This window comes from Alteromonas sp. 07-89-2 (genome assembly GCF_013113925.1).
Taxonomy (GTDB): Bacteria; Pseudomonadota; Gammaproteobacteria; order Enterobacterales; family Alteromonadaceae; genus Alteromonas; species Alteromonas macleodii.
On record NZ_VTYM01000008.1, the window covers coordinates 57,672 to 115,342 of the forward strand.

The 57,671-nt window shown below is 44.8% G+C and carries 50 protein-coding genes and 4 tRNA genes (2 of these 54 cut by a window edge); 31 read left to right on the top strand and 23 right to left on the bottom strand.

Annotated features, from left to right (window positions below; translation table 11 throughout):
• Window positions 1-393 carry the beginning of a DUF72 domain-containing protein gene (locus F0261_RS07365; RefSeq protein WP_171337587.1) on the bottom strand. Its footprint begins 459 nt before the window's first position, so the window shows 393 of its 852 coding nt (coding positions 1-393); the start codon lies at window positions 391-393; its stop codon lies off the left edge, out of view.
• 247 nt (window positions 394-640) lie between these two features.
• Here F0261_RS07365 and aspS point away from each other — a divergent pair, with 247 nt between their 5' ends.
• The 17 genes from aspS to F0261_RS07450 all read left to right on the top strand — a co-directional run bounded on the left by aspS (window position 641) and on the right by F0261_RS07450 (window position 12,956).
• Window positions 641-2,401 (top strand): aspartate--tRNA ligase, encoded by a 1,761-nt coding sequence (gene aspS / locus F0261_RS07370; RefSeq protein ID WP_171337588.1) that lies wholly within the window; start codon window positions 641-643, stop codon window positions 2,399-2,401.
• Between the two features lie 3 nt (window positions 2,402-2,404).
• Window positions 2,405-2,845: a dihydroneopterin triphosphate diphosphatase gene (gene nudB, locus F0261_RS07375; RefSeq protein WP_171337589.1), complete on the top strand. Its 441-nt coding sequence runs from the start codon at window positions 2,405-2,407 to the stop codon at window positions 2,843-2,845.
• Window positions 2,845-3,363: a crossover junction endodeoxyribonuclease RuvC gene (gene ruvC, locus F0261_RS07380; protein ID WP_014948862.1), complete on the top strand. Its 519-nt coding sequence runs from the start codon at window positions 2,845-2,847 to the stop codon at window positions 3,361-3,363. The genes nudB and ruvC overlap by 1 nt, the downstream gene beginning before the upstream one ends.
• Window positions 3,364-3,399: 36 nt before the next feature.
• The gene (gene ruvA / locus F0261_RS07385; protein ID WP_014978754.1) at window positions 3,400-4,020 is read left to right on the top strand and encodes a Holliday junction branch migration protein RuvA; all 621 of its coding nucleotides are present in this window, start codon (window positions 3,400-3,402) and stop codon (window positions 4,018-4,020) included.
• Between the two features lie 64 nt (window positions 4,021-4,084).
• The gene (ruvB, locus tag F0261_RS07390) at window positions 4,085-5,089 is read left to right on the top strand and encodes a Holliday junction branch migration DNA helicase RuvB (protein ID WP_156078106.1); all 1,005 of its coding nucleotides are present in this window, start codon (window positions 4,085-4,087) and stop codon (window positions 5,087-5,089) included.
• Between the two features lie 586 nt (window positions 5,090-5,675).
• Window positions 5,676-6,074: a tol-pal system-associated acyl-CoA thioesterase gene (ybgC, locus tag F0261_RS07395; protein ID WP_014948865.1), complete on the top strand. Its 399-nt coding sequence runs from the start codon at window positions 5,676-5,678 to the stop codon at window positions 6,072-6,074.
• Window positions 6,064-6,753, top strand: coding sequence for a protein TolQ (gene tolQ, locus F0261_RS07400; protein ID WP_171337590.1), 690 nt, complete (start codon window positions 6,064-6,066; stop codon window positions 6,751-6,753). Before ybgC ends, tolQ begins: the two co-directional genes overlap by 11 nt.
• 29 nt (window positions 6,754-6,782) lie before the next feature.
• The gene (gene tolR, locus F0261_RS07405; protein ID WP_014948867.1) at window positions 6,783-7,202 is read left to right on the top strand and encodes a protein TolR; all 420 of its coding nucleotides are present in this window, start codon (window positions 6,783-6,785) and stop codon (window positions 7,200-7,202) included.
• Between the two features lie 7 nt (window positions 7,203-7,209).
• Window positions 7,210-8,103, top strand: coding sequence for a cell envelope integrity protein TolA (tolA, locus tag F0261_RS07410; RefSeq protein WP_171337591.1), 894 nt, complete (start codon window positions 7,210-7,212; stop codon window positions 8,101-8,103).
• Window positions 8,104-8,107: 4 nt separating this feature from the next.
• Complete coding sequence (gene tolB, locus F0261_RS07415) at window positions 8,108-9,463, top strand: Tol-Pal system beta propeller repeat protein TolB (protein WP_014948869.1); 1,356 nt, start codon at window positions 8,108-8,110, stop codon at window positions 9,461-9,463.
• A 40-nt stretch (window positions 9,464-9,503) separates the two neighbouring features.
• Window positions 9,504-10,070 carry a peptidoglycan-associated lipoprotein Pal gene (gene pal / locus F0261_RS07420; RefSeq protein ID WP_014948870.1) on the top strand — a complete coding sequence of 189 codons (567 nt, stop codon included), beginning with the start codon at window positions 9,504-9,506 and terminating at the stop codon, window positions 10,068-10,070.
• Window positions 10,070-10,864 (top strand): tol-pal system protein YbgF, encoded by a 795-nt coding sequence (gene ybgF / locus F0261_RS07425; protein WP_171337592.1) that lies wholly within the window; start codon window positions 10,070-10,072, stop codon window positions 10,862-10,864. The genes pal and ybgF overlap by 1 nt, the downstream gene beginning before the upstream one ends.
• Window positions 10,865-11,156: 292 nt before the next feature.
• Window positions 11,157-11,232: transfer RNA gene (locus F0261_RS07430), tRNA-Lys, on the top strand.
• 24 nt (window positions 11,233-11,256) lie between these two features.
• Window positions 11,257-11,332 (top strand) — tRNA-Lys (locus tag F0261_RS07435).
• A 38-nt stretch (window positions 11,333-11,370) separates the two neighbouring features.
• Window positions 11,371-11,446: transfer RNA gene (locus tag F0261_RS07440), tRNA-Lys, on the top strand.
• A gap of 241 nt (window positions 11,447-11,687) precedes the next feature.
• On the top strand, window positions 11,688-12,743 hold the full coding sequence (gene nadA / locus F0261_RS07445) for a quinolinate synthase NadA (protein WP_171337593.1): 1,056 nt from the start codon (window positions 11,688-11,690) through the stop codon (window positions 12,741-12,743).
• Between the two features lie 122 nt (window positions 12,744-12,865).
• Window positions 12,866-12,956 (top strand) — tRNA-Ser (locus F0261_RS07450).
• A gap of 189 nt (window positions 12,957-13,145) precedes the next feature.
• Here F0261_RS07450 and F0261_RS07455 read toward each other — a convergent pair.
• Entirely contained in the window at window positions 13,146-13,580 is a 435-nt protein-coding gene (locus F0261_RS07455) for a hypothetical protein (protein ID WP_171337594.1), read from the bottom strand.
• A 225-nt stretch (window positions 13,581-13,805) separates the two neighbouring features.
• Complete coding sequence (locus F0261_RS07460) at window positions 13,806-14,975, bottom strand: patatin family protein (RefSeq protein WP_171337595.1); 1,170 nt, start codon at window positions 14,973-14,975, stop codon at window positions 13,806-13,808.
• Window positions 14,976-15,195: 220 nt separating this feature from the next.
• Between F0261_RS07460 and F0261_RS07465 the strand changes: the two genes are divergently transcribed.
• Together F0261_RS07465 and F0261_RS07470 are read left to right on the top strand one after the other, a co-directional pair.
• Window positions 15,196-16,212 (top strand): 2-dehydropantoate 2-reductase, encoded by a 1,017-nt coding sequence (locus F0261_RS07465; protein WP_014978771.1) that lies wholly within the window; start codon window positions 15,196-15,198, stop codon window positions 16,210-16,212.
• Between the two features lie 163 nt (window positions 16,213-16,375).
• Window positions 16,376-17,566, top strand: a complete 1,191-nt coding sequence (locus F0261_RS07470) for an OprO/OprP family phosphate-selective porin (RefSeq protein ID WP_253819270.1) — start codon at window positions 16,376-16,378, stop codon at window positions 17,564-17,566.
• A 4-nt stretch (window positions 17,567-17,570) separates the two neighbouring features.
• Here the strand turns inward: F0261_RS07470 and F0261_RS07475 are convergent, their stop codons facing one another.
• Window positions 17,571-20,048 carry an ATP-binding protein gene (locus tag F0261_RS07475; protein WP_171337597.1) on the bottom strand — a complete coding sequence of 826 codons (2,478 nt, stop codon included), beginning with the start codon at window positions 20,046-20,048 and terminating at the stop codon, window positions 17,571-17,573.
• 173 nt (window positions 20,049-20,221) lie between these two features.
• Between F0261_RS07475 and F0261_RS07480 the strand changes: the two genes are divergently transcribed.
• Entirely contained in the window at window positions 20,222-20,581 is a 360-nt protein-coding gene (locus F0261_RS07480; protein WP_014948877.1) for a VOC family protein, read from the top strand.
• A gap of 118 nt (window positions 20,582-20,699) precedes the next feature.
• On the opposite strand, the gene asd is transcribed toward F0261_RS07480, so the two are convergent.
• On the bottom strand, window positions 20,700-21,824 hold the full coding sequence (asd, locus tag F0261_RS07485) for an aspartate-semialdehyde dehydrogenase (RefSeq protein WP_014948878.1): 1,125 nt from the start codon (window positions 21,822-21,824) through the stop codon (window positions 20,700-20,702).
• A gap of 480 nt (window positions 21,825-22,304) precedes the next feature.
• Here asd and F0261_RS07490 point away from each other — a divergent pair, with 480 nt between their 5' ends.
• On the top strand, window positions 22,305-22,871 hold the full coding sequence (locus F0261_RS07490) for a cytochrome b (RefSeq protein WP_014948879.1): 567 nt from the start codon (window positions 22,305-22,307) through the stop codon (window positions 22,869-22,871).
• Window positions 22,872-23,008: 137 nt separating this feature from the next.
• On the opposite strand, the gene F0261_RS07495 is transcribed toward F0261_RS07490, so the two are convergent.
• From F0261_RS07495 to F0261_RS07505, 3 genes are read right to left on the bottom strand one after another with little or no spacing between them, the layout of a single operon-like run.
• Window positions 23,009-24,607: a sensor domain-containing diguanylate cyclase gene (locus tag F0261_RS07495; protein WP_171337598.1), complete on the bottom strand. Its 1,599-nt coding sequence runs from the start codon at window positions 24,605-24,607 to the stop codon at window positions 23,009-23,011.
• A complete protein-coding gene (locus F0261_RS07500) occupies window positions 24,600-25,043 on the bottom strand; it encodes a hypothetical protein (protein ID WP_171337599.1) in 444 nt (147 codons plus the stop codon). The genes F0261_RS07495 and F0261_RS07500 overlap by 8 nt, the downstream gene beginning before the upstream one ends.
• Window positions 25,044-25,052: 9 nt before the next feature.
• Window positions 25,053-26,297 (bottom strand): hypothetical protein, encoded by a 1,245-nt coding sequence (locus tag F0261_RS07505; protein ID WP_171337600.1) that lies wholly within the window; start codon window positions 26,295-26,297, stop codon window positions 25,053-25,055.
• A gap of 332 nt (window positions 26,298-26,629) precedes the next feature.
• Between F0261_RS07505 and F0261_RS07510 the strand changes: the two genes are divergently transcribed.
• Complete coding sequence (locus F0261_RS07510) at window positions 26,630-27,127, top strand: YgjP-like metallopeptidase domain-containing protein (protein ID WP_171337601.1); 498 nt, start codon at window positions 26,630-26,632, stop codon at window positions 27,125-27,127.
• Window positions 27,128-27,240: 113 nt separating this feature from the next.
• On the top strand, window positions 27,241-27,660 hold the full coding sequence (locus F0261_RS07515; protein ID WP_014978778.1) for a CBS domain-containing protein: 420 nt from the start codon (window positions 27,241-27,243) through the stop codon (window positions 27,658-27,660).
• A 103-nt stretch (window positions 27,661-27,763) separates the two neighbouring features.
• Here the strand turns inward: F0261_RS07515 and F0261_RS07520 are convergent, their stop codons facing one another.
• Together F0261_RS07520 and F0261_RS07525 are read right to left on the bottom strand one after the other, a co-directional pair.
• Window positions 27,764-30,805 carry an efflux RND transporter permease subunit gene (locus F0261_RS07520; RefSeq protein ID WP_171337602.1) on the bottom strand — a complete coding sequence of 1,014 codons (3,042 nt, stop codon included), beginning with the start codon at window positions 30,803-30,805 and terminating at the stop codon, window positions 27,764-27,766.
• 3 nt (window positions 30,806-30,808) lie between these two features.
• Window positions 30,809-31,891: an efflux RND transporter periplasmic adaptor subunit gene (locus F0261_RS07525; RefSeq protein ID WP_014978780.1), complete on the bottom strand. Its 1,083-nt coding sequence runs from the start codon at window positions 31,889-31,891 to the stop codon at window positions 30,809-30,811.
• Between the two features lie 210 nt (window positions 31,892-32,101).
• Here F0261_RS07525 and F0261_RS07530 point away from each other — a divergent pair, with 210 nt between their 5' ends.
• Both F0261_RS07530 and F0261_RS07535 read left to right on the top strand, forming a co-directional pair.
• Window positions 32,102-32,716 carry a TetR/AcrR family transcriptional regulator gene (locus tag F0261_RS07530; protein ID WP_014978781.1) on the top strand — a complete coding sequence of 205 codons (615 nt, stop codon included), beginning with the start codon at window positions 32,102-32,104 and terminating at the stop codon, window positions 32,714-32,716.
• 508 nt (window positions 32,717-33,224) lie between these two features.
• The gene (locus F0261_RS07535) at window positions 33,225-35,300 is read left to right on the top strand and encodes a TonB-dependent siderophore receptor (RefSeq protein ID WP_014978782.1); all 2,076 of its coding nucleotides are present in this window, start codon (window positions 33,225-33,227) and stop codon (window positions 35,298-35,300) included.
• A gap of 95 nt (window positions 35,301-35,395) precedes the next feature.
• On the opposite strand, the gene F0261_RS07540 is transcribed toward F0261_RS07535, so the two are convergent.
• The 8 genes from F0261_RS07540 to F0261_RS07570 form a co-directional block, all read right to left on the bottom strand.
• Entirely contained in the window at window positions 35,396-35,887 is a 492-nt protein-coding gene (locus tag F0261_RS07540) for a GNAT family N-acetyltransferase (protein ID WP_014978783.1), read from the bottom strand.
• Between the two features lie 93 nt (window positions 35,888-35,980).
• Window positions 35,981-39,157: an efflux RND transporter permease subunit gene (locus F0261_RS07545; RefSeq protein ID WP_014978784.1), complete on the bottom strand. Its 3,177-nt coding sequence runs from the start codon at window positions 39,155-39,157 to the stop codon at window positions 35,981-35,983.
• 9 nt (window positions 39,158-39,166) lie between these two features.
• Window positions 39,167-40,315 carry an efflux RND transporter periplasmic adaptor subunit gene (locus F0261_RS07550; protein WP_014948891.1) on the bottom strand — a complete coding sequence of 383 codons (1,149 nt, stop codon included), beginning with the start codon at window positions 40,313-40,315 and terminating at the stop codon, window positions 39,167-39,169.
• Between the two features lie 139 nt (window positions 40,316-40,454).
• Window positions 40,455-41,570 (bottom strand): GGDEF domain-containing protein, encoded by a 1,116-nt coding sequence (locus tag F0261_RS07555; RefSeq protein WP_014978785.1) that lies wholly within the window; start codon window positions 41,568-41,570, stop codon window positions 40,455-40,457.
• Window positions 41,571-41,572: 2 nt separating this feature from the next.
• Window positions 41,573-41,794: an ABC-type transport auxiliary lipoprotein family protein gene (locus F0261_RS19910; protein WP_253819273.1), complete on the bottom strand. Its 222-nt coding sequence runs from the start codon at window positions 41,792-41,794 to the stop codon at window positions 41,573-41,575.
• A gap of 13 nt (window positions 41,795-41,807) precedes the next feature.
• Window positions 41,808-42,185, bottom strand: coding sequence for a membrane integrity-associated transporter subunit PqiC (locus tag F0261_RS19915; protein ID WP_253819277.1), 378 nt, complete (start codon window positions 42,183-42,185; stop codon window positions 41,808-41,810).
• A 177-nt stretch (window positions 42,186-42,362) separates the two neighbouring features.
• Complete coding sequence (gene pqiB / locus F0261_RS07565) at window positions 42,363-44,015, bottom strand: intermembrane transport protein PqiB (RefSeq protein ID WP_014948894.1); 1,653 nt, start codon at window positions 44,013-44,015, stop codon at window positions 42,363-42,365.
• Window positions 44,012-45,154, bottom strand: coding sequence for a paraquat-inducible protein A (locus F0261_RS07570; protein WP_110288075.1), 1,143 nt, complete (start codon window positions 45,152-45,154; stop codon window positions 44,012-44,014). Before F0261_RS07570 ends, pqiB begins: the two co-directional genes overlap by 4 nt.
• 413 nt (window positions 45,155-45,567) lie before the next feature.
• Here F0261_RS07570 and F0261_RS07575 point away from each other — a divergent pair, with 413 nt between their 5' ends.
• On the top strand, window positions 45,568-46,341 hold the full coding sequence (locus F0261_RS07575; RefSeq protein WP_253819281.1) for a hypothetical protein: 774 nt from the start codon (window positions 45,568-45,570) through the stop codon (window positions 46,339-46,341).
• An 89-nt stretch (window positions 46,342-46,430) separates the two neighbouring features.
• On the opposite strand, the gene asnS is transcribed toward F0261_RS07575, so the two are convergent.
• On the bottom strand, window positions 46,431-47,828 hold the full coding sequence (gene asnS, locus F0261_RS07580) for an asparagine--tRNA ligase (RefSeq protein ID WP_171337604.1): 1,398 nt from the start codon (window positions 47,826-47,828) through the stop codon (window positions 46,431-46,433).
• 324 nt (window positions 47,829-48,152) lie between these two features.
• Between asnS and F0261_RS07585 the strand changes: the two genes are divergently transcribed.
• Window positions 48,153-48,641, top strand: a complete 489-nt coding sequence (locus tag F0261_RS07585) for a hypothetical protein (protein WP_014978790.1) — start codon at window positions 48,153-48,155, stop codon at window positions 48,639-48,641.
• Window positions 48,642-48,823: 182 nt separating this feature from the next.
• On the opposite strand, the gene F0261_RS07590 is transcribed toward F0261_RS07585, so the two are convergent.
• The gene (locus F0261_RS07590) at window positions 48,824-49,792 is read right to left on the bottom strand and encodes a calcium/sodium antiporter (RefSeq protein WP_014976054.1); all 969 of its coding nucleotides are present in this window, start codon (window positions 49,790-49,792) and stop codon (window positions 48,824-48,826) included.
• Window positions 49,793-50,044: 252 nt separating this feature from the next.
• Between F0261_RS07590 and F0261_RS07595 the strand changes: the two genes are divergently transcribed.
• Both F0261_RS07595 and F0261_RS07600 read left to right on the top strand, forming a co-directional pair.
• Complete coding sequence (locus tag F0261_RS07595) at window positions 50,045-51,532, top strand: RimK family protein (protein ID WP_014978791.1); 1,488 nt, start codon at window positions 50,045-50,047, stop codon at window positions 51,530-51,532.
• Entirely contained in the window at window positions 51,529-52,803 is a 1,275-nt protein-coding gene (locus F0261_RS07600; RefSeq protein ID WP_014978792.1) for a GNAT family N-acetyltransferase/peptidase C39 family protein, read from the top strand. Before F0261_RS07595 ends, F0261_RS07600 begins: the two co-directional genes overlap by 4 nt.
• A gap of 125 nt (window positions 52,804-52,928) precedes the next feature.
• Here F0261_RS07600 and F0261_RS07605 read toward each other — a convergent pair whose 3' ends face one another.
• From F0261_RS07605 to bioA, 3 genes are all read right to left on the bottom strand, one after another.
• Window positions 52,929-53,210 (bottom strand): hypothetical protein, encoded by a 282-nt coding sequence (locus F0261_RS07605; protein WP_039233500.1) that lies wholly within the window; start codon window positions 53,208-53,210, stop codon window positions 52,929-52,931.
• A 438-nt stretch (window positions 53,211-53,648) separates the two neighbouring features.
• Complete coding sequence (locus F0261_RS07610; protein WP_014948903.1) at window positions 53,649-54,170, bottom strand: DUF2937 family protein; 522 nt, start codon at window positions 54,168-54,170, stop codon at window positions 53,649-53,651.
• Window positions 54,171-54,345: 175 nt separating this feature from the next.
• Window positions 54,346-55,671, bottom strand: a complete 1,326-nt coding sequence (gene bioA, locus F0261_RS07615) for an adenosylmethionine--8-amino-7-oxononanoate transaminase (RefSeq protein ID WP_014978794.1) — start codon at window positions 55,669-55,671, stop codon at window positions 54,346-54,348.
• Between the two features lie 38 nt (window positions 55,672-55,709).
• On the opposite strand from bioA, the gene bioB reads away from it, so the two are divergent.
• Window positions 55,710-56,834, top strand: a complete 1,125-nt coding sequence (gene bioB, locus F0261_RS07620) for a biotin synthase BioB (RefSeq protein WP_014976059.1) — start codon at window positions 55,710-55,712, stop codon at window positions 56,832-56,834.
• Window positions 56,834-57,671, top strand: the 5' portion of a protein-coding gene (locus F0261_RS07625; protein ID WP_171337605.1) for an 8-amino-7-oxononanoate synthase. Its footprint extends 524 nt past the window's final position; the window shows 838 of its 1,362 coding nt (coding positions 1-838); the start codon lies at window positions 56,834-56,836; the stop codon falls past the right edge of the window. The genes bioB and F0261_RS07625 overlap by 1 nt, the downstream gene beginning before the upstream one ends.

Sequence of the window (57,671 nt, forward strand, 5' to 3'; positions counted from 1 at the left end):
AACTTCAACCGCTACGTTTAATTCTTGAGGTAACGCTGCTAAAAAGGTATCCAAAATGGATAGCTTTTGTGGCCCGAAAGAAGCGGGCAGTTGCAGCATCATGACGCCTAGCTTTTCTTTTAGCGGGCTTAACAAAGCAAGCTGCTGGGCAACCTCTTCATCACAATGCTGTAATTGATGTACATGAGTAATGTTCTGGTGAAACTTGAAAGTAAATCTAAAGTGATCGGGTGTTGAATTGCACCATCTTGCTACAGCGTCTTGGTGGGGAAGAGAGTAAAATGTGGTATTCCCTTCAACCGTATTACACTCCTTAGCATACAGCGACAATCCATTATCAGACTTGGGATAATTAGCAAACCAAGTGCTTGGCCAATGGCTGTGTTGCCACATTGGTAATCCAATATAGAGATTTCCTTGTGATATGGCTGATTTGTGCATATTTGTCATTGGGCTTTATCAAGCATTTGTTTATACTATGCGGCCTTTAAATCATTACATTATGCATGTTGTGGGCGGGCCAGCTAATTGGCCAGCAAGTTTACGCGATTTTTGGCAAAGTCTTAAGCCCAAAAGTAAGCGGTTTTGAACGCCAATTAACTGCATGCGAAGCAAGAAAAAACATCAGGGGTCAAGGACCATGCGCACAGATTACTGTGGGAATATCGATTCATCATACATTGGACAAGAAGTTACCCTTTGCGGGTGGGTTAATAAGCGTCGCGATTTAGGCGGTGTAATTTTCATCGACTTACGCGACCGCGAAGGTATCGTACAAGTGGTGTTCGACCCAGATTTACCAGACGTGCTATCGGTAGCTAACACGTTGCGTAGCGAATTCTGTGTAAAGCTAACGGGTAAAGTGCGTGCGCGCCCTGAAGGTCAAGTAAATAAAGACATGCGCACAGGTGAGATTGAGATCCTAGGCACAGGCCTTGAAGTGATCAACAAGTCTGACGTGCTTCCACTGGACTGGAACCAAGAAAACTCAGAAGAACAGCGCCTTCGCTATCGTTATCTAGACCTTCGCCGTCCTGTAATGAGCCAGCGTTTACAGTTCCGTGCAAAAGTAACCGGTGCTGTACGTCGTTTCCTAGAAGAAGAAGGTTTCCTTGATATTGAAACGCCTATTCTTACAAAAGCAACGCCAGAAGGTGCACGTGACTACTTAGTGCCAAGCCGCACCCACAAAGGTGAGTTCTTTGCACTTCCGCAGTCGCCACAGCTTTTCAAACAGCTTCTGATGATGTCGGGCATGGACCGTTACTATCAAATTGTTAAGTGCTTCCGCGACGAAGACTTACGCGCCGACCGTCAGCCAGAATTTACCCAAATCGATATTGAGACCACGTTCTTAGATGCCGATGGCGTAATGTCTATTACCGAGCGCATGATCCGCGACTTGTTCAACAAAATGCTAAACGTTGACCTTGGCGACTTCCCGCGCATGACGTACAAAGAAGCCATGACGCGCTTTGGTAGCGATAAGCCAGACCTGCGTAACCCGTTAGAGTTAACAGACGTTGCCGACTTGCTTGCTAACGTTGACTTTAAAGTATTCAGCGGCCCGGCAAACGACCCTAAAGGTCGCGTTGCGGCAATTCGCGTACCAGGCGGTGCTTCACTTTCGCGCAAGCAAATTGACGAATACACCAAATTTGTAGGTATTTACGGCGCGAAAGGCCTTGCTTGGATCAAAGTTAACGATGCTGGTGCAGGTCTTGAAGGTCTACAGTCGCCAATCCTTAAATTCCTAACGGAAGACATCACTAACGCCATGCTAGAGCGCACTGGCGCACAAAGCGGCGATATTTTATTGTTCGGTGCAGACAACTACACTGTGGTTACCGAAGCGATGGGCGCACTTCGTCTTAAGCTTGGTGAAGACTTTGAGCTTCTTGAAGGCGAGTGGAAACCACTTTGGGTTGTTGACTTCCCAATGTTCGAAGAGTTTGACGGTCAGCTTCACGCTATTCACCACCCGTTTACCGCGCCACGTGGTTTAACGCCAGAAGAACTTAAAGCTAACCCAGCTGAAGCCTTATCTGACGCTTACGATATGGTATTAAACGGTGTTGAATTAGGCGGTGGTTCTGTACGTATTCACAATGAAGACATGCAGTCTACGGTATTCAGCATTCTTGGCATTGACGATGAAGAAGCGAAGAACAAGTTTGGCTTCTTGCTTGACGCGCTGCGCTTTGGTGCGCCGCCGCATGCAGGTCTTGCGTTTGGTCTAGACCGTCTTGTAATGCTTATGACTGGCGCGACGTCTATCCGTGATGTGATGGCGTTCCCTAAAACGACCACAGCGGCATGTCCGTTAACATCGGCGCCTAGCCCTGCAAACCCACAGCAGCTTGAAGAGCTAGCTATTGCAACGGTGAAAAAGCAATCGTAATTTATGGCGTATAAGAAGCCTGAATCTGCACTGGTAGTGTTGTATGACCAACACTACCGAGTGCTGCTTTTGCAACGACAAGACGACCCTACCTTTTGGCAGTCGGTAACCGGCGCGTTAGAAGAGGGGGAGTTACCCTTAGAAACGGCATATCGTGAAGTGTGTGAAGAAATTGGCATCGATGCCAAAGCGCACGGCTTTGTGGTTAACGACCACGATAAGCAAAACCAATATGAAATTCGTAGCCGCTGGCTACATCGCTATCCTCCTGGTACTGTGCACAACACAGAACACGTATTTTCCCTTCAAATAAACAGCGATTTACCCATTGTCTTAACAGAGCACTTGCAATACGAATGGGTGTCGAAAGACGAAGCACTGGTGCGTTTATGGTCTCCCTCTAATAAAGAAGCGGTATCTTTGTTTGTACCGAGTGTGCCTTAATGGTTATACTGGGTATAGATCCAGGTTCTCGGATCACAGGCTACGGTTTAATTGCACGCAAGCAAGGTAAACTGGTGTATGTAGCAAGCGGATGCATTCGCGTTGGTACGGCAGATTTGCCTTCTCGTCTTGCTAATATCTTTACCGGGGTGGGCGATATTATTCGTCAATATAAACCCGACCAGTTTGCTATTGAGCAAGTATTTATGGCGAAAAACCCTGATTCAGCGCTGAAGCTTGGTCAGGCCAGAGGTGCCGCCATTGTGGCAGCCACCCAAGCGCAACTTCCTGTTGCTGAATACAGCGCAAGGCAAATTAAGCAGTCGGTAGTTGGAAAAGGTGGCGCAGATAAAACGCAAGTTCAGCACATGGTAAAACACCTGCTGAATTTAAGCGGCACGCCACAGGCCGATGCTGCCGATGCATTAGCCGTTGCCTTGTGTCATGCACACACCGAACAGAGCCTGATAAACATGGCAGGGCAAGCCCGAAAAACCGTTCGTGGTCGTTTGCGCTAATACTGCTCGAAGCTCACGCTTTTACAGAGATAATTCATGATTGGACGAATTCGCGGTACGTTGGCTGAGAAACAGCCTCCAGAAATTCTTGTAGATGTAGCCGGTGTTGGCTACGAAATTCACATGCCTATGACCAGTTTCTACCAGCTTCCCGCGGTGGGTGAAGAAGTGGTGGTGTACACACACTTTGTGGTTCGTGAAGACGCCCAATTGCTGTTTGGTTTTGCTGATAAAATGGAAAGAGGGCTTTTTAGAGAATTGATCAAAGCCAATGGTGTAGGTCCAAAGTTAGGCCTTGCTATTTTATCTGGTATGTCGGCAAGCCAGTTCTTGGCAAGCGTACAAAACGAAGATGTTTCTGCGCTCGTCAGCTTACCGGGTATAGGTAAGAAAACCGCAGAACGCTTAGTGGTAGAACTTAAAGACAGATTGGCTAAGTTTGGCAAAGCGCAGAGTATTGCTGTACCACCCCCAAGTGGCGACTTGTTATCCACCAATACTATTGTTGAAGTGAACGATGCTCGGGAAGAAGCGCAAAGTGCGCTTATTGCACTAGGCTATAAACCTGCTCAAGCGAGCAAACTAGTCGACAGCGTATATAAAGAGGGCATGGAGAGCGAAGCCCTTATTCGCGAATCATTAAAAGCGGCCATATAATGGCGCCCAACGAAGACAGCGGCTGTTAGTCTGTCTTCACGTTACCGTTTAAAGTAGAACTATCATGATTGAAGCCGACAGACTGATTACGCCTGAAGCAAGCACCGAAGACGAGGTCATCGACCGCGCCATTCGCCCTAAAATGCTGGAAGACTATACGGGGCAGCCTCACGTATGTGAGCAAATGGAAATTTTTATTCAAGCTGCGCGTAATCGCGACGATGCGCTAGACCATCTACTTATTTTCGGTCCGCCAGGACTGGGTAAAACCACGCTTGCAAATATTGTGGCAAATGAAATGGGCGTGAACATTAAAACCACGTCAGGCCCTGTGCTTGAGAAAGCTGGGGATTTGGCCGCACTACTTACCAACCTTGAGCGCAACGATGTATTGTTCATAGACGAAATACATCGCTTGAGCCCAGTGGTAGAGGAAATTCTTTATCCTGCCATGGAAGACTACCAGCTTGATATTATGATAGGCGAGGGGCCTGCCGCCCGTTCAATTAAGCTAGACCTTCCTCCTTTTACGCTGGTAGGTGCTACCACCCGCGCAGGCTCGCTAACGTCGCCGTTACGCGACCGTTTCGGTATTGTGCAGCGCCTTGAGTTTTACAACGTAAAAGACCTCACCAGTATTGTGGCAAGAAGCGCCAGCTACCTTAATTTAGACATGAACGAGGAAGGCGCGCAAGAAGTGGCTCGTCGCTCGCGTGGCACGCCGCGTATTGCCAATCGTTTATTACGCCGTGTTCGAGACTACGCAGAAATTAAAGCAGACGGCACGGTGGGGGCCGATACGGCAGCGAAGGCACTGGATATGCTTGACGTTGATAAAGAAGGTTTCGATTACATGGATCGTAAATTGCTTACTGCTATTATCGAAAAGTTTGATGGTGGGCCAGTAGGCTTAGACAATTTGGCAGCAGCCATTGGTGAAGAAAAAGAAACCATAGAAGACGTGATTGAACCCTTCCTTATTCAGCAGGGCTTTTTACAGCGCACGCCTCGAGGCCGTATTGTGTCGCAGCGCGCTTATCTTCATTTTGGTTTCGCTCCGTCTGAATAATTTACCGTCCCTTTGTAAGAAGGTTTAGATTCGTTTTAAAGGCCTAGCAGAATTGCTGGGCTTTTTTTGGCAACACAGAAAATACAGAAGCCGTTTCAAACGCTACAAGTAAATGCTCGTATGGGGGAAGCTGTAAGTTCAGAGCATTAAGATTGGATGGCGAATTATTGCATAGCGCACCTTAAGCATGGGCCGCCAATATTTTGTTTTGTATCGATGCTAAATTACAGGCAAAAAAAAGCCCGCTCATTGAGCGGGCTAAAACAACAAGTGTTGAAGGAAATAAATCCAGGGAACTCATGTCTAACAGGAGAATAACTCTTGCATGACCGTGCTAAGCACCATCACGCTCTGTACGACTGATGCTGTGCATTATAGGGAGCACAGAAAAAAGCACAATTGAGTAAAATTGTTGTTTTGAATTAGAAAAACTAATGTGTTAACTGGGTGTTTAATATTGGTTTACTTTTGATTAAATGTTAGCTTTGGTGGGGCTTGTGGAGTATTTTTGTTCTGCATTTTGTCGCGCTAATTAGTTATTTTAACTTCGATTTGGATTATTAAATTTTTGGGTGAAGGAATAGTTATGCATTTACATCAGGTAAGAGTGTATTACGAAGATACCGATGCAGGCGGTATCGTCTATTATGCGAATTACCTAAAGTTTATGGAGCGAGCCCGTACAGAGTGGCTTCGCGAGCTAGGTTTTGAACAAGACACGCTGATGGAACAATCCATCGCTTTCGTCGTCAAACACGTTGAAATGCATAACTATGCGCCTGCACGGTTCAATCAACTGTTGAGTATTGAAACTCGCGTTGTAGAATTGAAAGGCGCTAGTATGACGTTTCAACAAATTATTAAAAATGAACAAGGCGTTACATTGGTATCGGGAGATATCAAGGTTGCCTGCGTCGATTTGGCCGTTATGAAGCCAAAAAGATTACCACGTACTTTGTTAGGGGAAATTTCGCGTGTCATCTGATCTCACTTTTATTGGCTTGTTTTTACAAGCGAGTTTTATTGTTCAACTAGTTATGCTTTTGTTACTAAGCGTGTCGATAGCGTCGTGGACGTTTATCTTCCAACGCAGTAAAGCGTTGTCGGCGGCACGCAACGAAATGCGTCAGTTTGAAGATAAGTTCTGGTCAGGCGCTGACCTGAATCGTCTTTATCAAGAGCTTTCCGCCAGAACTAACCTAACAGGCATGGGCAGCATCTTTTGCTCAGGCTTTAAAGAGTTTGTTCGCCTGCGCAAATCTAACACCCCCACCAACGGCATAGTTGACGGTACATACCGTGCCATGCGCGTTTCTATGTCTCGCCAAGTCGAAGAATTAGAAAGTCGTCTACCCTTTTTAGCCACGGCGGGCTCAATTAGTCCTTACATCGGTCTATTTGGAACTGTGTGGGGGATCATGAATGCCTTCATCGCATTAGGTGAAGTGCAGCAAGCTACCCTTGCTATGGTAGCGCCGGGTATTGCAGAAGCACTTATTGCAACTGCTATCGGCCTGTTTGCTGCTATCCCTGCGGTTATTGCCTACAACCGTTTCAGCCATCAGGTTGAGAAGCTTGAAAATAGCTACGGCAACTTCATGGAAGAGTTCTCTGCAATCCTTCATCGCCAAGCCGTTGCTGCGCAAGCACAACAACAAGCCTAAGCGTTTACATTCCAAACGGAGTACTTGTTATGTACGTAAGAAAACGCCGCAGGCCGGTATCAGAGATAAACGTAGTGCCCTACATCGACGTGATGTTGGTGTTGCTTATTATCTTTATGGTAACGGCGCCGCTTATTTCTCAAGGGGTAAAGGTAGATTTGCCTAAAGCAAGTGCCAACCCGATAGAGCAAGAAGATACACCACCTATTATTGCGTCAGTGGATGTTAAAGGTCGCTACTTCCTTAATGTAGGCGAAGACCAGGAATCGCCAATTAGCGAAGAAGAGCTTGGCGCTATTGTAAAAGCACAGTTGACCAAAGAGCCCAATACGCCCGTAGTGGTAAAAGGCGATGGACAAGTAGCGTATAACGAAGTGATACAGCTAATGGTGTTATTACAGCAGGCGGGTGTGCCTTCAGTAGGGTTAATGACGGATCCGGTTGAGTAATATAGATATGTCGAAACCTGAAGTGTCGAAAAGCACGTCAACCGCTAGCCACTCAAACAATGCGAGTAACGGTGTAAGTGGTGATAAAAAGAACGGCAAAAGTGCCAAGCAAGCCAACAGTATAAGCCCAGAACAAGTAGGCTTGTACAAGTCCATTGGTTTGCATCTTTTTATTGCTGCGCTGTTGCTAATTAGCGTCAGTTTCTCTCCCGACCCGTTGCCAAGTATGCCGTCGAATGCGCCTGTGATAGAAGCGACGTTTATTGATGCGCAAGCGATTGCGGATCAAAAAAGGGAGCAGGCACAAGCTGAAGCTCAAGCAAGAGCCGAAAAGCAAGAAAGGCAAAGAAAAGCAGAAGCCGCGGCAGAGAAAAAACGCCAGCAGCAGCTAGCAGCCAAGCGTGCGAAAGAGAAGCGTGAAGCAGAAGCGGCTGAAGCGAAACGTCAGAAAGACTTGGAGCGCTTAGCGGCGCAGAAGGAACAAGAGCGTAAGGAGCGCGAAGCAAAAGCGAAAGCTGAGGCTGAGCGAAAGAAAAAAGAAGCAGCTGAACGCGCTGAAATGGAAAGGATCATGCAAGAGCAGCTTGCAAAAGAACAAGCTGCTCAGCAAGAACGTAGGCGAAAACAGGTACTTACTGAAGTAGAGCGTTATACCGCGCTTATTCAGCAAACCATAAAGCGTAATTTGTATTCGGACGACAGCTATCAAGGTAAAACCTGTCGATTGAATATTCGATTAGCAACGACAGGGTTTGTTACGAGTATTCGTGTACTCGGCGGCAATGATGCGCTGTGTAGAGCGGCTGAAAGCGCGGTTCGCAGGGCTGAAAAGTTACCGGTATCTGATGCGCCAGACGTTTACGAGCAGTTAAAAGACATTACTTTAAAAGTGGAATTATAGTGGTATGAAAAAACTAGGTTTATGGATAGCGCTTATTACGATGGCATTCAGTGCCAAAGTGTTTGCATCCTTAGAAATTGTGATAACCGAGGGCGTAGATAGTGCACGTCCAATCGGGGTTGTGCCATTTAAATGGAAAGGTCAGGGCAGTATGCCTGGCGATATTTCTAAAGTGGTGATGGCCGACTTAATGCGTAGTGGTAAGTTTAACCCGGTATCTGTCGACAAAATGCCACAGTACCCGGAGACAGCGGAGCAAGTGTCTTTCACTGCATGGGCAACCTTAGGTGTGGACACGGTTTTAGTAGGAAGTATTGAGCCACAAGGAGGCGACCGTTACCTTGTATCCTATGAGTTGATTGATGTACTTAAAGGGCAAGTTGACAATGGGCAAGCTAAAGTACTCAAAGACGGCAATTTGGTATCGAGTAATGATCACGTACTAGCTGCCCGTCAGGCAGTGATCAACGGCCGAGATTTTCGCCAGTATGCGCATCGAATTAGCGACATTGTGTATGAAAAATTGACCGGTGTTCGCGGTGCATTTTTAACGAAAATTGCTTACGTCATTGTTCGCGACCGTGACACGGTAGAAAAACCTTACCAATTAGTCATTGCAGACTACGATGGTGAGAACGAAACGCGCTTATTGTCTTCGCCAGAGCCGCTTATGTCGCCAGTGTGGTCGCCTGATGGCGAGAAGCTTGCCTACGTTAGTTTTGAAAATCGTAGACCGCAAATATTCATTCAGAATATCTACACCAGCGAGCGTACGCGCATTACTGATTTCCCTGGAATAAATAGTAGCCCGGTGTTTTCACCAGATGGCAAGCAACTTGCAATGGTTTTATCGAAAGATGGAAACCCTGAACTCTATGTGATGGACTTAGCGACAAAAAATCTTCGCCGAGTAACACGAAATAGAGCGATTGATACGGAGCCCGCGTGGCTACCAGACGGCAGTGGGTTAATATTTAGCTCGGAACGGGGTGGTAAACCCCAGATATATAGCGTAAATTTAAATTCTGGGAAAGTAAGGCGAGTTACCTTTGTAGGTGAACAGAACCTTGGCGGTACGATTTCCCCAGACGGCAAGCAAATGATTATGGTTAACCAAACCAATGGGAACTATCACATTGCGAAGCAGTCTTTGGATGGTGGATCACCTCAAGTACTGACACGGACGTACTTAGATGAATCACCAAGCGTAGCGCCGAATGGAAGCATGATTATATACAGCACCCTTCACGAGGGAACCCAAGTGTTGTCACTGGTTTCTTTAGATGGGCGTTTTAAAGCTAGGTTACCAGCAGCCAATGGGCAAGTTAAATCGCCAAGTTGGTCACCATTTTTGTTCTAACAATTTAACGACTAAACAATAAAATTTAAGGATTAGTAGGATGCAAATGAATAAAGTGATGAAGAGCTTCATTATCGCATTGCCAGTAGTGACAATGATGGCATGTTCTTCAGGCCCTAGCGAAGAAGAATTGGCAGCAGAGCGTAACCGCCTTGCACAAGAACAAGCGGCTGCGGAAGCGGAAGCACGTGAAGCAGAAGCACAGCGCGTTAAAGCAGAAGCTGCACAGCGTATGAAGCGTCAGGAAGAAATGGTTCAGCAAGAAATGGAAGCGCTGAAAAACGAACAAACCGTTTACTTTGACTTTGACCGCTCAAGCATCAAGCCAGAGTTCCAGCGTATTCTAGACAAGCACGCGGCGTTCTTGGTGAAAAACCCAAGCACTAAAGTGACTATTGAAGGTCACACAGACAGTCGTGGTACGCCAGAGTACAACATTGCGCTAGGCGAACGTCGTGCACAGTCTGTTGAAACTTACCTACTTAATGCTGGCGTAAGCAGCAGCCAAGTAACAGTAGTTTCATACGGCGAAGAAAAACCAGCAGTGATGGGTTCTACTGAGTATGCATTTGCTCAAAACCGTCGCGGAGTGGTTGTTTACCGCTAATGACTATTCTAACGAATAAGACATTAAAAATGGGCGTCACTTTATGTGCCGCCCTTGCTGTTTCTACCGCATTTGCGCAAGCGCCTGTGGTAGACGCCAATGGCGGCAGTGAATTAGAACAGCGTATTGTTGTGCTAGAGCGTATTGTTAAGAGCCGAACCGAAATGCAACACAGGCTTCAAACGCAACTAGACAATATGCAAATGGAAGTCGACCAGCTGCGTGGTGCGGTTGAAGTCAATACCAATGAACTTCAAAAAGTACTTGAGCGTCAGCGTGAGCTTTACCTTGAAATAGATAAACGCGTGGAAGCACTTAAGCAAAGCGGCGCGCTACAAGGTAGTGCCATGCCTAGTGCAGGTGTTGATTCGGGCTCTGTAAGCTCTCCAGCAGCATCTACGCCAACGCAAGCGCCGCAAGCAGGTGAAGACGAAGCGTATGAAAATGCAGTGAATCTGATCCTTAAGTCTCGTGAGTACGATAAAGCCATTCCTGCGTTTCAATCGTTCATTTCGCGCTTTCCCAACAGTGGTTACGCACCAAACGCGCACTATTGGTTAGGGCAACTGTTGTTTAATAAACAGCAGTGGAGCGAAGCAAGTGAGCAATTTAATATTGTAGCTAATCGCTTTACCGATTCTGCTAAGCGTCCTGACGCCTTATTAAAACTAGGTGTCATTGCTGAGCGAACGGGAGACAGTTCAACAGCGCGTCAGCTGTTCCAACAAGTTGTAAATGATTACCCTGATTCTTCAGCCAAACGCCTCGCTGAATCTCGGTTAAATAACTTGTAATGAACAAAGCCTCTTTTAAAGAGGCTTTTTTATGAGTTAGAGAAAAGTTTTTTTCAAAAAATTCTGTTTAGAGTGCATAAAACTTCTGCACCAAATTTCACTGTATTTCGTAGAAACCTGACTAAACTCATTTAGTACTGGTATAAATACCCAGCGATTTGTTTTCATTTTGACCGTTTAGTCGTAATTTGACAGAAAAATGAAAATAAAAGGACGTTATGGGTTGCGTCGGATAAAAATCTGAGTATTATATGCCGCCGTTGCCAAGACACAGGCAACAACAGGAAAGAAAGGGTCGTTAGCTCAGTTGGTAGAGCAGTTGACTTTTAATCAATTGGTCGCTGGTTCGAATCCAGCACGACCCACCACTTTCTCTCCTAGCATCAAATGATGGGTCGTTAGCTCAGTTGGTAGAGCAGTTGACTTTTAATCAATTGGTCGCTGGTTCGAATCCAGCACGACCCACCATCATTTGAATTGCTAAACTTATCTTTGTGTCACTTGATGGGTCGTTAGCTCAGTTGGTAGAGCAGTTGACTTTTAATCAATTGGTCGCTGGTTCGAATCCAGCACGACCCACCATCAAGTCTTCTTAATGTTCAAACAACGCTACTCAAATCGCACTTTCTGAAATCTAACTTATATTTCGCTTTGCACTGTCACTTATCTCATTTTTACTTTGATCTGGTTAACTTAACCCCATGTAGTAGAAAGGTAAGTACAAATACGACTATTTAATTACGCTTATGTTGAATAGGTAGTATGTAATTTTTATGACAGTTCGGTATAATCCGCACCCTTGTCGCAACAGAGATGTAGGTTAATGTCAGTAGCATTTCGAGTGGATCAGGTAGAGTACCCGTTCCCAGCAAAACCACAGCCATTATCAGAAGCACGTAAAGCTGAGTTAAAGGCAGAGATCAAAGCCTTACTTAAGGCTCGCAACGCTGTGCTTGTCGCACACTATTACACCGACCATGAAATTCAGGCGCTTGCTGAAGAAACCGGCGGTTGTGTAGCGGACTCGTTAGAAATGGCGCGATTTGGTAGAGATGTAGAAGAGCAAACATTAATTGTTGCTGGCGTTCGCTTTATGGGCGAGACGGCAAAAATTCTTAGCCCAGAAAAGACCGTGCTAATGCCTACCCTTGAAGCGACCTGTTCCCTTGATATCGGTTGCCCGGTAAAAGAGTTCAGCGAGTTTTGTGACCAACATCCTGATCACACCGTTGTGGTTTACGCGAATACTTCGGCTGCTGTGAAAGCGCGCGCTGATTGGGTAGTAACGTCAAGCATCGCGCTGGAAATTGTTGAGCACTTAGACAGTCAAGGCAAGAAGATCATTTGGGGTCCAGACAGACACCTAGGCTCTTACATCGCAAAGCAAACCGGTGCTGACATGTTAATGTGGCAGGGCGAGTGTATTGTTCACGACGAGTTCTCTGCGCAAAAGCTTGGCGATATGAAGGCGCTATATCCAAACGCAGCGGTTCTAGTTCACCCTGAATCACCAGCCAGCGTGGTAGAAATGGCAGATGCAGTTGGCTCAACCAGTCAGCTTATAAAAGCATCGCAAACCATGGACAACGATACCTTCATTGTTGCCACTGACAAAGGCATCTTCTACAAGATGCAACAACTTACCCCAGAGAAGACGTTTATAGAGGCTCCAACGGGCGGTAACGGCGCTACGTGTAAAAGCTGTGCTCACTGCCCTTGGATGGCAATGAACGGCTTAGAGGCGATTAAGGCGTCTTTAACGGGCGAAACTGATGGGCACGAAATCTTTGTTGATGATGAATTGCGTAAAGGTGCACTTATTCCACTTGATCGCATGCTTAACTTCTCAGCCGAGTTAAAAGCGAAAGGCGGGCTATAAGCGCACGTTTTATAAGCACTTGTTGAATATTTTCCAGCAAGTTCTTGATTAAGCGCGCGGCTTTACCTACTATACGCGCGCTCAAGGGTTTTCGTAGTTGAAATCTTCTTGATACAAAATTTGGAGAGATGGCTGAGTGGCTGAAGGCGCACGCCTGGAAAGTGTGTATACGTTTATAGCGTATCGAGGGTTCGAATCCCTCTCTCTCCGCCAAATACAAAAAACCGGCTTTAGGCCGGTTTTTTTGTGTCTCTCTTGATTAGCGCTGATTAACGGGCCAATACTTTTCGCTTACCTAAAAAGAAACCCGCTGTGTAGCAGGTTTCTGTTCAAACGAATTTATTGCGACACTTGCATGCTAAAGTCAATGGCTTCTCACCTCTGACGTCGCGCCATTGCTGATTACTTAGCAACCTGCTGGTGAAGCTTGATTAGGTCAGGAAGCTTTTTCGCATAAATCGCTTTCTTTGTACCTGGGTGAAGTAATTGACTCACGAACGTGCGTAGGAAGCCAAGTACAAACGTTTGAACGCGATCAGCGTCTGCATCACTTGGGTTAGCAATAAGCTTGTCTGTCTCCGCTTGTACTTTATGTACAATCGGGTCCATGGTGTCTTTTCCAGAAACTAGGTCATTACCAGTTACAACGCCTTTGCCAAGCAAGTCTCTAACTGCTGAGTATAAATCAGCAGAAACAGCGTTAGACTGTCCCCAATTCGCAATGTTGAATTCTTCAGCAATCTTATCTAGATCAGCAGTTGGGTCGTTCGACTTCAATAGGCTGTCGATAAGTTTATGGGCTTCAGTTTGTTTTACGGGTGTTGATAATTCTGACATGGTTACATTTAATGATTATGTGGGTGAGCGCGTTATAAATATTCTGCCAGACAATGTCAACCCGTTTGCCGTTAATAGAGGCAAGCACGGGAGAGGGGCTTGCTAAGTCATTATGTAAACATGGCGAACCAAGCACCGAAATAGCACAGAAATATTACTGAAAGAGTAGCAGAATAGAGAAAAGGCACCTGCTGCCAAGCACCCTTTATCAAATGAGTAAACGGACTACGCGGAGATTCTATTCTCTTTGTCTACTTTATCTATCTTGCCTGTTCGACGTGCTGGGAAAGGCAACTTAATTGGACGTTTACCATTTAATATAGCATGTTCTGATTTCACACTATAATTAGCGCTGTCTTTACTATGCATGCCCTTGGGTGTATCAGTTACATCGAAAAACGAAGCAACAGGCTGTCTGTTTTCCTCTAGCTGGTAAGCAATGACTTTGTTTTCGGTTTCTAAAAAGGCACTTCCAGCTTGCTTACCAAGCTTATAATCATGACGAAGTTGTGCGTCTGTACTACCTAACAATTTACTTTGAAGCTTATCTGACGCAATAATTTGAATAACCTCTACGCCTTCTGGCGGGTTTTCAATAAATGCCAATTCTTTTTGATACGCTTGTTCGTGCTGCAGCAGATAGTCGATGGTCTTTGGGCACGTGCCCGTTGCGCACATTACCGCGCTTAACTTTTGTAGCCAAGGCGACTGTACTTGAAAGCCTCTTTCTACGGTGCGAATAACTACGATTTTCGTCGCGCCGCGCTTGTACGCTTCGGTAACAGGCAACGGTGCAGCCAAACCACCGTCTAGAAAGAAATCGGTATTGGCTGCCTGTTTCGTCTCGACGTCAATGTGCAGCGGTACGCCCTGTTTGTAAAGTAAGGGGAGGGCGCTCGAAGCCTTGATTAGATCGACCCAGTTGTGAGTACTTTTCATCGGATCGAGAAAATACGCCTGTCTGTCTCTGGAATTTGTGGCGGTAAATAAAATTTCTCTGTCCGCAACATTAGCTTTCGCAGTATCCAGATCAAGTAAACGGTTCGCTTCTTGGGTTTTGTCAAAATACCAATCTAAATCGACAATATGCTTACCCATTAAACCTCTTCCCATTTGAAAAAAGCGTTTGTGTCGAGTTAAGCCGCGAATAAGACGTTTTGCATAGCCTTTTTGACGCGCCACAAAGCTCGTTAAGTTCTGTGAACCTGCTGATGTGCCAATAAGAATATCGAAAGGGTCGTGTCCGGCATCTAACCATGTATCGAGTACGCCTGCCGTGAAAATTCCTCGTTGTCCACCACCTTCCGCAACCAAGGCAACTTTGCCATTGTTCGACATTTCAGCATTGTGTGCTTTTGAATAAGCGAGAGAAGGAGCAGATTGTTGACCCGACATGATAACCCTCTATTTGACCATGACTATAAATTGACTACCTGGTCTAATTGTAGGGAGATCACGACGCCGGAGAAAATTGAAAGAATAAATCGGACTGATAGGAAATAACTGATACTGAAACACTTTTTGTTATTTAATTGTGATTTCTGTGTTTACATTTTGATCGTTTAATCGCAGTCTAACAAAGTATTGAAAGCTAAACTTTCATTGGGAGTCAATAATGAAAATTGCCGTGTTAGGTGCGGGAAGTATTGGATGTTATGTAGCGGGCTGCCTGTTAGCCTCTGACCCCACATTGAGCGCCGCTAATGCGCTTACGCTCATTGGCCGTCAGCGTTTATATGATGATATTACTGCCAATGGTCTTAAAGTAACGGATTGGCAAGGGCGTGAGCAGCTAACAAAGCCTGAGCATATCGCTTTTTCAATTGAGAACGATAGTTTAGTTGATGCTGACGTCATTTTGCTTTGCGTTAAAAGCCAAGATACCGAGCAGGCTGCTGCGATAATCAATCAGCATGCAAAGCAATCAGCAGTCGTAGTCAGTCTTCAAAACGGAGTGGGTAATGCACACCTGCTTCGCCAGCACATAAAACAATGCGTAATTGCAGGTATGGTGCCTTTCAATGTTTTTTATAAAGGTAACGGCCATTTTCACTGTGGTACTGAGGGTAATATTGCTCTTGAAGACCCCAATAACCAATGTAGTGACATCATAAAAGCGCTTAACAACGCGTCGTTGCCCGTTACGGTTTATAACGATATGAAAGCTGTACAGTACGGCAAACTTATTATGAACTTGAATAACGCAGTAAACGCGTTGTCGGGTATACCGCTGAAATCACAGCTAGGGGATAGGCAATATAGGTTAGTTATGGCAAAGGTGTTGTCAGAGGCGTTAGCAGTACTAAAAGCGGAAGGAATTGCACCAGCAAGAACCGGTAAGGTCATTCCCAAACTGATGCCAAAAATTATGAAGCTACCTAATTTTTTATTCAATGTGGTGGCTTCATCTACGCTTAAAATAGATCCCGAAGCACGTTCATCAATGTATGAAGATTTGGCGCTGGGGCGACGAACGGAGATTGATTATTTGAACGGCGAGATAGTCAGGCTCGGTGAAAAAAATCACATAGCTACGCCAGTGAATAAGCATATAGTTAACCTGATCAAACAACACGAAGTTGCTCAGAAAGGAAGTCCTCACTTACCAGCAAATGCTTTACTGTTAAAGTGACAGGACCATCTAACGGTGTATTTCAACGTTAAATATTACAGTTTTGTGTCATTTTTATGTCAGAGCACTTGATTCTTAAACTAAAGTATATATCCTGCGCGCAAACTTCCGTTATATATAGTCTGCTTTGCTTTTTAAAAATCGTTTTTCTTCTTGTCTTCTGTTGAGTGCTTTATGGGCGTCGCTTTTCCATACGTCGGTTGTAGCGTCTGAGGTTGATGTCGAGCGCGAATCTAGCGCAACGTTCTCTCAATACAATGGCAACGGCCTTTCATTTCAAAGCGACAACAATACCTTCTCACTGCGCGTGCGCGGTAGATTTCAGTTTCGCTATGCCAATCCCGGTATAAGCCAGCCTACCGAGCGTGCTGACTTTGAGCATAACGCCGGTAATCAATTTGGCGTTAACAGAGCGCGGGTCAAATTAGACGGTCACATTGGATTGCCTTGGATTAAATATGGTGTGGAATACGATGCTGTCGATCAGCGCACGCTGACCGCAACACTATCTTTTGAAAAGTATGAAGCGCTTCGGTTTAAGGTTGGTCAGTGGAAAGTCGAGTATTCCAGAGAGCGCAGTGTAAGCAGTGGCGGCCAGCAAATGATGGATCGTTCAATCATCAACAGAATATTTACGCTAGATAGGCAAATGGGGGCATCCCTGTACGGTAATTTTGATGGCCCAGGCGCGGCCAATTTCAATTACTGGGTTGGAGTATTCAATGGCTCGGGCCGTGGTGATTATAGCAATCACGATGGCGAGAATATGTATACAGGGCGATTACAGTGGAATTTCTTAGGTGAGTCTGTCGGGTTTAAAAACAGTGACATTAAACGAACAGATACCCCTAAAGCAGCTCTAGCAATAGCGGGGGCGAAGTTCAAAAGCCAGTTTACGCGTTTTTCATCGTCTGGCGCTGGTAATTTAGCCAACTTTAGTGCCGGCGAGATCGAAGGTCAGTACGACATTCAGCAGTTTGTGATTGATGGTGCGTATTTTTATAAAGGGTTTAATGCTCAAGCGGAATATCATGAAAAAGATATTGTGGATTTAGCGGACAACAATAGAGAAACTACGCTGCGCGGCTATTATGTGCAGGCGGGTTATTTTTTGAGTGAATCAATCAGCTGGTGGCCAGAGCCCCTTGAAATGGCTGCGCGCTTCGGGACCTATTCGCCCCGAGACAGTGAACAAGACGAACGCTTTTTTGAAAAGACAGTAGCATTAAACTATTTTTTTAATGGCCACGAAAACAAACTAACCGCAGAGGTAAGCAGGGTTTCACTGGATCAGTTCAATACTGAAGTAGGGGACGAGACCATCTACTCTCTGCAGTGGGACGTCAGTTTTTAACTACTCACGCCGGGCGAGCAAGAAACTCACCTAGTGTGTTAACAAGGCGAGCCTTGTCTACGGGCTTGCCCACATGGGCATCCATTCCTGCCGCATGACAGTTGTCGATATCTTGCTGCATGGCGTTAGCCGTCAGGGCAATGATGGGGGTTTTCAACTTAAGCACATTTCTTATATGCCGTGTGGCGCTAAGCCCATCAACTTCAGGCATTTGAATATCCATTAGTACCAAATCATAAGTGCACGCTTTCAATGCATCAATGGCCTTTTGTCCGTTTGATACGTGTGTTAAATCTAAATGGAATTCATCAAGAAGCGCTTTTATTACTTCAACATTAATGTCGTTGTCTTCTGCAAGGAGGACACGAGCGCCTTCTAGCGAAACGTGTTGCTGAGTCGTCTCAGACAGCGGAACATCAATATCTGCTGCAACAGCAAACGTGACATCAAAAGAAAAAGTAGAGCCTCGTTCTAATTCGCTTTCAAGCGTTAGTGAAGAGCCCATTAGCTTAAGCAGATTATTACTGATGTTAAGCCCTAGGCCTGTGCCGCCATACTTTCTCGCTATGGAGCTTTCAGCTTGCGTAAAAGGCGTAAACAGCTTTACTTGGTTTTCTTTCGAAATACCAATCCCGTTGTCTTTTACCCAGCAGTGCAGGGCACAATGACTATCGTTCGACTCTGATACGGATAATCCAATTTCTATAATCCCTTTATCAGAAAACTTGATGGCATTGCTTATTAGGTTTGCCAATATTTGCTTAAATCTAAGTTCGTCAAACATCAAATCGTTATTAAGGTTTTTGTCGATATGAAGCTGGAGCACTAATCCTTTGCGTTCCGCTTGGTCTGAAAATATGTCGACTAATGTGCACAGGCTTTCATTGATGTCGTGAGGCCTGATAGCCAACGTTAGCTTGCCCGCTTCAATCTTCGAAAAGTCGAGTAGGTCGTTAATAAGTTGAAGCAGCATTTCAGACGCATTGACGATTTTCTTGGTGAGATCCTTTGCTTGCACGTCTGCTGCACGGTTCGATAATGTTTGTCCAAAACCAATAATGGCATTTAAAGGCGTGCGAATCTCGTGACTAATATTAGAAATAAACTCAGACTTTAACCGATTGTTTAATTCTGCTTTTTCTTTCGCCGTTAAGTAAAGCGCATTAGCCTGTCTTGATTTACTCAATAAAATCAAAATGATAACAATTGTTACTAGTGTGAGTGTGATAAGTATGGCGAGCAACGTAGAAAAAAGTGATTGGGTGCGCTGAGCCTCTGTTTTCAACAAAAGCGCTTCCTCGAATGCTTTATTCTCATTCTCAAGTTGATTTGCTCTGTCTTTCTCTTGGGTTATCTGATCAATTAAGTTGGCGCTTTTTATTAGCTCTAAGTCTTCATATTTCTTGGCATTCAAATAGGCTTCATGGAAAACCTCAAATTGTTTGAATGCCAACGCGTGATCACCTTTCGCAGCGATGATGTAGGCTTCTGTTTTGTCCAGTTGAGCTCGCCAAGTCGTTTGCTCAGCTTCGCGGTTTTCATCGTAGAGTTCACGTGCTTTATTAAGCGCGTTGGTCGCCTTATCCAGTTCTCCTAAACTAAGGTGAGCTTCCGCTTTTAAACGATAAATTTCGCTATTGTAAAAAGAAGATGAGAGAGGATGAGCAAGAACGATATCAGACAGTGTCAGCGCTTTCTGGAGATTACCTGAGCGATAATAGGTGGTGGCGATGCCGTAAGTGGCAAGGAACTCAGAATAGTTGATATCAATTTGTGAATCGAATTCTATGGCGCGCTCAAAGTAGTCTATGGCCTTGCGATAGTCTCCTAGATTTCTATACAGAATACCAATGGCGTATAGGTTGTCACTGACCAAAATTCGCTGGTTTTCAACTTTGGCGCCATCAAGCGATTTTTCATAGTAGGACAGCGCAATGTCATAAGCGCTGACTGATTGATAGTAGTCTGCCACAATTGCATAGTACAATGGTCGAAGCTTGGTAAGCGTATGTTTGGTTAGTATATCGTTTACCGTGTTGATAAGCTCAGCGTTAGGCGCAAAAACCTGCCCCTCGCTGTAAGTTAATACCTGGTAAATAAGCGCGTAGGCCTTTACGCTTGGTGGAATATCAGGCGTTGCAACAACGCGGTTAAAGTGCTCGTAGGCTTTGTCGTAGTCTGCTGAAATACCATACATTCTTGCTACACCAGTAGCTATTGTAAGCCCTTCACTCGAGTTGTCTTGCAACGCAATCAGCGAATTTAAGATTTTTTCGGAAGGGCGTTGGTGTATCGAGAGTTGGTACTGAACATAAAGCGCGCCCACTTTTCTTTTTTCATCTTGCGTTAATGTGTCAGATAACAACCAAGCTTCAAGCTTTTCTATTGCTGCCCCTATAGGCATAGGGACTAAGGTTTCAACGTCCACTTTAATTTCGCTGACCTTGTCTGAGATAGATGCATGAGCACTAACCGTTCCCATACTCCAAGTTAGGGCAAGCAATAAAGCCAAACTAATAAAATGCTGCAAACTAAGTGACCCGAATAAATGCTATTTGTCTTATGTTAAACGATTAAGCACGTTTAGAATTTAATCAATAAGTCTAAAGTTGGTGATAGTATGAGCTCATCAATTTTTAAAAAGAGGAGAGTGACATGCAAGAAAGCACCAAACTCAACTATGTCGAATTTGCATCTCTAGATATTCGCCGCTCAAAAGCGTTTTTTGAAAGTGCGTTTGGCTGGTGTTTTACCGATTATGGCAGTGAATACAGTGCGTTTAGCAATGCTGGCATGGACGGAGGGATTTTTTCTGCACAACGTGTGATGAAGGCAGAAAGTGGTGCGCCTTTATTGGTGCTGTATTCCAATAACATTTCTGAATCGCAAGAATGTGTAGAAAAAGCAGGTGGAGCAATTACTAAACCGCTGTTTGACTTCCCGGGGGGCTGTCGCTTTCATTTTGTCGAGCCTGGTGGTAATGAGCTTGCTGTTTGGTCTGAGTCGGCAAAATAGCGCTATCGTGTCTACGATGTCTAGTGATTCTGGCTTTTATAGTCTGATAAAAAACGCCTTGCGTGTAACGACACAGCAAGGCGCTCTAAATTCAGATTATTTAGCTATTGGCTTGTCGTTACTTTTGCTCAAGCACAATGCGCAGCATTCTGCGAAGCGGCTCTGCGGCACCCCACAATAGCTGATCGCCGACAGTAAATGCCGAGATATATTCAGGACCCATGTTAAGTTTGCGAATACGGCCTACGGGAATAGACAGTGTACCGGTCACTTTCGCTGGCGTAAGTTCTTGCATCGTCGCGTCGCGATCGTTAGGAATTACTTTTACCCAGTCGTTGTGGTTAGCTAAGATTGTTTCAATTTCGGCTAGAGGCAAGTCTTTCTTTAGCTTAAGTGTGATAGCTTGGCTATGACAGCGCATGGCGCCAACACGTACACAAATACCGTCAATCGGCACTTCACTACCTTTAATGCCTAAAATCTTGTTGGCTTCCGCTTGGGCTTTCCATTCTTCGCGGCTTTGACCTGAAGGTAGTTGCGAATCGATGTACGGAATTAAGCTACCCGCAAGCGGAACACCGAACTGTTCACTAGGGTAGTCTGCGCTTCGAATAAACTCAGACACTTGCTGGTCAATTTCTAAAATCGCGGTAGCAGGATCTTCAACTTTAGCTTTCACATTACTGTGAATTGCACCCATTTGATTAATTAGCTCACGCATGTGCTGTGCACCTGAACCTGAAGCGGCTTGATAGGTCATTGGCGAAGCCCATTCAACCAAGTCTTTCTCAAACAGGCCACCGAGTGCCAGAAGCATAAGGGAAACCGTGCAGTTTCCACCTACGTAGGTACGAATGCCTTTTTCAATGCCACTATCAATTTCTTTACGGTTTACGGGATCTAGAATAATTACGGCATCGTCTTTCATACGAAGCGCTGACGCAGCATCAATCCAATAACCGTTCCAGCCAGTGGCTCTTAAATCGTTGTACACGGCTTTTGTGTAGTCGCCGCCCTGACAGGTAATAATGATATCCTGTTTAGACAGCGCTTCGATATCGTGCGCATCTTCTAGAACACCAGCATCCTTTCCAGCAAAATCTGGTGCTGCACTACCTTTTTGCGAGGTAGTGAAAAAGGTGGGCTCAATGTGCGCGAAATCTTGCTCTTCTTGCATGCGCTGCATTAATACTGAGCCAACCATACCACGCCAGCCCACTAAACCTACTTTTTGTTGTGACATTAAATTGAGAACCCTTGTTACTAAAATGAAAAGTACTTCACCACCTATGCCTTTTGCTCAACGCTAACACATGTACTTATGAATTAACGTGTCTATCAATTGAACGTAGAATGATGTCGAACGCCGCTGCTTTATTGTGCTGGCGCAATACCTGTCGTTTTTATTTTTGTCTTTGCAGTCTAAGTGTTATTCATCCCGCTGGCTAGATGGTTTTTATAAATAATCTATCGCTGATATAAGCATTTTAGAAACGGCGAGTTCATGGCAAAAAGTTTAAACAAAACACTTGAAGGAGCAATCAAAGCGCAGGGTAGAGAGTGAACCTGTATTAACCCCTCATTGTGTCTATGCACTGCCTACGGTCTAAAAATTGCTTTATAAATAGAGTTAATCCCTCACGATGTGTGAGGAGATATACAATATTGAGATACGCTTTAAGGAAAACGTAGTTCTTAATATGAAAATAAAAGTGAGGAACGCATGCAGTACGATAGTCACAACAAATTTGCTACCACTACGGTATTTTTGCATTGGTTGGTTGGATTAACCATTATTGGCTTGCTTGCCACTGGCATTTACATGTCGGAAAACGGTGTGTATGCACTATACCCTTGGCACAAAGCGATTGGTTTTCTTGTACTCTTTGTCGCACTAGCACGTGTGGTATGGCGCATGAAAAATGGTTGGCCTAGCGCTGCTGCTAACTATAAGCCAATAGAGCACAAATTAGCGTCAGTTGTGCACTGGGTGTTGATTATCGCCACGCTCTTAATGCCAATTTCAGGCTTGATGGCGTCGGTATTGGGTGGGCACGGGCTGTCAGTTTTTGGTCTGGAGGTTTTCGCGCCAAATTATAGTGTTGAAGATCCTGAGAAAACGCTACCGATAAATTACGAGCTTTCCAAAGCAGGTGGCGCTATACACTTCTATCTTGGTTATACCGTTATTGTCGCACTCTTGCTACACATTGCTGGCGCTCTTAAGCATCATTTCGTTGATAAAGATGGCACATTGAAGCGCATGCTAGGCAAAACCATTGGGGAGTAGTGCTTAATAACCTAGTTTTCTTGTATACCTTTGTCATCGTAAAAGTATTTTGACTGAAGTTTACACCCAGTGAGTACAGGTAGATAACTTTCACGTAGAAGCCGAGCTATTTTTGCTCGGCTTTTTTTCTCCAACATTTATTGGCTGCCATTACGCGATGCTGAGTCAGCAAAGAAGAGATAGTCATTGGGTGCTGAGACCTTGTTTTGTTTCGCTTTGTACATGGCAATGTCAGCCAGTTTTATTAACGTACTCATGTCATCGCTCATGGCAGGGAAAAATGAAACGCCGACACTCATTGAAATAAACGTTGGCTCTGGGTCGCCGTTAAAGTAGAAAGGTTGCTTTACCCCGTCATTCACTTTTTCTATGGCGCGTTTTACAGAAACTTCGTCTTCAGCTTGAAGTAATAATACAAACTCATCGCCGCCCCAACGTATCGCTACATCGTTTTTGCGAATTTTTTCCTGTAACTGTTCAGCCACAAAGATGAGTACTTCGTCGCCCGCATCATGACCGAAAATATCGTTCACCGCTTTGAAGCCGTTCAGGTCAATTAACGCGAGAGCGAAGTGGTGGTCTTTTCTCATTAACTTCGCAATCAGCTTTTCACCGCCATTGCGATTATAAATACCTGTGAGTGCATCGAAGTCTGCCTGTAAGGCCAGTTTCTGGAGTTCGTGTTTTCGACTAGAAATATCATTCAGCGTCAGCTGATAGTAGCGTTCGCCATCATCAGTGACTAAAGGGCTTGCGATTAGTTGAACCCATGTGGCATCGTCAGTTTTATCTGATTTTAGTTTATATTCACCTGTTGCAAACTCATTGCGTGCAAATGCCTCCGAAAGCGAAGTTTTCATTGCAGTAGGCGCTTCAAATAGCTCCTCAAGTAGCTCGCCATAACCTTGCTTTACCTCTAGGCCAATCTTTTCTACCAAGTCGTTGAAGGCCTTATTTCTAAGCTCGATAATTCCATTTTCCGCCATTAACACAGTGGCAGACTTTGCGTTTTCAAAAAGCATTCTGAAACGCTTTTCCAGAAATTCGATTTCTTCCCTAAGTTGACGCTCTTGAGTGAATTGCTCTTCGACTTTGTTTAACAGTTGATTGGTGTCCTGCACCAGCTCGCCTATTTCACTTCGGGAGTGATACTCCGGCATTTCAATTCTTTCTTTTGTACCTGGAGTAATCTTATGCAGTGAACGGCCCACGCGAAGCATAGGAGAGATTATGATGTAGTAGGTAATTATCAACGCAACAATGCCGACAACCACTGCTTCAATGTACAACGAATAATTATTGTCAGTACTTATCTTTTTCGCCTGTTCAATAATGTGGGCAAAGTTAGGGTAAACATTGACCTCAGCCAAAGTGTCTTCAGGAATGAATGGGTGCCTCACCAAAAATACCCGAGGCTTGACGTCTTTGCTGATGGCATCGTTCACATTGAATTGATAATACATTGCATCGCTTTTAATAGACGCAGCGAGTATTTTTTCACTTTTAACTAAGCCGTTGATCGCCTCTTTTGCCAGATCTTCATCTTCTAAAAAAGCAGCGATAGACGCCGTTGCGGCAACGGTTTGGTAAAGTTCTTGAATATCGTTGTTCGCTTCACTAATTTCGTGCTCATACGTAGCGCGATAAAAAAATTCGGCGGTCGTAAGTACTACCAGCATAGCAGCAGCTACTAATATGAGTGAAAAACGAAACCCTAAGCCGTGGATGTTAATCAAAGCGGTACACTACCTTCATTTTGTCGCTGACGTACGACTCATATACATAGGCTAAGGCTGACTCATCGTCTTCTAGCCGTTGTTTGACATCTTCCATAGTTTGTTCTATCGCAGGTGGTTTAACACGTCCAGAAAACTTCAGTCTAGACCAATACGCATTAACGCGAGCAAGGGGAAGGCCCACCAGCGATTTATAAAATTGACCTTTTAGCTCGTCGTTAAGCTCTATATCGATGGGCGTTGCCTGCCTACCGTTAGGGAAAGCCGAGTACTTGCCCATGAAGAGATCTATAACCCCTTTCTTATCTAAAACCTGCACATCATTGTTTAAGTTAGTAACAACAACGATTTTCTCTTGTGATTGCGCTACAGAGGAAAAGCTATACAAGGCAAGCACGACAGCCAGTAGGGGTGAGAAGTGTTTATAAAAAGTCATCTCCTCCCCCTAAAAGCTGAAACTTAACGCAACAAAGAGGGTGTGAATAACCCCATCTTCATCATCTACAACAAGACCATCTCTGGCGCGTAGGCCAGTTCCTCTAGCTTCAACATCAGTTCGCTCAAGCTGCACTTTAAAGGCTAGATTCTCTTGCAAATCCCAACGCCATCCGAGAGAAAGTGTTTGTTGATGATGTGCCAAGCTACTCGCTACTTCTTCTACAGAAACGGCTAGTTGAGCAGTGCTCTCGTTTATTGGGAAGCCAGGTTGTTCTTGGCTAAGAAAGTATGTGTCTGTCTTTGCAAATGAGTACGAACCGTAGAATGTATGCGCACCATAAAGATAGCTGAGGTTAAGGAAGCCATTATAAGAGGGTCTCAACGCAATTGAATTCGAATCGATATATGATAGTTCTCCAGAAAGCTCCCACGCGTCAAAATAACGGTTGAAGTAAACGGATGTATAGTGAATGGTTGTATCTTTAAGGCTTACTTCTTTAGCAAAGTCTATGGCGCCGCTCCAAAATGGCTGTAGCTGCGCAACGGAAGCGGCGACAACTGCAAAATCTTCGTCGTCACTGTCCGCTTCGGTTTGGGTGTGTTTAAGAGCAAGGCTCCAGTCGAATGAGACAAATTCAACACCAATTGAACGTAAGTTATTAAACGTAATCGGGTTGTAATCGTCACTAGAAAAGTCACTTTCTCCGCTTCCCCAAAAGCCTTTAATCAATAAATTAAAGTTGTCGTAAGGCTTAGTGTAGCTAATGTCTCCTCCATCAAAGCTTCTTGCGGGAACAATACCGTAAACCTCGGTAGGGACTTTCACCCAAGGAAAGGCTATCGACACGTCTCTGGTATCACTGAAGTGAAAAATATCGGCCGCAAGTCTTCCTGCTCTTACTTGCCACGATGGGGTTATATCGTATCTTAGAAAAGCCATCTGGGTTATCGAATCGAGGTTTTGCTCATCTTGCTCTCGATAAACGAATTGACCCACAAAGTCTAGGTTATCAGAAACGCTGTAATCAAGCTGTACGCCAACTAAACTCAAAGGCTTGAATGCAAGGCCGCCTTTTTTCGCCGATTCAGCTTGAGACCGGTCTGAACGAAACTGATACCTGTCAGAATCGGAAGTTGTTGTTGCAACGGTGCCAAAACCACTAACCTTTACGTTCTCTATTTCAGCAAACGCACTATTAACAATGAGGAAGCTCATCACCATAGCGATAACTGCGAAGGACTTTTTAATCATCAATGCGTATCCAAATTCAAGCTTGTCTTTGCTGACACCTAAAAATCATACTTTCGGGCTGCTGGTTACAGTAAGAATAGTAAAGAAACAGGAAAACGTATGAAAAGTCAGCTTTTTTTATTTTTTTAACCGAGCGCTTGATAAATGCGAGTGGTATCTTCGAGCGTTGTTTGACCAGCATATCATTTAGCTTGTCGTTACTGTAGGGGGGATTCCTAATATGACTTCTTGTTACTGCTGTTTTTTTATTTTCAACAGAAATGTTTGTAAGCGGCTTTCACTGTCTACGGCTCCAATTTGCTTTATAATTCCTCCCGTAAAGGAGAAAAAACGTGAATGAATATGCTCGGTATTTTAACGGCTACCCTTCAACTATTGTGGAGCAAGCCTTACAGCTCATTTCCAACAATCGGCTACAGCGTTATTTACTAAAAAAATACCCAGAGGCCCATGATATAACCACCGACAAATTGCTGTATCAGTACGCGACGGAATTAAAAAAGCGATACTTAAAAAATGCGCCACCATTCGGGCGCGCCGCGTTTAAAAAGCAAGGTGATATGATAACTAACGCGCTAGGTACGCATACTTACCGTATGCAGGGTAAAACGCGCAAACACGACTTGGCCATTAATAACGATTTACTCTATGCCCCAGAGGCCTTGTTAAAAGCCCTTGTAGTGCATGAACTGGCGCACTTTAAAGAAAAAGACCACAACAAAGCCTTCTATAAACTTTGCTGCTATATGGAGCCAGATTATCATCAACTAGAGCTGGATTTACGTTTGTTCTGTGTGGCCGTATCTATGGGAGAAAACCCGTACACGTAACATGTGAACGCCTAATTAGGTGTCGCTATGTTTAAACCCATGTTGAGTACAATTGTCGTGTGCTTGCTATAACTAAATTAAAGCCGAAGCGCTGGAATTAATGAGGAGTATTAATGAGCATTGCTAAAATTATGTCTACGCGGGTGGTTAGCGTGCACATGGATGACAGTTTACAGTCATTGCGCGAACTCTTTGCTGCTACGGGGTTTCATCATTTGGTCGTGGTGCATGACAATAAGCTGCAGGGGATCATATCTGACAGAGACTTGATGAAATCGATTAGTCCTTTTGTTGATACCCTAAGCGAACGAAAGCTTGATCGCGCTACATTGGATAAAAAAGCGCACCAAATCATGACTCGTGAAGTCATTACACTTAACCCAAGTGACTCAGTTTATTCGGCTATTGAGCTTTTTAATACCCACAAAATTTCCTGCATTCCTATTGTCGACACGAAAAGGCATCCAGTAGGAATGGTGTCGTGGCGCGATGTGATGAAGTTTATGCAAAGTAGGGTAGAGGCAAAACGTTAGGTCGGTACTCGTATGTTATTAATAGTGAACACCGCTTGAAAGGGGAGTGGTCTCTCTACCTGCGTTTATATATTGCGGTAAAGAGACCCCTAATATTAAAGCGTTAGCTTTTGCGGTAACTGACTTTAAACAGCAAACTGTAGAGTACGGGTACAGCGATAAGTGTAAGTACCGTCGCAAAGGCGAGGCCACCCATAATAGTCACTGCCATATCGGCAAAGAAGGCGTCGAACAGCAGCGGCGCCATACCTAAAATGGTCGTTACCGCCGCCAGTGAAACAGGGCGTACACGGCTGATAGTAGCGTCAACAATCGCTTGGCGAATGGCTAAGCCTTCTTCTATCTGAAGGTCAATTTCTTCAATAAGTACAATAGCGTTCTTAATAAGCATGCCAAATAAGCTTAAGAAGCCGAGTAGCGACATAAAGCCAAACGGCATATCGGTACCCAATAAACCAGAGACTACACCAACAATAGCCATAGGTACTACAAGCCAGATAATCAGCGGCTTACGAGCATGACCGAATAGCAATACTGAGATAATAAACATGACTAGGAAGCCAGCGGGCAAGCCAGCGCCGAGCGCTTTTTGTGCATCGCTAGAGCTTTCAAATTCGCCGCCCCATTCTAATGAATATCCAGCTGGAAGTTCTATGTCTTCAATAAGTGGGCGGATTCTCGCTAACGCTTTGGCTGCAGTTTCATCGTCACCCGGCTCGGCTTCTACCGTAATGGTGCGAACGCGGTCGCGACGGTGAATACGCATTTCTTCGGTCATTAACTCCAAGCCCTGAGATACCTGAGTGAAAGGCACATATTGGCGCTGTTGCGTAGACCATACTTGTGATTCACGTATTGATTGAAGCTCGGTATCTTCTGCCTTACCCATCTTTGCAATAATGTTGTAAGCATAATCACCGTCTTGCACCGTACCTAGCTGAACGCCGCTACTTGCATACTGTATGGTCTGGCTAAAGTCACTATGCGAAACGCCAGCAATCCCTGCGTTGTAGTTGTCAAACTGCGTATTAATGGCAAAGCCTTTTTCACGCCAGTTATGTCGAACGTCTTTCACTTGTCCGTCAGCAAAAAGCAGTGCTTTGGCTTCATCCGCCAGTTCGCGAAGTATTTCAGTATCTGGGCCTGAAAAACGGGCCTCAAGTTTTGCACCAGAGCCGGGGCCAAACTGCATGCGCTCCATATAAAAGCTAGCGTCGAAGTCCAGGTCGGTAAGCTTACTCGCAAGCGCGCTTTGAATAGCCGGAATATTATCAAGTTCATTCGCGCGAACCATGAAAAAGGCATAGTTTTCGTTAGCACTTTTAGGTGCATAAGTGAGGGTGAAACGATCGGCACCTTGCCCTATAAAGGTGGTTACAGCCGTGACGTTTTCCATTCCCAAAATACGAGCTTCAGCTTTTTTTGCAATGACTTCAGTTGCACGTATATCTCTATCTTGCGGGCCCCAATAATGCACAAAGAACAGTGGCGCGTTTGACGGAGGGAAGAAGCCTTGTTTTACCATTCCAAAACTTCCGTAAGCCACGATAGTAATAACAAACAGTGCACCAATGGTTACCCAACGAAGCTTAAGTGCGCCTAAAAGTGCACGCTTAAACCAGCGTTGCGATGCAGAGAGTTCGTTACCTGTGGTTTGCCCAATACCTTTGCGGTAAAAATACGCCCCAAGCACGGGCACCAAGGTTACCGCTAATACCCAACTTATCATGAGGGAAACCAACACTACGGCAAACAATGAATAAAGAAACTCGCCTGTAGCATCGTTTGAAAGGCCTATGCCTGAAAAAGCCGCAATACCGATAACGGTTGCGCCAAGTAAAGGCCACTGCGTACGCTTAACAATAAAGCTGGCTGATTCTTTGGCTGTAGAGCCGGTGGCCATGCGCAGCATCATCCCCTCAGCAACTACGATAGCGTTATCTACCAGCATACCCATGGCGATAACCATGGCACCAAGTGATATCCTTTGAAGCTGAATATCCATAAGCCACATGATTAGAATAGTACCTAGCACGGTGACAAGAAGCACAGAGCCAACTACCACGCCTGAGCGCCATCCCATGAACAAACATAGCGTTAAGGTAACAACCGCCACCGACATAACGAGGTTATTAATAAAGCCAGTAACCGATTCGTCGACGACTGAGGCCTGATCGTAAATAGGCGTAAGCGTAATACCGACAGGCAGTTCTTGAAGTAGCTTTTCTACTTTTGCGTTAACGCGCTCGCCCACATCAACAATGTTAACGTCGGTCAACGCTGATACTGAAAGCGTAAGTGCTTCTTCGCCGTTGTAGCGTACATGAACGGGCTGTATGTCGGCAGGCTCTAACTTTAGCGTGGCAATATCAGCAACCCGAAGGGAACGGTTTGTGCCAGGCACTACCACTGACAGATTAGATATTTCTTCTAGTCTGTCTGGCGCGCGCTCTACAATTAGGCGTACATTTTTTTCGTCAACTTTAATACGGCCGCCGTTGAACGGGCGCAGGTTGTCTTCAAAAAGAGAGGCGAGATCAGGAAATGAAATGCCTAAGCCCGCGAGTTGATAAGGGTTGATATAGGCCACTATCTGTTCTTTTTGAACGCCAGTTACATTTACCTTGGCAACGCCTTCTGTAGTAAGCAGGTCACGTCGAATAATTCGGGCGAATTCTCGAAGCTCCCGAGTATCGAAATCAGGTGCACTTAACGCGTAATAAAGACCGTAAACGTCACCGAAATCATCAAATACCACAGGGTTTTGTGCCCCCGTTGGCAACGAGCTTGCGGTGTCGCGAAGTCGCTTTCTCAACTCATCCCATATCTGTGGTAAGAGGTTACTGTCGTAAGTACTCTTAACTTCAACGGTAATTTCGGAAAGGCCCGGCGATGAAACTGACGTCACTTCCTTTAACTGCGGCATTTGCTGAATGGCAATTTCCAAGCGTTCAGTGACTTCACGTTCTACCTTTTCAGCACTGGCTCCAGGATAGTTGGTGTATACCTTTACCTGTTTGATGGTAAACGCAGGGTCTTCTAAGCGACCAATTTTGCTCATAGCCAAAACGCCGCCTAAAAGCAGGATGACTACCATTAGCCAAATGTTGACGGGCTTATCAATTGAATAGCGTGCGATATCCATAAATTACTTCTCTCCTTGGTAAGGAAGTACTTTCATGTCTGCACGCATTTGTGTTGCTCCAGCAGCAACCACTTGCTGGCCAAGGATGATTTCGCCTTGGCTCTTACCCTCAATAATCGCTAGCTCATTTTCAATATGCTTAACGTTTACAGCTTGCTTGGCAACTGAACTTGTTTCATCGTTATATACCCACACTGCAAAGCCTGAGTCCTTGTCACCTACAAGTGCTCTCACAGGCACAACAAAGCCTTCTGGATAAAGGCTACCTTGTAGGCTGACTTTTACCACTGCGCGCGCGCCCGGTGTTAGGGGAAGTTCTTCGCGAGGCTCCATTGCAAACACCACTTCATAAGTTTGCGACACAGGATCAGGTTGGGTAGAGTGCTCTACATAGTTCACCGGATACCACTGACTGCGATTGGTGGCTAATGTGGCGCTGGCTTGTTTTATCCCACGGCCAATATTGGCAGTAAGTAAGCGCTCAGGAACATTAATGTTGAAGTATATTTTAGACACATCTTGCAGGCGAGCAATCGGCGTACCTGCGGCAACAAAACTGTTATTTTCAACAAGTCGTTGAGATACCTTTGCATCAAAAGGGGCATATAGCTGTGTATAGCTCAAATCTTGCTCTGCATTTTTTAAGTCGATAACCGCTAGTTCGTAAGATGTTTTTGCAGTATCTAGAGAGCTCTGTGCAACTAGCTTTTGAGCGAACATTTTCTCAATTCTATCAAGCTCTCGTTTGGCCTGATCAAGTCGTGTCGTAGACTCGTCCACGCGTCTTTCGAATGGTTTACGATCAATAGTGGCCAGTAACTTGCCTTTGTTGATATCACTGCCTGTCACCAAGTCGGTCTGGATAAGGCGGCCTGAAACTTCAAAGCTTAAATCGACGGTTTTCACTGCCGATACAACGGCAGGGAAGGTGAATTCGTCAAAATCTGGAATGTTGCTAACCGTAGCGAGTTTGACATAACGAGGTGCAACGTTTGCTTGTTGCTCGGCAGGCTCTTCGGAAGAACATGCACTTAAAGTGGAAACCGATAAAACGCTTAAAAATAAAATGTGGGAGAATCGCATCATGGACATAGGTGTATGTAATCCATAGTCAAGGTAATTAAAGTATAGATGTGTAAACCCCAGGTAGTGATGGTATGCACAACGGCAGCAAAGATAGTCATTACCCAAAGTAAACTGGTGAGTGCATTTTAGTGCGGTCGCATTGAAAAGTAAACTGTACGGTGTAAAATGTTCGGGTTAATGTAGCGGATAACTAATTTTGAGAATTTCCATATGGTAGGCAACACACGTACGCGTAGCGACATCAAACGCGAAGCCATTATTCAGGCGGCAACACAGGCGTTCCAAGAGTTTGGCGTTAACGGCACAAGCATGGATAAGCTGGCTGAACTGGCAAATGTGTCAAAGCGCACTGTATACAATCACTTTTCTACAAAAGAAGAGCTGGTGATGCATTTGGTTACGCAGCAGTGGCAAACGGCTATTTTAAATATAAATAAAAAGTACGATGCTACGCTTCCGCTAGACGAGCAACTAGAAGACCTTATTTTGCAAGACATTGAGTTTATGGTGAGTGAATCACACCTCGATTTAGCTCGGGTTGCGATTGGCCACTTCTTCTACGAGCCGGAAAAGCTAAAAGATGAAGTTGCGCAATTAAAAGCCCAAGAGACGGCTATGCACCGCTGGTTAAAAGATGCCAAAGCCGACAATAAACTCGCGTTTGACGACTTGGATCGGATTGTCGATGAAATTGATAGCTTAGTAAAAGGGCAGTGCTTTTGGCCTCAGCTGTTCAAAATTGAAGATTCCCTCAGCGATAACGATAAGAAGAGCTTAGCGAAAAATACAGTTGCTTTGATTTTAAGCCGCTATGCTGCTGTGTAGTCGGCAGGCCATATCATGAGTTTGTTCAAGGCTCTTTCAGTATCGAAGGGCCATTGAACTTTTACTTCTCAAACATTTTTTCCGCTTATCCGTATTCGCGCTAACTTCACAGATCTCTCTTGATTCTCACGGACTACACTTCAGATGATATAGCCAGTAAATACCTTTTCACTTAGCTGTTTGTTCTCCCTGTCGCTCGTCCTCCGACACCTGCAATATGCGCCTCTACAATCGTACGAAATATATTCGCATGCTTATTTTTTAGTCTATTTTGGCGCGGTTTGAGTCCTATTTATCTAATAAATTAAGAATTTTTATAAAGAGTTTTTATATTTTATCGCTTTAGCTCTCGTCATTTAGTCAAATTTTTTATAATATCCCGACCAAAAATAACAACTATTATTATTTGCAATTGCAAAGTGCGGCACGAAACCGTGTTTTGATAATAGGGGTTAAGAGATTTTTAAAAGTAAACACACAAGACTTACAGAACACTTGGAGAGCAATTTTGAAATTTAAACTTACGAGTATTGCTACTGCGATAATTCTAAGCCCAACTGCGTTTGCCGCTGATATGGAGGATATTGAGAGACTGACGGTAGAAGGTAAGTACCTTTCGGTTAACCAGTCTAACTCAATTAAAAGCCCAACACCTATCATCGACGTGCCACAAAGCTTGTCGATTATGACGGCTGAAGAAATTACTGCTCGCGGTATTACTAGCGTTGGTCAAATCATAGATTACACGCCAGGTGTTAATACATCGCAAGGTGAAGGTCACCGTGACTCAGTTGTGTTCCGTGGCGTGCGCTCTACTGCAGATTTTTACTTAGACGGCAATCGTGACGATGTTCAATACTACCGTGCACTTTATAATGTAGAGCAGGTAGAAATTCTTCGTGGTCCAAACGCGCTACTATTCGGTCGCGGTGGAACGGGCGGTATCTTAAACCGTGTATCTAAGAAAGCGAAAACTAGCGAGACATTTGTAAATTACAACGTGTCGGCAAATACGTTTGGCGCTTACAACTTACAATTAGACACAAACGTTGATACGGGCGACAAGTCGGCATTGCGTATAAACGCCATGTACGAAAGCCTAGACAACCATCGCGACTTCTTTTACGGAGATCGTTACGGCTTCAACCCAACGGCACGCTTTGAGTTAAGCGATGACACAATTGTTGATGTGTCATATGAATATATCGACCACGAGCGCTTTATTGACCGCGGTGTGCCAACTGCCAACGGTGAACCAGTAGAAGCGTTTGAAGAAATCGTGTTTGGCGACCCAGATAACAACTACCAAACATTGGGCGCTGATGTGTTCCGTGCAAACGTTGAGCACACTTTCTCAGATAACCTGAAAGGTAACTTCAACGCTTTTTACGGTGACTATGACAAAGTTTACTCGAACTTTTATGCGGCAGGTTATAACGCTGAGACTGAGCAAGTAACCCTAGACGGGTACGTCGATACTACGCAGCGTGAAAACATGATCTTGTCTTCTAACCTAGTTGGCGAATTTGAAACGGGAAGCATTGGGCACACGGTTATCTTCGGTGGTGAGGTTATTAATACCAAGTCAAACCAAGATCGTTACAACCCCGTGTTTGATTCCACTGACGGTGATAGAGAAACGTTTAATATTTCACGTCCGTTAAGCTTCCGTGGTTTAACTGGTACAAATGCTGAAGGCGTAACAGTTACAGCAGACTTCTCTGACTTGAACGACGATACGCATGTAGACTTAGATGTATACTCTTTCTATGTTCAAGATGAAATTGCACTATCAGACAACTTTGACCTTGTACTAGGTGCACGTTTCGATAGCTTTGATATTGAAGTGTTCAACGTTGTTGCAAACGAAACACGCAGCAGAAAAGACGAAGAAGTGTCGCCACGCGCAGGTCTTGTGTATAAGCCTCAGGAAAATATCTCAATTTACGCAAGCTACAGCGAATCGTTTCTACCGCGCAGCGGCGAGCAATACGCGAATATTAACGGCGATGCTGATGCGTTAGACCCTGATACGTTCACTAACCAAGAAATTGGTATTAAGTGGGACTTCAGCGAAGGTATGAGCTTTACTGCCGCAATCTTTGAAAATGAGCAAACGTCTTTAGATAACGATCCAAACGACGCCGAGCGCTTTGTAGAAGTAGATTCAGACGTATCCGGATTTGAACTTCAGCTACAAGGCTACATTACAGAAAAGTGGCACGTTACTGCTAACTACAGCAACTTAGATGGCGAAAATGCTAGCGGCGTAGAGCTTCGCGAGCTACCTGAACATACCATGTCTGTATGGACTACATATGAAGTAAGTGATGTGTTTGGCTTCGGTATAGGCGCTACTTATCAGGACGAAAGTAAGGTATCGACAAGTGCTTCATCGCCTGTACTACCTAGCTATACGCGTGTTGATGCGTCTGCTTACTACACGCTTAGCGACAAAATGCGTCTTCAGTTAAACGTTGAAAACTTGACTGATACGCTTTACTTCCCGAATGCGCACTCTACGCATCAGGTAACAGTAGGTGCGCCGATTAATGCGCGTCTATCATTGATTGGTTCGTTCTAAACTAACCATCAACCGTTAATACATTAATTAAAAGCCATTCGTAAAAGCGAATGGCTTTTTTGTATCTCAGCTAACGGTATTCAGGGCTTTGTAATTTATTCGCCTTGCTTTGCAAAGTCGATAAGTGTCTGTCCATCCATTCGATAGCCTAGCCATTCACTCTTGGGTTTAGCACCAAGCGATTCATAAAAATCGATAGCGGGTTTATTCCAATCTAATACGCTCCATTCGAAACGACCACAGTCGTTGTCTACCGCAGTTTTAGCTAAGTGTTGCAATAACGCTTTCCCAGCACCCATACCACGTGACTTTGGTGACACGTACAAATCTTCAAGGTAGAGGCCATTTCGACCTTGCCACGTTGAGTAATTAAAGAAATATACAGCGAAACCAATGGGGGCATTATCGCTTTCACACATCACACAATGCGCGGTTGCGCCTTCTCCAAATAACGTTTTCAGTAGCGCTTCTTCAGAAGCTTCTACTTCGTGTTCTGCTTTTTCATAAATAGCAAGTTCCAGAATGAACTGGCGAATTTGTGAAATATCCTCAGGCGTGGCTGGCCTTATTGAAATGGTGTTGCTCATGGTGACTCCCATCATAAATAATCAAAAAAAATGAGCCAATAAAGGCTCATTTTAAAACAGTTAGGTGTTTGTAGCTTTTCTCAGCGATAAAAGCTAGTCCATCGATGCACTTGGCTGAGGCACATGTGTAGAAGTACTATTGCCGTCGCCACCCTTAGTAGGCTTTCTGCGCACAATTTTGCGCTTAATAAACGTAAACGGACCACGTAAATCAAGCAGTATTAAGTACAAGCACGGCACCAATATAAGCGTTACAAGCGTAGCGTAAAGTACAGCAAAACCGAGTGCAGCAGCCATTGGTACAACAAACGCTGCCTGTAGGCTTGTTTCAAACATAATGGGCAGTACGCCCACAAACGTAGTGATTGAGGTTAACGTAATCGCTCGGAAGCGCGCGGTACCAGCTTCGGTCACCGCTTCTTTAATGCTGTAGCCTTGTGCACGGCGCTGGTTCACAAAGTCAGTCATAACTAGTGAGTCATTGATAACAACCCCTGCCGCAGCGATTAGGCCAAAGTTAGACATCATAGATAAGTCTAAGCCCAGCACAAAGTGGCCGAAGACTGCGCCTGTAAAGCTAAACGGGATAACCGACATGATAATAAGTGGTTGCCCATAGCTTTTAAGTGGTACAGCAAGAAGGATATACACCATGATCATGGCAGCTAAGAAAAACAGTATCTGCTCATTCTGTTGCGCTTGCTGCTCCTCAATGTCACCACCAAGTTCAGTCATAACCGACGGGAACGACTCTTTTAGTTGAGGAAGTAGCTTCTCTTTAATTTCAGTGACCACTTCGTTTGGTTCAATCTTTTCTTCATCGATATTGCCCCAAATGTAAACGCTACGGTATCCACCTTCACGGCGAATGTAGCTTATACCTGGTTTCTCCTCTAAGGCCACAACGTCACCCAGCATAACTTCCTCACCATTAGGCGTGGTGATCAAAGAGTACTTCAAGTCGGCGAAGCGTTCGCGGGTAAGTTCTGGGTAGCGCACCATTACTTTCACTTCTTCACCGTTTCGAATAACACGTTGTGCCTCGCCGCCGTAGAAGCCAGCACCTACTTGAGAAGCGATATTAGATAGAGTAAGCCCCAAGTCGTAAGCAACTGGAAGCAATGTCATTTGTACTTCTTTGCTTGGAGGGTCGATAGTTGAGCTAACGTCAAACAAGCCCTCTTGCTGCTGCAGCATTTCAATAAACTTAAGACCTGCTGCGTTTAGAGTGTCGATATCAGGGCCAAAGAGTAAATAACCAAACTCGCCGTCATCACCATCACCGTTTACGTCATCAACTACGGTAAATGATTTCATGCCGGTAATTTCAGGAATGGCTTCGCGCCAGCGACGAGCAAGCTCAAACGTGTCAATAGGGCGGTCTTCTTCATTAACTAACGGCGTTAAAATACGGCCTTCAGTTCTGTCATCGTTAAACGCAAGGCGGTCTCTTATCATGCCTTGACCAAACTCATCGATGATTTGTTCTTCAACGTCTAAGATTGTTTGCTCAACAATTTTTAACGCGTTAATGGTTGCTAAATCTGAGACGTTTTCATTCATCTCTATTTTAACGCTTGGGAAGTCATGAGGTACTTTCGGATTGGGGACCATTCTTACGTAATTAGCACCAATAAGTCCCATACTTAGCATTAGCATTGCGACGAACATCATGAGTACAGCCCAGCGCCATTCAATCGCTTTCGCTAGAGAACGCTTGTAAGGACCGTTAACAAAAGCAAAGAATCGCTTGTTAAAACGCGCCCGCCAGCTATTTTGTTTAACTGGGGAAAATTTAGTGTGGGCTAAGTGGGCCGGCAGAATGAGCTTAGATTCAACTAGACTGAATGCTAAACACAAGATTACGACAACAGCGATATTATAGAAGAACGCGCCTTCAGGCCCGCTGCTTAGCGTAAACGGAGCAAACACGGCGATAGTGGTTAAAACACCGAATGTGGCGGGCGTAGCTACGCGCTTGGCACCGCGGATTACATTGTCAACACCGCCACCTTTGCTTTCAATTTCGGTGTAAGCACTCTCGCCAATAACAATGGCATCATCAACCACTATACCCAGTACCATGATAAATGCGAACAGCGAAAGGATGTTTATGCTTACACCAAACAAAGGCATTAGCATCATGGCACCAAGGAAACATACCGGTAAACCAACCATTACCCACACGGCAAGCCTAAAGCGCAAGAACAGGGTTAACATTAGCGCCACTAGAATTGAGCCTTGAACCAGGTTCGACAACATCATATCTAAACGAGCGTTAAGGTAATAGGTCATATCAACCAGAATTTCTAGGCTTACTCCTTGAGGAAGGCTTTCGTTTTTCTGATCGATATAGGCTTTTACGGTTTCGGCTACAGGAATGGTGTTTTGGGTTTTAGTGGCTTTAACGGCAATGTAGATAGCGTTCATGCCGTTGTATTTAAAGTAGCGTTCGCCTTCAACAAATCCATCGTTGATATAAGCGACATCGCCCAAGGTTACCTTAGCGCCGCCCGCACCAATTTTGATGGGAATTTGCTTAAACTCATCGCCGCTGTAGTACTGGTTTTCAACACGTACCGATACGATACCTGAGTTAGTTCTAAGCTGACCTGCGGAAATGTTGGCAGAGTAACTATTAATTGCCTGAGTGACATCGGCAATAGTTAAACCGTACTTCCTAAGCGTATCGGGTTTAATTTCAATGGCAATTTCATCGTCCGGCGTATTGGCTTCAACCAAAGAGATAGAGCCAAGTTGTAGAAGCTCATCTTCCACCTCTTTTGCCAGCACTTTGAGTTCTGATAAAGGCAAGTCACCGACAATAGGCATTTCAATAACTTGCTGCTGGAACTCTACTTGGGAAACATTAACCGGCTCCATGCCAGCGGGGAAGGTGGCAATACTGTCAACGCGAAGCTTCACCTTATCAAGTACATCTGTTAATTCAGCTTTGGTATCAATTTCCAGTGTAACTGCACCGCCACCGCGAAATGCACGTGAAACCGTACGCTTAATCTCAGTAATGTCTTTTACCGCTTCCTCAACTTTAATGAAAATACTCTCTTCAATCTCTTGAGGTGAAGCACCAGGGTAGTTGGCTTCAACGGTGATGTAGTTTATTTCGATGTTTGGAAACATCTGACGCTGAATAGTGAAATAGCTCGCTATTCCCATGATGATGATAAAAATCATCAGTAGGTTGGCGGCCACGGAGTTTCTGGCGAACCAAGAAATAATGCCGGTTTGTGTATCGTTGTGGTTTTCCATGACAGCTCCTTAGTTCGCTTTTGCTGTCACAATTTCGGTCGTGGTCTCAATGACCTTAACAGGCATACCGTTTTGAGGATATTCAGGCAAACTCATCACGACTTTTTTGGCATTGAAATCGCCTTGAATAAGAAAGTCGCCATTTTCTTCACGTACAACCTTAACCTTTTGCGATTTTAATCTGTCTTCGTCATCTAACGTCCATAACAATCGATTGGTTACCAACTCTTGAGGTACGCGGTATACGTCGCTAAGGGTTTTTCCTTCAAATGCGATTGTGCTATATGAACCAAACTTCACGATAGGCTTCGACGAATTGATGGCGTAAGGATCTTCAATACGGGCAACGAAATAGCTCATGCGCGTGGTGTTATCTACCACACCCGTATCACGGTGAATGGTACCTTTTACAGTAGCGCCCTGCACATCATCTACTTCGATGGCGATTTCACTACCAATGGTGTTGTCCGCTAGAAAAACACGGTCAAAGCCTGCTACAGGGAAGGTTACTTCAGCGTATTCGATGTTGTTAATGACAGCGACTGGCGTGCCTTGAGTTACATAGTCACCAGTGCTGATATCTCTCGATACTATAAGTGCATCGTAAGGTGCTTTTACCTTACAGTTGTCTAAGTCGCGCTTGGCGATTTTAAGCTGCGCCTCTGCTGATTTTACGCCAGCTTGCGCACTCATCACTTGAGGTTTGCGAAGGTAAAGGTCAGTAACCCGTGCGTTAGGCATCGTTTTCGCTTCTTTGGCAGCGACATCAGCTTGCGCTTGCTCTTGGATAAGCTGTGCTTGCGCGCTAGCGAGGTTAGCTTCAGCCAGCAATAATGCCGCTTCATATGCGTCAGCTTCTATTTCAAATAAGGTTTCGCCACGTCGAACCAGACCGCCGCTCACAAACTTAGGATTCCAGCGCTCAACTTCTCCCGATACCTGAGCTGCAAGGTTTGTGGTTTCAAGGGGCGTTATTTCGCCATACGAGGTAAGTTGAACGCGCACGTCTTCTGGCGATAAAGCTTCAATAGTCACCGTCGGGCGGGTATCAACTTCTTCTGTAATAGTATTATCAGAGGCAGAGGCTTCGATTCCTTTCATACCTAAGTAGCCTACTAATAAAACACCAATAGGCAGTGCAACTTTCATCCATTTCATGGCTAAATCTACTTTTATAGCGAATACTTTACATAGTGTAGCGCTAAAGTGTTTCAGGAATACAGCGCAAATGTAACTAAACATGAGTCAATTTTGTGTAAAGTCAGTTATCCGTACTGATTTAAACAGGGAAATTGGTTTAGTTTTCCGAAAAAGAGGGAGAGCTCAACGACGAAAATTCACACACGCAATCTCGACCATTATCTTTGGCATAGTAAAGTGCTTGGTCTGCTCGACGAACGGCGCAGGAAATATCTATATCGGGATTAACTTCGCTCACCCCGAAACTACTCGTTACATGGATCTCGCTACCGTTAATATTAAGCGGTGCGTTGTTCAAAATATCTCGAATATTTTCCAAGGCATTTACAGCACCCGCTTCATCAGTATCGGTAAAGATGAACATGAATTCTTCTCCACCCCACCGTGCGAGAATATCTTGTCCTCGCAGGCGAGAACTAAACGCTTTTGAAATCTGACGAAGGACCTCGTCACCTTGTTCATGGCCTAAGGTGTCATTGATACTTTTAAAGCGGTCAATATCTGCAATGGCGACCGAAAATTTACGTTTGCTTCTCAGCATTCTTGCGTACTCGCGCTCTAGACACTGCTGCGCACCTCGACGGTTTAATAACTGAGTTAAGTGGTCATGCTTGGCCTGGCGCTCAAACTGCTCACTTAAATAAAGTGCGGTGTCGTAACTCTTTTGTCTACTGTACTCATAAAACGCCGACAGAAATGAAACGGTTAAAAAAGAATACAGTAAACGAGTTTTAAACGCGTAGGTGTAGTTCGCTACAAATGGAGCGTCATTGAAGCCGAACAGCACAATGGCGCTAACTAGCGTATAGGCAATAAGTGCGATGAGGCCTCTGACAAAGCCTGCAAAAAACATAGTGACTGGCGGCACCAAGTAAATCCAAAGGGGACCGGTATTGTCTTTACCACCGGTAATCAGCAGCAGGAGAGTCAGTACCATTAAACAGACAATGAGAAGTGTTATAGACCATGTACGAGCTTGGGCTGATGCAAACCGAACTTGTAAGCGCTGTGAAATAGCAAATACTACACTGGCAGTATAGAGCGTAGTGGAAAGAGAATATTCACCGTCAATAAAAGCCCTAGAGCCAAGCAAGAACGTGATAGACATACCCACTGCCGCAAAAAGGTTCACCACCATAATGCGTCTGTTGGTTTCATCTTTGTAGTGACGGCTTACGCCACTAAATACGTATTGCTTGAGAGAGCCGAACATGATTAAGCCGGTTTTGTCACAGTTTTTCTAATATCTTCTGCGAGTTGTTGGATAGTATTTCTCATTGCTTTGATACTTGGAGAAAATCCATCATCTTCCAGGGGCGTTTTGAATAAAAATGGGTAGCTTTGCGTTTGGCCTTTCACGTGAGTAATCACATATTGGCCAGATAGAATAACTTCCCCTTCATAGGTGCTGACAAAATCATTGAGGTGCAACGCCATATGAACGGCTTCTTCACTTGCGTAGTGATCGGGGCCGAAGCAATGACACTTGCTTTGATGCTAACGCGCTGGTTAGCGCCTTAGTAAGCCCTTCGTCTACAGGTTCGGCCCATAAGTGACTGGTTGAGATATGCAAGTTGGTGTCACTGGTTTGGTACACAAGCCCACGGTGTTTGAGATAGTCCGGTAGGGTTATCTTATCTATTACAACAGCTGTTGATGCTTTGTTTACGGTATATGCACTGTCACCCGTGGTGTGAAGTAAGTAGTATGTCAGCGAACGAGGCGCGCTACTACACGCCGATAATACGCAGGTGAAAAGCGCAAATACACCGATAAACAGTGCTTTACCTGTAGGTTGAGATGGGAAAACCTTAAACTGCTGTATCATTCTATTTATTCCTTCCATCCTTGTTTTTGGATGTTTCGCTATGGCAATACTGTCAGTTGACATTCACTGTAGCGTATTACTTTCTTAATATCGGCCAATTACCAAGGATAAAGAGCATTCATTTTTCACGCCATTGTTGCTCGAAAATTAACCGCGTATTTGTTTGGCTCTACTGCGCTAATTCTTCGCTTTAGGTTGAATGTCCGCTTCATCATCCTTTGAAAATATTAAACTATTCGGAGACTGGTTTAGCTTTAACAATAAAGGCTGAATGTTGCGCATGGTTTCTTGCAGCGCATCAACGGTCTCTTTTATTTCAGACTGGTTAAAACCACCCTCGCTGTAATTTTTAAGCAGGCCATCAAGGCTAACAAGAACCTGATTAAGATTACTATTTAGTGCTTTTGCATCAATATCAGCGATAAGTACATCAAAGTCGCTGCTTGCCGTTTCCACAGACTCAGCAGCTAAACGCATGTCTTCAACAGCTAACTGCACATTTTCCACCATTTCCTTAAGCGGAAGCTGATTGATTTTGTCTAAAATTGCGTCGGCCTTTTGCGTCAATTGTGTGAACTCGTTACTAACAGTAGGAATTACTTCGTAGCCGTTAATCACTTCAATGCCGCTGTTACTGTCAGCGTCGGGTACGTGCTGTAAATCTACATACAAGCCACCTGTTAATACATTACCCATGCGTAGCGATGCGCGAAGATCTCTTTCTAGCCAGTTTCGAATGGTTTGCTTTATTGCACTAAGGCCTTCTTTAGTATCTGGCTGCCTTGCTTTACCGGGGTAAATATTAATAAGCACGGGGATGGGATAATCTCGCTCCAAAATGTTGCCATCTAAAGCAGGGAAGGAGTTGATAGCAGTCACGTTGCCAATTTCAATACCACGGTATTCAACCGGAGCGCCAACGGTTAGACCTCGCACACTTTCATCGATAAGTAGCAAGTATTCAGCGGCGACTTTATAACGTGCATCTGAGGCGGATGTGCTGTCCCCATAAATTGTGAAAAAGGCGTTATCTAGCACTTGTTCACCTTTTGGCACGCCGTCAGGGATCCCAAAGGTAATACCGTTTGCTAATAGGGTTTCCAAGCTCCCTGTTTCAACGCTTACACCGTTCGATTCAAGCAACAATTTAACGCCGCTGACATCCCAGAAACGTGTCGTGTTGGTTATGAGTTTATGGTAAGGCGCTTCAATAAATGCGTCGTAATACACCACACGTTCTTCAATATTAAAGGTAGCGTCTTCAAACTCGCCAACTTTAAACCCTTTATAAATAATAGGATCGCCAGGTTTGTAGGCAAATTCGTCGTCACTTTTTAACATAACATGCAGCCCTGGAGTACCAGGAGGCGTAACCGGTGGGCGCTCAAGCGCCGTAAAATGGAGTTGCTCTTTGCCTTTATCATGGGCTGACATAGCAATATAGCTGCCAGACAAGAGGGTGTTGAGCCCTGAAACTTCAGAAAAACTTATACGGGGGGCGACAACCCAAAATTTTGCATTTTCATTGAGTAGATGGGCCGCGCTAGCATCAATTCTGGCCGTGACAAGTACGCCGTTTAAGTCAGGTTTTAGCGTTATCTTTTTGACCTGCCCAATATCTAGGTCACGTACTTTTATCGGTGTTTTGTTCACCTCAATACCTGTTGCCGAATGCAGCTCTATCGTAATAAGAGGGCCCTGATTCTTCCATTGGTAGTACACCATCCAGCCACCAATAACGATAACAAGAATTGGGATAATCCAAATGCGAGAAATGGACGAGGTCGGTTTGACCTTAGCTTCATTAATGTTCGGATCGTTTGTGGTCATGGTAATTGCTTCCACTGCTGCCAAATTAGCCTCGAATCAAACGTCATCGCGGCTATCATTGTTACAAATACAACGGCACAAAAGGCGAGTGCCGCTTGGCCCGGATAAATAGACATGGTGTTCCCCATCTGAATAAGGGATACCAGTACTGCTACAACAAAAACGTCTATCATCGACCAGCGGCCTATCGCCTCAGTGATGCGGTAGTAACGTATACGTAATTGTTTTGAAGTGGTTTTCTCTCGCTGTACGGAAAAATTGAGCCAAGCAAGAATGATAATTTTTGCCACTGGCACTACCACGCTGGCAACTAAAATAATTATCGCTACTGGATACGAGCCCGATTCCCACAACGATATGACACCACCAATAATCGTATTGGGCGTCTCTTGGCCAAAAAATTCAGTATACATAATTGGCAGTACATTAGCAGGAATATATAAGATACAAGCGGTGATCAACAACGCCCACGTACGCTGAATACTCTCTTGCGCTTGTGCTTCACACAGTGGTTTAGGTTGCGGTGGTTGGCCTTGAGACATCCACATGGCGTAGCGTGTGGGATCAAATTGAGATATACAAAGAGCCGTGAACGCTGAAAAGCCAACGAATGCGTAAAATGATAGGCCTATGGAAACGTCGGCCAATTCGGTAATTTTGATAAGGCTAACCAAGGTACCAACAAGAAAAATTTCTGCCATGCTCCACGGTAAGAGGGCTTTCACAAGTTTGTAAAGCCGCGGCAAGTAAAAGGGGCGTCGGTTTTGTATTTGAGCTAACGATAACAATAGCAGGCCGCCGAGTACCATTCCGGGCAGCAGTAACGTCGCTAAGCTGGTTATTATCGCTAGTGATAAATAATCGTTTTCAATGAGTACGGTAATGCCGGTGGGCAAGTCAATACTGTGCTTTTGACCGCTTGCTTTAAATGTCAGAAAGTTAAAAGGTAACGAAAGTAATAAAAATATCAGAGCACTGAAAGTATAAGCGAGCAACTTTTCGCTTGCGCCATCGCGATGAGATATTAGTGTGTGGTTACATACTGGGCACACGGCCCGTTGCCTGTGTGCTAGGGCGGGAATGTGTACCTGAGTATGGCATTGCTCACAAACTATAGATAACGTATTTGATTCAGCCATATGCTTTTGCACGCCACTTTTTGTATGCTCGTTGTATGATAGATAGCAGCCTAGAGGTATAACCCGTTGATTTTTAGAATCAACAGCATAGCTTATTGCAGGCATGTCGGGAAGTATAGCCAGTCGTATTTAGTAGTATAACAACAATAATTGACGATTAAGTGATGGAAATAGCAAACGAAATTCGTAGCGTATATGAAAAAATTAAGAAGCAGGTAAGTCGTTTATTCCTGAAAAGGCGTGTTGGTTTTTTGCGTTTTTGGATGAGTATTACCTTTGCTCAGCGATGTTATTTTTTAGCAACCAGCATGCTTTTGTTGCAAATATTTTTGAACATAGAAAGTAGACTGTTTGAAGCAATAATGTTTGGTTTTGCACTTACGGGCATTGTTAGCGAGACATGGCCCAGGTTCATGACACTTTGGAACAGCTTACCAGGTAAAGCTGTGATTCTGTTTGTATACGCAATCATCGCAAACTTTGCACTCGCCTCTGCAAGTGGGTTAGTGAATAGCATAACTGGCGTATCAGCAAACGCCTTGCCTTACAGTCACAACTTTGCGCTTATTCTAATGGTGCCAAGCTGGTTCTTTGTTACCACCATGTTAGGGCTCGTGGGTGGTATGCTTCTTATTATTTTCTATCTGTTTTTCTTACTGCTATTGAAGCCGTTTGGCGTTGCGCGGTTTTGGCATCCAAAACACTATCGATTTGCTACCTCTACCACATTGGCAAGGCTAGCATGGACACTGGGCGTGGCGCTGCAGCTGGGAGTTTTAGCTGGGCAAGTTGGGCTACTCTCTGAATTTAGTAGTGAAAGTGCTAACCCTTTAATAAGCATAGAAAACGTAACGGAAAATGAGCTTGAAAACGGTGAAGCGCAACTTATTAAGGAACAAGCGGAAGATATTTCTGAGTTAGAAAAGGACTTAACCACGCTACTGACTAACGCAAAACAAAAGAGTGTTGATTACAAAAAGTCACAACGACGCGCCTTAGCCTATTTCATTTATGAGTTTGAAGCTGACTCACTCTCACGCTGTGCTCATCCTGAGGGGACCCGCGTTATAGAGCTTAACGATTACGAAATTTTGCAGATTGAAAAGACAGATGAAGTGGAAGAGGGATTTATTTACACGGTTGAACCTTGTCGCTCTGCTGCAATTGGAATTTCAGTGAGTCCGTAAACTAGCGCTGAGGTAATAACGGTTCAAGAAGTAAAAAAGCCCGCATGTAGCAATCTACATGCGGGCTTTTAAATCTAGCGAACAACTGCTTAGAAGCTAGCGTTGCCTGGTGTACGTGGGAATGGGATCACGTCACGTACGTTTTGCATGCCGGTTACGTATGCTACAAGACGCTCGAAACCAAGACCGAAACCTGAGTGAGGTACGGTGCCGTAGCGGCGAAGGTCGCGGTACCACGCGTAGTCTTCTTTCGATAGGCCCATTTCGTCAAGGCGTGCATCGAAAACGTCTAGGCGTTCTTCACGCTGTGAACCACCGATGATTTCACCGATACCTGGCGCAAGTACATCCATTGCTGCAACTGTCTTACCGTCGTCGTTAATGCGCATGTAGAACGCTTTAATATCTTTCGGGTAGTTTTGCATGATAATTGGCGCACCAACGTGCTCTTCTGCAAGATAGCGCTCGTGCTCAGAAGATAAATCGATACCCCATTCAACAGGGAATTCGAATTCTTTGCCGCAGTTTTGCAGAATTTCGATAGCGTCTGTGTAGTCCATGCGAACAAAGTCAGAGCTTACTAACTTTTCTAAACGCTCAATGGCGTCTTTCTTAATACGCTGAGCAAAGAACGCCATGTCGTCAGGCAGTTCTTCAAGCACGGCCTTACACACATATTTCAGCATGTCTTCAGCAAGCTGTGCTACGTCTTTCAATTCAGCAAACGCTACTTCAGGCTCAATCATCCAAAATTCGGCAAGGTGGCGAGATGTGTTTGAGTTCTCTGCACGGAACGTAGGGCCGAAGGTGTACACCTTAGACATAGCTGTACAGTAAGTTTCAACGTTAAGCTGACCTGATACCGTAAGATAGGTTTCTTTGCCGAAGAAATCTTCTGAATAGTCAACATTACCTTTGTCGTCGCGTGGAAGGTTCATCATATCAAGGGTTGATACGCGGAACATTTCACCTGCACCTTCTGTATCGCTTGCCGTTAGAATAGGCGTAGAGATCCAGAAGTAACCTTTCTCATGGAAAAAGCGATGAATAGCCTGCGACAAACAGTTGCGAACGCGAGTTACCGCGCCGATAACGTTAGTGCGTGGGCGAAGGTGTGCATATTCGCGAAGATACTCAATGCTGTGGCGTTTAGCGGCCATTGGGTAGGTATCAGGGTTTTCTACCCAACCCAAAATGTCAACGTCAGTCGCGTCAATTTCAACGGCTTGGCCTTGGCCCTGAGACTCTTTCACTGTACCGGTAACCGATAATGAGCAGCCTGCTGTTAAGCGCTGGATATCGGCATAATTTGACAGAGAATTTAGCGCAATAACTTGTACAGGATCGAAGCAACTACCGTCGTGTAGTGCAATAAATGATAACCCCGCTTTAGAGTCGCGGCGTGTTCTTACCCAACCCTTTACGGTTACCGATTCGCCAACGGCGTACTTACCTTTAAGTACGTCAACTACGGGCGCATGCGTCATGTTAATTTCTCCGTCTTACTAATTTTATGTTGTTGCTTACTATTGAGTCATTTTCAACAACACAGTGCATTAAACTGTGAATGAAAAAATGCACTAAAATTTGCTTTATGGTCAATGTTTTTGGATTGTCATGCCGATAACTAACTAGCATCTGTAATAACTTTTCGCTTTTCAAAAGGCTTTTCGCAATTCGCTTGACGCCAAATATAAGCAAAATACAGATCGAAACATGACTTGGTGATGTAAAAATAACCAATGAAATACAATCCAATAGCACGCTAGTATACCCAACATAAAGCGGGATGCCAGAGAACAGAGTGACAAATGGGAAATAAAAATGATTCGAACACACCAGTGTCTCAGCAAGCACAAGAACCGAGTGCTACGCAAAGTGACGCTGACCGTTCTAGCGATGCCGAAAATGAGAGAAGTTCTATGACTTACGAGCAACTTGCAGAGCGACGTTCAACGCCCCGTTCTAAAACGCCTTTTTATAAGGTGATGCTTGGGTTAAACATCGTTGGCTGGATTGGCATGGTTGTCGTACTCATACTGTTTCACTATGCGCGCCCTGACTTTATAAGTGGCGTGCAGCAGTACTGGGGAATAAAGGGCGATACCAGTTGGTCTGAAAGTCACTTATCGGCCATGACCATCATGCTGCAGGTATGTTTGATAGTGAGTTTGATTAGCATAATTATGCGTGCCAGAAGAAACCGTCGTCAAAGCGATAGTTTTGGCATAAACCTATTCATTCTATTTGCTATTGCGGCGATAAGCCTAATCACACTGGCTACCACACTGGGCCTGTAAATAGAGAAAGCGCTCTACATGCGGTGCACGACAAAAACATAACTCAAGGAAAAATAACAAAGCTTTGTGAGTAGCGCTTTCGACAAACGGCGTTTATGTCACTTGATGGGTTTGCTGTGAGCTTCCCATCAAGTGAGCGATGCATAATAAGCGTTATTATTTACAAGGCTTGCGGCAATAACTTAAATAAAAGCGGCTTGGATAAGCCAGTACGTATAGGCCGCGTAAGCCAGCACAAATGCTCCACCTTCCAGACGGTTTAAACGCCCTTGGCGCTTAATGCCAATACAGAAAATGAATAGGGCAATGGTTGATGCGAACATCACCATAACGTCGCGGTATAAAAACTCAGAACCTACAGTCATTGGCTGAATGGTGCCTGCAATGCCCACTACTGCCAAGGTGTTGAACATGTTAGATCCGATCACGTTACCAATGGCTAAATCGTGTTCGCCTTTCTTCACCGCCATTAGTGATGATGCAAGTTCTGGTAACGATGTACCAATTGCGATAACCGTCAACCCGATAATAGTATCGCTAACACCAAAGAAAGTGGCGACTTCTACCGCGCCCCATACCAGCATACGCGAGCTTGCAACTAGCAATAAAAGCCCCGCGATCAACCACATTACGTGGGTTTTTACAGTACCTTCGTTGCTATTAATCTCTTCATCGTATTCGTCGGCGAGGGCGTCTTTGTCGCCTTTCATGCCGTGATAAATGCTCCAGGAAAGCAGAAGCACAAACAGACCCAGTAAAGAAAATGCATCGTCTTTCGAGATATTTAAGTCCCACACCTGCCATGCGGCAAAGAAGGTAATGCCAAGTAAAACAGGTAGTTCTTTTTTGATAATTTCTGATTTAACGGCAATTGGACTAATGATTGCGGTAAGGCCAAGGATTAACAGAATATTGGCGATATTCGAGCCATAGGCGTTGCCCAGCGCTATGCCAGAGTTGCCTTGAATAGCTGCAAACACTGAAACGATGATTTCAGGCGCCGACGTACCAAACCCGATAATAAGCATACCGATAAGCAGTGGCGATACACCAAAATGGTTCGCGACCGATGCAGCCCCGCCGACAAACTTCCCTGCACTCCAAAGCAAAACCGGTAATCCGATTAAAATAGCCAAGCTGGCTAATAACATACGTACTCCTTAAACCATTCGTATCTTGTTTGCTCACTTCAATGTATAGGCAAACTCAATAAACAAAAGTCGTTTCAATCTATTCAAATGCACATTAGTTTTTGTTGTCTTAACGATGAAAAAAAGCCGTGCTGATAATGCTATGCAAATGATGAGTAAAGCGTAAACTCAGCGCTACTTTAATCGTGTTTGTAAATTGAACAAACACAGTAATAATTGTAACTGACAACACACTATTTAGAAGCGAATTACATGCACAATACACTGATTGTTACTGATGATGTTACTCCTTTTTGTAACACAGCTTTAACCGTGCTGACTTTTCAAGATTATCTTGCTGAATTTCCAAAGTTGAACGAGCCCAAAACACGCGTTATCAATATTTGTGATACCACGCGTTACTTAAGCGAAGGGTACTATTGTTCACTTTTGGCTCAGGCACGTAATCACTCTGTATTGCCTTCTGTAAATACCATTAACGATTTACGCATGGCGGAAGAGAAAAGTATCGATCGCATCGTCTTCTCTTTGTCGGTATCTCAAGACAATACGGAAATTACTGATGAGCCTATATTAGTACTTTTCGGCGAAGTGAAAGATCAGCGCTTCAAGCGTTTGGCGCGCCAAGCGTTTGAAAAATACCCGTACCCTGTTTTGGTGTTAAGCCCAACAGTTACCGATACGAAAGTGTCGCCTAAAGCCATGGGTAAAGTACAAATTGAAGGCTTTGCAAGCGTACAGGCAAAAGCGTTTAAGGACTTAAACGCCAAGCAACAAGTGCGTTTCATTGAGCAATTGGAAGCACATACCAAAATACAGTGGAAGGCTGGTAAAACGAGCAAACGTACTCGTTGGGATATGGCCATTTTGGTTAACCCAGAAGAGAGCACGCCGCCTAGTGACGAACGCGCCATTAAAAACTTTGTTAAAGCAGCTGAAAAAGTGGGCTTTCGCGCAGATGTGGTGAGTCGCCTGTCGCAAGAAGAATTGGGTCACTATGATGCATTGTTCATTCGTGAAACGACGGCGATTGACCATCATACTTACCGTTTAGCGCGTGCCGCAGAGCGAGAAGGCATTGTGGTTATGGACGACACGCAGTCAATTCTGCGCTGCTGTAACAAAGTGTACTTGCAAGATGCGTTTGCTTATCAGAAAGTGCCAGCGCCGAAAGCGACGTTTGTATCGAGCGCTACTGATGAAGTATGCGAAAAACTCATAGCTGACTTTGGTTTGCCGCTTGTTTTAAAACTGCCAGAAAGCTCGTTTTCCCGCGGCGTGCATAAAGCTGAAAATAAAGAAGCGTTAAAAACGCGCTTAGAACAAATGCTGGCTGAATCGGCACTTGTTTTGGTTCAGGAATATATATTCACTGAATTCGACTGGCGAATTGGTGTATTAGGTGGCAAACCTATTTACGCTTGCCAATACTTTATGGTGCGCAACCATTGGCAGATATACAACCATCAGGGAGACCGATTCTCTTCGGGTGGATTTGCCACAATGCCAACGTTTGAAGTACCTAAGCCAGTACTACAAGCCGCTATCAAGGCCGCTAAAGCGGTGGGTGACGGCTTGTATGGTGTAGACATCAAACAAACCGGGAATGCGGTTTATGTTATTGAAGTGAACGACAACCCTAGTATTGACTCGGGTGTGGAAGATAAATATTTAGGCAAAGAACTGTACGAATTAATTATGCAGGAATTTGCTGACAGGTTGGAGCAAAGAGGGCGATGATTACATCGGCTGAGCGAGTATTTGAAGTGAATAATGCAAGTCCACAGGAAAGCGCAAATCGTGCATATGGCCTAGCTGAGGGCGCATCTAATAATAAATCGACAAATGGTGCCGGTGTGCCTTCTACGCAGTCGAGTGTAGTGCTACGCGTTGCGACATTACACGATCTTGCTTCGCTTCAGCACATTGAGCAAACTTGTTTCACCACCGACAGGCTAAGTAAAAGCCGTTTCAAATTTTACATTGATGCACAGCACGCAGAGCTTATTGTGGCCGAGCGTGAGCCGTCGACTTCAAGTTCGAACCTCGACAAAAATAAGCCGAGTGTAAATATCATTGTTGGCTATGGACTGTTGCTGCTGCGTCGTGGAACGCAGCTCACTCGACTGTATTCTATTGCAGTTTTGCCTGAGGCGAGAGGGCTTGGCGTTGCTGAACAGCTCATAAATAGCTTGGGGGAGCGGGCGCTTTTGCGGGGAAAGCGATTTATGCGCCTAGAAGTGGCAGTAGGTAATGCCGGCGCTATTGCTCTGTATAAAAAATTAGGGTTTAGTCAGTTTGGTATGTATACCGATTACTACGACGATCACACTGACGCATTGCGTATGCAAAAAGTGTTGGTGCCGAGTAAATCAGTTAAGCCAGAGGTTTATCCGTGGTACCAACAAACGACTGATTTTACCTGCGGTCCATCAGCATTAATGATGGCAATGTGTGCATTGAACAATCGCTATGAAATGACTCAAGAAAAAGAACTATCGTTGTGGCGTACTGCGACCACGATATTTATGATGTCAGGTCATGGCGGTTGCCACCCGGTGGGATTAGCGCTCGCCGCGGTAAACGAAGGTTATGCAGCGAAAGTGGTCATCAATCAGGATGTCCCGCTTTTTGTTGATGGCGTTAGAGATACTAACAAGAAAGCGATAGTCGAAAATGTTGAGTCGCAGTTTATGGCAGAGGCACGTAGAAAAGGCATTTCTGTTGAAATCTCTGACTGGCGAGTTGATGTTATCGACCAAACCCTTAAAGCTGGCGGGGCAGTATTGTGCTTAATCAGCACATACGCGTTCGATAAGAAAAAGGTTCCCCATTGGGTTGCGGTGACTAGCTGCGATTCTCATTGCTATTATCTGCACGATCCAGATGCGAGTGAGGGGCAGCCTGTCGAGTATCAACACATTCCGGTTGCCCGCGAAGACTTTCTAAGACTTGCCAGCTATGGCACGCGTAAAGTAAGAACATTGGTACTCCTTAAAAAGAAAAAGTAACACGAATTTTTGCTTAGGCCTGAGGCACGGAGAATGCTTGAGGCCTCATACCATTAGTCCGCAAAGATAAATACCCACTCAGCGAAACTTAAAATAGCCATAACCGTGGCGTGTCATCGCAGGTATTAGTGATGAACTCGTGTAACGTTAACCTTTTTATTTAGCGTTTTAAGTTGTTTTACTAATTGAGAAAGCTCTTTCACCGAACCTGAATAATCAATGTGCTTATTCATTTCCTGGCCCTTCACAGCACTTCTATAAAGCGCCTCGCTTTCAAAACACGCAGTTTGCTCATTAAGCGTGTTCCATTCCGCTTTTAGGTCGCTTGGAATACAGTGGCGTTTTGCAATAATTTTGTCTTTTATTTGCAACACTTTCCCGATTAATAATTGCGCATCTGTTGGCATAATAATATCTCCTGTATAGCTTTTTGTGTTTAAGTTGCTGTTTATCAAAGGTATTAAGTGTTTACTTTGATAGGCGTAGTGTAGATTCAGCAACATCTCAACACACACTCTTAATAAGTGTTGCAGCAAAGATGCCAACTCTTACTAGATGATGACCTAGAACACGCCAAATGTGCCTAAATGCGGAGCGCGACTGTTGAGGCTCACTAAAGCGAGAAGCGAGGAAAAGCTAAAAGGAAAAATAGCGAAGACGGCTAACGGATAGAGAAAAGCCCGAGCGATTTTAGTGCATGGCTTGCATGATGCCTTGAAATCTCAGGCCATGAAATATCAAAGCCATGCAGCTCATTAAGATCTAATGTGTTGGTTCAGTGGGACTGGTAGAAGTGGCTTTTTAAAAAAACAATAAACCCCGTATCAACAAGATAAACCCAAATGCTATTTATAAGCGTAGCGCTTGGGTTTATTTTTAATTTTCTTAACCTGACAATAGCAGAAGTGTGGCGTCCAAATTAACAGATTAAGTAAGATAGCGGTAACAAGGCTGAACACAATTGACGAAGGCGTTAGTGGGACAGAGGGGCTGAAATTATCTAACACGCGCTTCAGCGTACCATATTGAGAAGGCGAGGCCATAAACACAAGCTTTTCGAAGTAATGACCGTGCTCTAGCTTCCTCATGCCTTGCTCTAAAGTGGTGATCTGTGCGAAGCGTGTGGCTTTCATCGAGGCATTCTCTCGCACAACTGGCTCACTGTTTTTCTGTAAGCTTTCAAGCATGGCTTCAACCGAAGAAAAACCATGCTGCTTGGCGAGCGCCGACGAACTAGAAACTTCATCTCTCAGTGCATCATAATAACCATTGAGGTATTGACGATAATGATCCGCCAAGATGGGGACTTGAAGTGTAATGATAAACAAAACTGCAAATACAACTTTATCTAAAACACGTACTATCATTCAAATCTCGCTATAAACACTCTGCATTAATGATCTAATTAGTGACCCGCTTTAAAGTTGAATGTTCACTCTATAGCAAAACTAACATCAACCCTCGGGCCATCTGACGTCAACTGGTCGTTCAAAACTCATATTTCACCCAAGAAGGAGATAGTTAGCGTAACAATCTCACACACTATTTCAAGGCGGTGTAAATTGCGTGGGTTAGCTTACTTAACTGCTCGGAAGATATAATGTAAGGAGGCATAATGTATACCAATTTCCCGAATGGCCGTATCCACACGCCATGTTTCACAAAATGGCGTTGAATTTCGGCAACATTGACGGGATTTACCGTCTCGACTACCCCTATAGCACCTAACACCCGTACGTCAGCGACTCGCGGCAAGTCTGCACATATTGCCAATTCGGTTTGTAATTGTTTCTCAATGACAGGAATTTGTTGCTGCCAATGATTTTCGTTAATGAGCGACAGACTAGCATTAGCCACTGCACAGGCTAACGGGTTGCCCATGTATGTGGGGCCGTGCATGAATACGCCGGGCTCCCCTTGGCAAACTCCTAAAGCCACATCTTCGGTACACAATGTTGCGGCAAGGGTCATGTAACCACCGGTGATCGCTTTACCTAAACACATGATGTCAGGTGAAATGCCCGCATGCTCACAAGCGAAGAGCTTACCTGTGCGGCCGAAGCCAGTTGCAATTTCATCGCAAATTAAAAGAACGTCGTAGGTATCGCAAAGCTGTCGGCAGCGCTTTAAGTATTCGGGGTGATAAATACGCATGCCGCCTGCGCCTTGAACAACAGGTTCTAGGATTAGGGCAGCCATAGTATGATGGTGTTTCTCGAAAATCTCTTCAAGCGGAAGAATGTCATCTTCGCTAAACGTTTGGCCAAAGCGAGTTTGAGGGGCGGGCGCAAAAATCTGCTTGCTTAGTACACCCTCAAATAAACTATGCATGCCGTTAACGGGATCGCACACGCTCATTGCGGCAAAGGTGTCGCCATGGTAGCCATTGCGCGGCGCGACAATGCGTGACTTCTCTGAGCGCCCTTGACACGCCCAATACTGAATCGCCATCTTTATCGCAACTTCAACAGACACTGAGCCAGAGTCTGCTAAAAATACACGCTCTAAACCTGCCGGCACCATGTTCAGCAACGATTTACACAAATCTACCGCCGGCTGGTGGGTAATACCGCCAAACATAACGTGAGAAAATGCGTCAATTTGCTTGTGCGCAGCATCGTTGAGCACAGGATGGTTGTAGCCGTGAATAGCTGCCCACCAGCTAGACATGCCATCTACTAGCACTTCACTTGTGGCCAAGGTAAGTTCAGCGCCTTTTGCACCAACTACTTCATAGCAGGGAAGGGGATTAACCGCCGAGGTATAGGGGTGCCAAATGTGTTGTTTATCAAATTCTATATTGTTCACAAAATAACCATTGGTAAAGGTTTTAAATTGGTCAGAGTTGACAACTCGATATTGGGGCATAGACTAAGCCAGCAATAATAATTAGTAAAGGACAGTCAATGACGCTGGCTAGTGCGCCTTCTGCGCAAACGACAACTATTCGAAACGATTGGACCAAAGCCGAAGTCGAAGCTTTGTTTGCCATGCCATTTAACGATTTACTGTTTAATGCCCAAGTGGTGCATAGACAGCATTTTAATCCGAATGAAGTGCAGGTCAGCACGCTTTTGTCGATTAAAACCGGTGCTTGCCCTGAAGACTGTAAGTACTGCCCGCAAAGTGCTCGGTATGATACGGGCCTTGAAAAAGAACGATTACTGGAAATTGAAAAAGTCATCCAGCGTGCGAAAGAAGCAAAGCAAGTGGGCTCAACCCGTTTTTGTATGGGGGCTGCTTGGCGAAATCCACGCGACAGAGACATGCCTTACATTTTAAAAATGGTTGAAGAGGTGAAAAGCTTAGGCTTAGAAACCTGTATGACGTTGGGTATGTTAACCCGCGATCAAGCTGTGGCCTTAAAGCAAGCGGGCCTTGATTATTATAATCACAACCTTGATACCTCTCCGGAATACTACGGCGATATTATCACGACCCGTACTTACCAAGACCGATTGAATACGTTAGAGAACGTGCGTGCTGCAGGTATGAATGTTTGCTCTGGGGGAATTGTTGGCATGGGAGAAACGGTGAGCGATCGCGCTAGTATGTTAGTACAATTAGCAAACCTTCCTGAGCAGCCTCAAAGTGTACCTATTAACATGTTGGTTAAAGTAAAAGGTACGCCACTCGATAGTGTAGAAGACTTGGACTATTTTGAGTTTATCCGCACTATTGCCGTTGCTCGTATTATGATGCCTAAGTCACATGTGCGCTTGTCGGCAGGCCGCGAAGCAATGAACGAACAAATGCAGGCGCTTTGTTTTATGGCAGGCGCGAACTCTATTTTCTATGGCTGCAAGCTGTTAACCACGTCAAATCCAGATACCCATGAAGATGTAATGCTGTTCAAAAAGCTTGGTATTAATACTGAGCGTACAAGGGATTACTCAGACGAAGCACATCAACAAGTGTTAGAAGAAGAAATTGCCCAGCAACAAGAACAAGCCGACGACAGTAACGACTTGTTTATTGATGCAACCAAGCCTAAGGTAGCGCCAAAGAAACAGCATTTAACGGAGGCGTAATGGCCTTTCACTGGTTAGACGATTCGCTGAGCGCGCGTGCCGAGCAAGGCTTGCTGCGCCAGCGCCACTGCCAACAATACGAAAAAGACAGCATTATTTGTATTAACGGTGAGCACTACCTTAATTTTTCAAGCAATGACTACCTAGGCATGCGCCAGCATGAGGGTGTATTGCAAAGTTGGGTTGAGGGGCTAGCGCAATTTGGAGGTGGCAGTGGTGCATCGCCTTTGGTAACTGGGCACACACAGGCTCATTTGGCGCTAGAAGCCTACATTGCCGATGGGTTAAACCGAGAAGCTGCGCTGTTGTTTAACTCTGGCTTTGCCGCCAATCAGGCACTGTGCATGGCACTTTTTCCTCAAATGTCTCACCCTAATAAAAGCGCGACTGCGGGTCATATTATTGCCGACAAGCTCATGCACGCTTCGTTTTTAGAGGGTGCGCAATGTGTATCTGATAGCGCCAAGCTTCGCCGTTTCAAGCATAACGATCTAAGTCATTTAGAGAGCCTGCTATCGAGCGTTTGTCAAAGTCAGGTGCCCGATGCGGTTGGTAATTCTGATGCAAACCAGCAAGACGTTCTGATTGCCAGTGAAGGTGTGTTTAGTATGGACGGTGACGTAGCGCCTTGCGAAGGTATCGCTGAACTGGCCGCTAAATATAATGCATGGTTCATGTTAGACGATGCACACGGTATGGGTGTATTGGGTGAAAACGGCTTTGGCACAGCAGAAGCACTAAACTTAAGCCAGCAACAAGCGCCTATTGTTATGGGAACATTTGGCAAAGCAGTGGGCACGGCCGGCGCCTTTATTGCGGGAAGCCAAACCCTAATTG

Excerpts from the sequence above, each read along its gene's own strand:
- ruvB (WP_156078106.1), top strand. The coding sequence starts at position 4,085 with ATGATTGAAGCCGACAGACTGATTACGCCTGAAGCAAGCACCGAAGAC.
- pqiB (WP_014948894.1), bottom strand. The coding sequence starts at position 44,015 with ATGACCACAAACGATCCGAACATTAATGAAGCTAAGGTCAAACCGACC.
- F0261_RS07590 (WP_014976054.1), bottom strand. The coding sequence starts at position 49,792 with ATGTTATTAGCCAGCTTGGCTATTTTAATCGGATTACCGGTTTTGCTT.
- F0261_RS07540 (WP_014978783.1), bottom strand. The coding sequence starts at position 35,887 with ATGAGCAACACCATTTCAATAAGGCCAGCCACGCCTGAGGATATTTCA.
- ruvA (WP_014978754.1), top strand. The coding sequence starts at position 3,400 with ATGATTGGACGAATTCGCGGTACGTTGGCTGAGAAACAGCCTCCAGAA.
- F0261_RS07505 (WP_171337600.1), bottom strand. The coding sequence starts at position 26,297 with ATGATTAAAAAGTCCTTCGCAGTTATCGCTATGGTGATGAGCTTCCTC.
- tolR (WP_014948867.1), top strand. The coding sequence starts at position 6,783 with ATGTACGTAAGAAAACGCCGCAGGCCGGTATCAGAGATAAACGTAGTG.
- F0261_RS07575 (WP_253819281.1), top strand. The coding sequence starts at position 45,568 with ATGACACTTTGGAACAGCTTACCAGGTAAAGCTGTGATTCTGTTTGTA.
- bioB (WP_014976059.1), top strand. The coding sequence starts at position 55,710 with ATGACGCTGGCTAGTGCGCCTTCTGCGCAAACGACAACTATTCGAAAC.
- F0261_RS07605 (WP_039233500.1), bottom strand. The coding sequence starts at position 53,210 with ATGCCAACAGATGCGCAATTATTAATCGGGAAAGTGTTGCAAATAAAA.
- F0261_RS07515 (WP_014978778.1), top strand. The coding sequence starts at position 27,241 with ATGAGCATTGCTAAAATTATGTCTACGCGGGTGGTTAGCGTGCACATG.
- nudB (WP_171337589.1), top strand. The coding sequence starts at position 2,405 with ATGGCGTATAAGAAGCCTGAATCTGCACTGGTAGTGTTGTATGACCAA.
- F0261_RS07490 (WP_014948879.1), top strand. The coding sequence starts at position 22,305 with ATGCAGTACGATAGTCACAACAAATTTGCTACCACTACGGTATTTTTG.
- ruvC (WP_014948862.1), top strand. The coding sequence starts at position 2,845 with ATGGTTATACTGGGTATAGATCCAGGTTCTCGGATCACAGGCTACGGT.
- ybgC (WP_014948865.1), top strand. The coding sequence starts at position 5,676 with ATGCATTTACATCAGGTAAGAGTGTATTACGAAGATACCGATGCAGGC.
- F0261_RS19910 (WP_253819273.1), bottom strand. The coding sequence starts at position 41,794 with ATGGCGTTGCACCTCAATGATTTTGTCAGCACCTATGAAGGGGAAGTT.
- bioA (WP_014978794.1), bottom strand. The coding sequence starts at position 55,671 with ATGCCCCAATATCGAGTTGTCAACTCTGACCAATTTAAAACCTTTACC.
- F0261_RS07455 (WP_171337594.1), bottom strand. The coding sequence starts at position 13,580 with ATGTCAGAATTATCAACACCCGTAAAACAAACTGAAGCCCATAAACTT.
- F0261_RS07600 (WP_014978792.1), top strand. The coding sequence starts at position 51,529 with ATGATTACATCGGCTGAGCGAGTATTTGAAGTGAATAATGCAAGTCCA.
- F0261_RS07530 (WP_014978781.1), top strand. The coding sequence starts at position 32,102 with ATGGTAGGCAACACACGTACGCGTAGCGACATCAAACGCGAAGCCATT.
- tolA (WP_171337591.1), top strand. The coding sequence starts at position 7,210 with ATGTCGAAACCTGAAGTGTCGAAAAGCACGTCAACCGCTAGCCACTCA.
- F0261_RS07460 (WP_171337595.1), bottom strand. The coding sequence starts at position 14,975 with ATGTCGGGTCAACAATCTGCTCCTTCTCTCGCTTATTCAAAAGCACAC.
- F0261_RS07585 (WP_014978790.1), top strand. The coding sequence starts at position 48,153 with ATGGGAAATAAAAATGATTCGAACACACCAGTGTCTCAGCAAGCACAA.
- F0261_RS07550 (WP_014948891.1), bottom strand. The coding sequence starts at position 40,315 with ATGAAATGGATGAAAGTTGCACTGCCTATTGGTGTTTTATTAGTAGGC.
- nadA (WP_171337593.1), top strand. The coding sequence starts at position 11,688 with ATGTCAGTAGCATTTCGAGTGGATCAGGTAGAGTACCCGTTCCCAGCA.
- tolB (WP_014948869.1), top strand. The coding sequence starts at position 8,108 with ATGAAAAAACTAGGTTTATGGATAGCGCTTATTACGATGGCATTCAGT.
- F0261_RS07545 (WP_014978784.1), bottom strand. The coding sequence starts at position 39,157 with ATGGAAAACCACAACGATACACAAACCGGCATTATTTCTTGGTTCGCC.
- F0261_RS07555 (WP_014978785.1), bottom strand. The coding sequence starts at position 41,570 with ATGTTCGGCTCTCTCAAGCAATACGTATTTAGTGGCGTAAGCCGTCAC.
- F0261_RS07610 (WP_014948903.1), bottom strand. The coding sequence starts at position 54,170 with ATGATAGTACGTGTTTTAGATAAAGTTGTATTTGCAGTTTTGTTTATC.
- F0261_RS07525 (WP_014978780.1), bottom strand. The coding sequence starts at position 31,891 with ATGATGCGATTCTCCCACATTTTATTTTTAAGCGTTTTATCGGTTTCC.
- asd (WP_014948878.1), bottom strand. The coding sequence starts at position 21,824 with ATGTCACAACAAAAAGTAGGTTTAGTGGGCTGGCGTGGTATGGTTGGC.
- F0261_RS07520 (WP_171337602.1), bottom strand. The coding sequence starts at position 30,805 with ATGGATATCGCACGCTATTCAATTGATAAGCCCGTCAACATTTGGCTA.
- F0261_RS07480 (WP_014948877.1), top strand. The coding sequence starts at position 20,222 with ATGCAAGAAAGCACCAAACTCAACTATGTCGAATTTGCATCTCTAGAT.
- ybgF (WP_171337592.1), top strand. The coding sequence starts at position 10,070 with ATGACTATTCTAACGAATAAGACATTAAAAATGGGCGTCACTTTATGT.
- F0261_RS07475 (WP_171337597.1), bottom strand. The coding sequence starts at position 20,048 with ATGGGAACGGTTAGTGCTCATGCATCTATCTCAGACAAGGTCAGCGAA.
- F0261_RS07465 (WP_014978771.1), top strand. The coding sequence starts at position 15,196 with ATGAAAATTGCCGTGTTAGGTGCGGGAAGTATTGGATGTTATGTAGCG.
- asnS (WP_171337604.1), bottom strand. The coding sequence starts at position 47,828 with ATGACGCATGCGCCCGTAGTTGACGTACTTAAAGGTAAGTACGCCGTT.
- pal (WP_014948870.1), top strand. The coding sequence starts at position 9,504 with ATGCAAATGAATAAAGTGATGAAGAGCTTCATTATCGCATTGCCAGTA.
- F0261_RS07500 (WP_171337599.1), bottom strand. The coding sequence starts at position 25,043 with ATGACTTTTTATAAACACTTCTCACCCCTACTGGCTGTCGTGCTTGCC.
- F0261_RS19915 (WP_253819277.1), bottom strand. The coding sequence starts at position 42,185 with ATGATACAGCAGTTTAAGGTTTTCCCATCTCAACCTACAGGTAAAGCA.
- aspS (WP_171337588.1), top strand. The coding sequence starts at position 641 with ATGCGCACAGATTACTGTGGGAATATCGATTCATCATACATTGGACAA.
- F0261_RS07595 (WP_014978791.1), top strand. The coding sequence starts at position 50,045 with ATGCACAATACACTGATTGTTACTGATGATGTTACTCCTTTTTGTAAC.
- F0261_RS07570 (WP_110288075.1), bottom strand. The coding sequence starts at position 45,154 with ATGGCTGAATCAAATACGTTATCTATAGTTTGTGAGCAATGCCATACT.